At 68.8% G+C, this 45368-nt stretch carries 40 protein-coding genes and 4 pseudogenes; 17 read left to right on the forward strand and 27 right to left on the reverse strand.

The features are described 5' to 3' along the window. Positions 1-84, forward strand: a pseudogene (locus ABZ386_RS41145) (IS5/IS1182 family transposase); the annotation flags it as partial. A gap of 6 nt (positions 85-90) precedes the next feature. On the opposite strand, the gene ABZ386_RS41150 reads toward ABZ386_RS41145, so the two are convergent. From ABZ386_RS41150 to ABZ386_RS41165, 4 genes and pseudogenes are all read right to left on the reverse strand, one after another. Beyond that, the gene (locus ABZ386_RS41150) at positions 91-735 is read right to left on the reverse strand and encodes a GNAT family N-acetyltransferase (protein WP_355714639.1); all 645 of its coding nucleotides are present in this window, start codon (positions 733-735) and stop codon (positions 91-93) included. A gap of 494 nt (positions 736-1229) precedes the next feature. Continuing rightward, positions 1230-1541, reverse strand: coding sequence for a hypothetical protein (locus ABZ386_RS41155; protein WP_358968626.1), 312 nt, complete (start codon positions 1539-1541; stop codon positions 1230-1232). An 883-nt stretch (positions 1542-2424) separates the two neighbouring features. After that, a pseudogene (locus tag ABZ386_RS41160) lies at positions 2425-2580 on the reverse strand (transposase); the annotation flags it as partial. 76 nt (positions 2581-2656) lie between these two features. Further along, on the reverse strand, positions 2657-3718 hold the full coding sequence (locus ABZ386_RS41165) for a phosphotransferase (protein ID WP_355714645.1): 1062 nt from the start codon (positions 3716-3718) through the stop codon (positions 2657-2659). 454 nt (positions 3719-4172) lie between these two features. Here ABZ386_RS41165 and ABZ386_RS41170 point away from each other — a divergent pair. Next, positions 4173-4494 (forward strand): annotated as a pseudogene (locus ABZ386_RS41170) (MFS transporter); the annotation flags it as partial. Next, on the forward strand, positions 4477-4962 hold the full coding sequence (locus ABZ386_RS41175; protein ID WP_355714662.1) for a DUF4396 domain-containing protein: 486 nt from the start codon (positions 4477-4479) through the stop codon (positions 4960-4962). The pseudogene ABZ386_RS41170 and the gene ABZ386_RS41175, both read left to right, overlap by 18 nt. A 32-nt stretch (positions 4963-4994) precedes the next feature. On the opposite strand, the gene ABZ386_RS41180 is transcribed toward ABZ386_RS41175, so the two are convergent. Then, positions 4995-5153: a hypothetical protein gene (locus tag ABZ386_RS41180; protein WP_355714647.1), complete on the reverse strand. Its 159-nt coding sequence runs from the start codon at positions 5151-5153 to the stop codon at positions 4995-4997. A 925-nt stretch (positions 5154-6078) separates the two neighbouring features. Continuing rightward, complete coding sequence (locus ABZ386_RS41185) at positions 6079-6600, reverse strand: GNAT family N-acetyltransferase (protein WP_355714650.1); 522 nt, start codon at positions 6598-6600, stop codon at positions 6079-6081. A gap of 121 nt (positions 6601-6721) precedes the next feature. Here ABZ386_RS41185 and ABZ386_RS41190 point away from each other — a divergent pair. Together ABZ386_RS41190 and ABZ386_RS41195 are read left to right on the forward strand one after the other, a co-directional pair. Next, positions 6722-7303: pseudogene (locus ABZ386_RS41190) on the forward strand (transposase); the annotation flags it as partial. Positions 7304-8024: 721 nt separating this feature from the next. Next, positions 8025-11732, forward strand: coding sequence for a P-loop NTPase fold protein (locus ABZ386_RS41195; protein ID WP_355714653.1), 3708 nt, complete (start codon positions 8025-8027; stop codon positions 11730-11732). Positions 11733-12450: 718 nt separating this feature from the next. Here ABZ386_RS41195 and ABZ386_RS41200 read toward each other — a convergent pair. The 8 genes from ABZ386_RS41200 to ABZ386_RS41235 are packed head-to-tail and all read right to left on the reverse strand — an operon-like array spanning position 12451 to position 20829. Beyond that, positions 12451-13872: an NADH-quinone oxidoreductase subunit N gene (locus ABZ386_RS41200; protein WP_355714665.1), complete on the reverse strand. Its 1422-nt coding sequence runs from the start codon at positions 13870-13872 to the stop codon at positions 12451-12453. A 5-nt stretch (positions 13873-13877) separates the two neighbouring features. After that, entirely contained in the window at positions 13878-15386 is a 1509-nt protein-coding gene (locus ABZ386_RS41205; RefSeq protein WP_355714656.1) for an NADH-quinone oxidoreductase subunit M, read from the reverse strand. 5 nt (positions 15387-15391) lie between these two features. Continuing rightward, positions 15392-17242 carry a proton-conducting transporter membrane subunit gene (locus ABZ386_RS41210; protein ID WP_356502402.1) on the reverse strand — a complete coding sequence of 617 codons (1851 nt, stop codon included), beginning with the start codon at positions 17240-17242 and terminating at the stop codon, positions 15392-15394. Further along, positions 17239-17544 carry an NADH-quinone oxidoreductase subunit NuoK gene (nuoK, locus tag ABZ386_RS41215; RefSeq protein ID WP_356502404.1) on the reverse strand — a complete coding sequence of 102 codons (306 nt, stop codon included), beginning with the start codon at positions 17542-17544 and terminating at the stop codon, positions 17239-17241. Before nuoK ends, ABZ386_RS41210 begins: the two co-directional genes overlap by 4 nt. Beyond that, positions 17541-18104 (reverse strand): NADH-quinone oxidoreductase subunit J, encoded by a 564-nt coding sequence (locus ABZ386_RS41220; RefSeq protein ID WP_355722352.1) that lies wholly within the window; start codon positions 18102-18104, stop codon positions 17541-17543. The genes nuoK and ABZ386_RS41220 overlap by 4 nt, the downstream gene beginning before the upstream one ends. A gap of 13 nt (positions 18105-18117) precedes the next feature. Then, positions 18118-19062 (reverse strand): NADH-quinone oxidoreductase subunit H, encoded by a 945-nt coding sequence (locus ABZ386_RS41225; RefSeq protein ID WP_355722342.1) that lies wholly within the window; start codon positions 19060-19062, stop codon positions 18118-18120. After that, on the reverse strand, positions 19055-20455 hold the full coding sequence (locus ABZ386_RS41230; protein ID WP_355722339.1) for a hypothetical protein: 1401 nt from the start codon (positions 20453-20455) through the stop codon (positions 19055-19057). Before ABZ386_RS41230 ends, ABZ386_RS41225 begins: the two co-directional genes overlap by 8 nt. A gap of 23 nt (positions 20456-20478) precedes the next feature. Next, positions 20479-20829, reverse strand: a complete 351-nt coding sequence (locus tag ABZ386_RS41235) for an NADH-quinone oxidoreductase subunit A (protein WP_355722336.1) — start codon at positions 20827-20829, stop codon at positions 20479-20481. A gap of 673 nt (positions 20830-21502) precedes the next feature. Here ABZ386_RS41235 and ABZ386_RS41240 point away from each other — a divergent pair. After that, positions 21503-22111: a hypothetical protein gene (locus ABZ386_RS41240; protein WP_355722333.1), complete on the forward strand. Its 609-nt coding sequence runs from the start codon at positions 21503-21505 to the stop codon at positions 22109-22111. 199 nt (positions 22112-22310) lie between these two features. On the opposite strand, the gene ABZ386_RS41245 is transcribed toward ABZ386_RS41240, so the two are convergent. After that, positions 22311-23747, reverse strand: a complete 1437-nt coding sequence (locus ABZ386_RS41245) for an MFS transporter (RefSeq protein ID WP_355723910.1) — start codon at positions 23745-23747, stop codon at positions 22311-22313. After that, a complete protein-coding gene (locus ABZ386_RS41250; protein WP_355723907.1) occupies positions 23744-25237 on the reverse strand; it encodes a DHA2 family efflux MFS transporter permease subunit in 1494 nt (497 codons plus the stop codon). The genes ABZ386_RS41245 and ABZ386_RS41250 overlap by 4 nt, the downstream gene beginning before the upstream one ends. A 187-nt stretch (positions 25238-25424) precedes the next feature. Between ABZ386_RS41250 and ABZ386_RS41255 the strand changes: the two genes are divergently transcribed. Then, the gene (locus ABZ386_RS41255) at positions 25425-26072 is read left to right on the forward strand and encodes a TetR/AcrR family transcriptional regulator (RefSeq protein WP_355723904.1); all 648 of its coding nucleotides are present in this window, start codon (positions 25425-25427) and stop codon (positions 26070-26072) included. Between the two features lie 45 nt (positions 26073-26117). Here ABZ386_RS41255 and ABZ386_RS41260 read toward each other — a convergent pair whose 3' ends face one another. After that, the gene (locus ABZ386_RS41260) at positions 26118-26972 is read right to left on the reverse strand and encodes a class I SAM-dependent methyltransferase (RefSeq protein WP_355723901.1); all 855 of its coding nucleotides are present in this window, start codon (positions 26970-26972) and stop codon (positions 26118-26120) included. 134 nt (positions 26973-27106) lie between these two features. Continuing rightward, complete coding sequence (locus tag ABZ386_RS41265) at positions 27107-28096, reverse strand: hypothetical protein (protein WP_355723898.1); 990 nt, start codon at positions 28094-28096, stop codon at positions 27107-27109. A gap of 173 nt (positions 28097-28269) precedes the next feature. Here ABZ386_RS41265 and ABZ386_RS41270 point away from each other — a divergent pair, with 173 nt between their 5' ends. The 3 genes from ABZ386_RS41270 (at position 28270) to ABZ386_RS41280 (ending at position 31221) form a co-directional block, all read left to right on the forward strand. Next, positions 28270-28542 carry a heavy-metal-associated domain-containing protein gene (locus ABZ386_RS41270; RefSeq protein WP_355723895.1) on the forward strand — a complete coding sequence of 91 codons (273 nt, stop codon included), beginning with the start codon at positions 28270-28272 and terminating at the stop codon, positions 28540-28542. 93 nt (positions 28543-28635) lie between these two features. Next, the gene (locus tag ABZ386_RS41275; protein ID WP_355723893.1) at positions 28636-30909 is read left to right on the forward strand and encodes a heavy metal translocating P-type ATPase; all 2274 of its coding nucleotides are present in this window, start codon (positions 28636-28638) and stop codon (positions 30907-30909) included. 30 nt (positions 30910-30939) lie between these two features. Continuing rightward, entirely contained in the window at positions 30940-31221 is a 282-nt protein-coding gene (locus ABZ386_RS41280) for a metal-sensitive transcriptional regulator (protein WP_020275595.1), read from the forward strand. A gap of 49 nt (positions 31222-31270) precedes the next feature. On the opposite strand, the gene ABZ386_RS41285 is transcribed toward ABZ386_RS41280, so the two are convergent. Next, positions 31271-31444 (reverse strand): hypothetical protein, encoded by a 174-nt coding sequence (locus tag ABZ386_RS41285; RefSeq protein WP_356502409.1) that lies wholly within the window; start codon positions 31442-31444, stop codon positions 31271-31273. Between the two features lie 114 nt (positions 31445-31558). Here ABZ386_RS41285 and ABZ386_RS41290 point away from each other — a divergent pair, with 114 nt between their 5' ends. From ABZ386_RS41290 to ABZ386_RS41315, 6 genes are all read left to right on the forward strand, one after another. Beyond that, positions 31559-31951 carry a BlaI/MecI/CopY family transcriptional regulator gene (locus ABZ386_RS41290; RefSeq protein WP_355721062.1) on the forward strand — a complete coding sequence of 131 codons (393 nt, stop codon included), beginning with the start codon at positions 31559-31561 and terminating at the stop codon, positions 31949-31951. 47 nt (positions 31952-31998) lie between these two features. After that, positions 31999-32934, forward strand: a complete 936-nt coding sequence (locus ABZ386_RS41295) for a M56 family metallopeptidase (RefSeq protein ID WP_355721065.1) — start codon at positions 31999-32001, stop codon at positions 32932-32934. A 99-nt stretch (positions 32935-33033) separates the two neighbouring features. Then, positions 33034-33510 carry a GNAT family N-acetyltransferase gene (locus ABZ386_RS41300; RefSeq protein WP_355721068.1) on the forward strand — a complete coding sequence of 159 codons (477 nt, stop codon included), beginning with the start codon at positions 33034-33036 and terminating at the stop codon, positions 33508-33510. 190 nt (positions 33511-33700) lie between these two features. Further along, complete coding sequence (locus ABZ386_RS41305) at positions 33701-34561, forward strand: class I SAM-dependent methyltransferase (RefSeq protein ID WP_355721071.1); 861 nt, start codon at positions 33701-33703, stop codon at positions 34559-34561. Between the two features lie 209 nt (positions 34562-34770). Beyond that, positions 34771-35718: a helix-turn-helix transcriptional regulator gene (locus ABZ386_RS41310; protein ID WP_356502412.1), complete on the forward strand. Its 948-nt coding sequence runs from the start codon at positions 34771-34773 to the stop codon at positions 35716-35718. Between the two features lie 106 nt (positions 35719-35824). Beyond that, positions 35825-36253 (forward strand): Fur family transcriptional regulator, encoded by a 429-nt coding sequence (locus ABZ386_RS41315; RefSeq protein WP_355721077.1) that lies wholly within the window; start codon positions 35825-35827, stop codon positions 36251-36253. 85 nt (positions 36254-36338) lie between these two features. On the opposite strand, the gene ABZ386_RS41320 is transcribed toward ABZ386_RS41315, so the two are convergent. The 6 genes from ABZ386_RS41320 to asnB all read right to left on the reverse strand — a co-directional run bounded on the left by ABZ386_RS41320 (position 36339) and on the right by asnB (position 43582). After that, complete coding sequence (locus ABZ386_RS41320; protein WP_355721080.1) at positions 36339-36560, reverse strand: hypothetical protein; 222 nt, start codon at positions 36558-36560, stop codon at positions 36339-36341. Between the two features lie 371 nt (positions 36561-36931). Then, positions 36932-38233, reverse strand: a complete 1302-nt coding sequence (mshA, locus tag ABZ386_RS41325; protein WP_355721101.1) for a D-inositol-3-phosphate glycosyltransferase — start codon at positions 38231-38233, stop codon at positions 36932-36934. A 111-nt stretch (positions 38234-38344) separates the two neighbouring features. Continuing rightward, positions 38345-39925 (reverse strand): class I tRNA ligase family protein, encoded by a 1581-nt coding sequence (locus ABZ386_RS41330; RefSeq protein WP_355721083.1) that lies wholly within the window; start codon positions 39923-39925, stop codon positions 38345-38347. A 48-nt stretch (positions 39926-39973) separates the two neighbouring features. Then, positions 39974-40711, reverse strand: a complete 738-nt coding sequence (locus tag ABZ386_RS41335; RefSeq protein WP_355721104.1) for an SDR family oxidoreductase — start codon at positions 40709-40711, stop codon at positions 39974-39976. A 139-nt stretch (positions 40712-40850) separates the two neighbouring features. Further along, positions 40851-41810 (reverse strand): PrpF domain-containing protein, encoded by a 960-nt coding sequence (locus ABZ386_RS41340; protein ID WP_355721086.1) that lies wholly within the window; start codon positions 41808-41810, stop codon positions 40851-40853. Next, entirely contained in the window at positions 41807-43582 is a 1776-nt protein-coding gene (gene asnB, locus ABZ386_RS41345; protein WP_355721089.1) for an asparagine synthase (glutamine-hydrolyzing), read from the reverse strand. The genes ABZ386_RS41340 and asnB overlap by 4 nt, the downstream gene beginning before the upstream one ends. A 138-nt stretch (positions 43583-43720) precedes the next feature. On the opposite strand from asnB, the gene ABZ386_RS41350 reads away from it, so the two are divergent. Further along, positions 43721-44461: a PIG-L deacetylase family protein gene (locus ABZ386_RS41350; protein WP_355721092.1), complete on the forward strand. Its 741-nt coding sequence runs from the start codon at positions 43721-43723 to the stop codon at positions 44459-44461. An 11-nt stretch (positions 44462-44472) separates the two neighbouring features. On the opposite strand, the gene ABZ386_RS41355 is transcribed toward ABZ386_RS41350, so the two are convergent. Together ABZ386_RS41355 and ABZ386_RS41360 are read right to left on the reverse strand one after the other, a co-directional pair. Further along, entirely contained in the window at positions 44473-45153 is a 681-nt protein-coding gene (locus ABZ386_RS41355; protein WP_355721095.1) for a maleylpyruvate isomerase family mycothiol-dependent enzyme, read from the reverse strand. Between the two features lie 17 nt (positions 45154-45170). Next, a partial coding sequence (locus ABZ386_RS41360) for an adenosylhomocysteinase (protein WP_355721098.1) occupies positions 45171-45368 on the reverse strand: 198 nt, incomplete at its 5' end.

Genomic DNA, 45368 nt, shown 5'->3' on the forward strand with positions numbered 1-45368 from the left:
CGCGTCTTCCGCAGAGCCCGCTGCAGCCCCAACCGCATGACGGCCATGGCCGCCGCCGTCCTCACCCTGGAGCGTCAACGCTGAAAACGCTCACTCGTCCTTGAAACCGATGAGATGCTTCACCGCACTCCGCAAACGCTGGTCAACCACTGTCACAGGAAGCAATTCCCTGCGGTAGCCAAAGGATGTGTGGTCACGAGCGCCGAAGCTCTCCTTGAAAGCACTGACGGAGGAACCTGGGGTGGAGTCGCCCATGTGGTAGAAGAGACCGCCATTCTCGCAGGCATCCTCGATGACGAGCTTGTGCAGCAGCGTGCTGGCGCAACTGGGGCCAGCCAGTTCCTTGACCATTCCACCGCGCCAATACTTCACGTGAGGACCCTGTCGAAGGACCATGAGGGCTGCGGCAAGCTGTCCTCGGTAGGAAGCCAGCCACACAGCACAGGAATCGGTGAAATGCTCGGCCACGACCTGAAACTTACGCAGGGGATCGATGCGGCGCCTACGCCAGCGCGCCAGGGCCAGCGGTTCATGTTGCTGTTGCGCCCAGCGGACAATCGATTGCTCGTAGATCGCGTAGAAGGCCGGCACCAGACGCCCGGTGCGGTCGACCTCCACTTCGACTCTCGCCTTCTCCGCCTTGCGCACAGCGGTCCTGGCCCTGCCCTTGAATCTCCCTTGCCAGACCTCACCGAAGCCACCGGCAAGGTCCAGAACATATGTGGTGTGCTGCACAGCGGTGAAGCCTGGTGGCACTGCGGACAGCCATGCGGGTGCGGCACCTGGCCCGAACCGCACGGAAACGCGATTCGCGGGAAGGCGGGCCAGATCCTCGAAGACCGCGCGGGCTCGCCGCAGATCGAGGTCCCTGGAAGAGACTGGGCCTCCTATGCCCCATTCGCCGGGCCACGCTTCCTGAGCGATCAAACGACCAAGCCGACCGCGCCGACGGACTAGGGGCACCACAACACGACAGTCCCCATGGAACTCGTACAGACGACTTGCGTCCTCATAGTGGCCAATCGCGCAGATGCAGTCGAGCCAGGGAGGAGTCTGGGTGACCAGTGCGTCTTCACTCCCGTCGACCAGACGCTGCCAGAGATACCTAGGAGCGGGACTCGTCACCTCGACGGCGGCCGGATACGCAGCAGGGACTGTCATGATTGCCCTCCAGCCGGAATTCACCCTCCGCCCAGGAGCCCGGGCCGTTTCCGCCGCCGCGCTTTCCGTTACTTTAAGAGAACCACGGACCATCGAGTGGCGCATTGGAAGCGCATCGCCTCGGCTGATACGAATGACCCACACGCGGGCCCCGGCGGCATGCTGGGGTGCGAGCACGATCGCTGAATCCGCCGAACGGCCCAGTTGAGATCCTCGTCGGCGTCGGCCTGGGCCATCAACGCGATGAAAACACGCTCCCAAGTGCCGTCGAGCGCCCACATCCGCAGCCGGATGTAGATTCCGCGCCAATTTCCGTACTTCTCCGGCAGGTGGACCCCCTGAGTTCCGGTCTGGAACTTGAAGGCGATCACGTCGCTCACCTTCTCGGTGGTCCCTCTACCGGCCACCCCACTTCGGCGTCCGGTCCGGAAGCAGCAGCTCGATCCGCGCCCACTACGCGTCAGTCAACGGCACACCCGGACCAACGACTGAAGGACACGGTCGAGAACGGGGCCACTCGTCAGGCCGCCTGCCCTGTGCGCAGTCGTCGCACATCCCGTACGAGCGCGTACGAGGCGCGGAGGAAGATCACAGCTCCAGCCGCGATCCAGAGAGCCGATTCCCCGGAGCGGTACTCACGAACAGCGCCGGCGAGGAGTACTGGGCTGGCAAGAACACCGAAGGCCGAGATCAGAGCAACCTGACGCGGTTGGTCACACGGACACCGACGACCTCGCCGACGGGAGTGATCCACACGAATCGGCCTAGTAGTGCTTCGTTCCCTTGGGTGATCTCGCCTGGTGATGGACATCAGGAACAGCTCAAGGGCTTCGTCCCACTCCGGTGGAAGCACCCGGCCCCGCGAGAGTGGTGCACCTGCCCGCCGGACAGGGACAGGCCGCGTTCGACGAGCATAGGTAGGGGCTGAGTCTGCGGTAGCCGGACCTGCGGACGGTGCCGACGTGTTAGAAGAAGGAAGAGCCGACAAGGCGGTGGCCATGAACGAGAGGGCCAAGCCCGGGCCTCGTCTTGCCGGGCCCACCTCGGGGTGGGCATGCACGTATGCGCGGTCTCCTCACCGCAGGGCCGCCAGGTGGCCGTAGAGCCGAGGTAGGGCCAGAGGTTGGTGACGGACACAACCAGCGTTGACCACGCTCAGTCACCGGACCAGCCCCAGGTCCAGGTGACGCCGACCTGTGCGTTCGCCCTTTGCGCCCTCCCGCAGGCGGTGTCGAGGAAGACGGGATGACGTCGTCGACCATGAGCGCCGTCGAACCGGTGCAGTACGGCTTCGTGCAGGCGGCCCAGACGCCGGCCCGGGACCAGACATGAATCGGTGGTGGGCCATCGACCTCGATACCCGATCGGCGGCAGGGCGCGCTGAGCGCAGCCGCGAACCAGCACGTAGATGATGGCCGCGATCCTCGCTCCTTGAAGGGGAGCCTTCGCTTTCAGGGTGCTACAGGAGGACACGGACAACCGCGCGAGAAGGCGTTCAGAATCGGGCGGTGGCCCAGCGGAGCGACTCCCTGACGACGGGGTCGACGGTTCCGGCTGTCCACCAGCGACTGCGCCCGAAGCGCGGCGTCTTGCCGACATTGCCCGCCACATGCCACAGCCAGGTCAGCAGGGGAAGCGCCGCCGGGTCGTCGGCGATGCGGTCCGGGTCTACTCCGGCGAGCGCGAGAAGTGCGCGGTCGGGATCAGGGAGTCGGCCGGTGCGCAGCGTGTCGGCTACCAGCTCACCCAACGAGCGCCCGGTCAGCGCGCTGCGGAGGGAGAGAACGAAGGTGCAAGCATCGATCTCGCACGGCCCGTCCGCCTGGGCATTCCCCCAGTCGAAGATGCCTGTGACCCGGAAGGGCTGCCCGGAGAGCAGGACATTGCCCGGGTAGTAGTCGCCGTGGGTCCAGCCCCGCGTCAGTTCGGCGCCCTCGAGTGCGGTGTCCATACGGTGACGCAGTGCGTCGAGTGCCGCCGCGCCCTTCCATGGCCCGAAGGGCCGGACCTCGTTGGCGAGGATGGCCAGGCGCGTTTCGGTCAGGAAACCGCCCCATTCTGTTGTCGGCATGTGACGCCCGGTGGCCTCCCGCAGTTCCGCCAGCAGATGGAGGGCGGGGGCGGCTGCGCGGCACGGGTCATTCGCAGTTGGGCCCATAAGCTCGTCGCCCCGGACACCGGTAAGCATGGTCTGAACGAGGGTCGGCGAGGGGCCATGAGGCCGGGGGCCGACCGTTTGGGGCAGCAGGGCGCGCCAGGGTTCGAGCCGATCGTCGTCAGCCAGTTGTCGCAGTATGTCCCACTCGCGGATGACGGAGGCCGCCGCCCTGTCGATTCTGGAACGCTTGACCACGACGTTCCCTGGGTCCCGTCGCAGCTCGAACACCAGGAGATTGCTCTTCAGGACGATGGGGCGCCGAACTACGGTGATGTCGCAGGGGCCAGCGCCTCGCACCAGCCACATGGCCCGAAGACGGTCGTCCAGACCGCCCAGGGCCCGGGGAAAGCGCAACGGCAGAAGGCCGAGCAGCCGGGACAGCCGGTCGGCGAGGTTCATGGTCAGACCTCGACTGGATGGCCTACATACGTGAATCCTGACATCTGCCAACCATTATCTCAAAAGCATCACATTTTGCATCCCCTTCGGGAGCGGCACTCGCACTCATTCGTCAGGGAAACGAGGGTGGGGTGATCTCAACGCTCGAACACCCAGTAGCCGTGTGCTCTTCGTCAGGGCCGGCAACCACTCGCAGCATCGGGTCGGTCTGGATGGTGCGCGGACGGTCGGACGGCTGGGTGTAACCACCCAGGCGATCGTCGAGAACCACTTCAGCCCTGTAGCGCTGTCGCGGTATGCGCCGCACAGGGAGGACAACCGCGAGAAAGCCACGGGAGCTGATCAGCCACCGAAGGCCCCGCGCCCATGCCGTGTGCGGCATGCAACCGAGCGTTCCCGACAACTCCGGGCCCGGCACTGATGGGCACTGCTGGTGCTCGCTGCCGCCCAGTTCATGGTGATCATGGACACGAGCATCATCGGCGTCGCGCTGCCGCAGATGTAGCGCGACTCGGCTTCAGGGCGAGCTGCAGTGGGTCTTCAACAACTACGGCATCCCCTTCGGCGGTCTCCTCCTGCTTGACGGGCGCCTCTCCGACCTACTCGGCACCCGGAAGGCCTTCAACACCGGCTGGGTCGCCCTGATCGCGGGCTCGATCGTCGCCGCTGCAGCGCAGACCGTCTGGGTCGAGGTCGTGGGCCGTGCCGTGCACGGTGTCAGCGGCGCTCTCATCACGCCGCCGGCCATTACGCTGCTGATGATGCTCTTCGCGCACGCCGACCGTGGGGCCCACCATGGCGGCGCCCACGGGGCCTCCTGGGGAATGGCGGCCAAGGCGACACTGCACTGCCTTACCGGCTGCGCCATCGGCGAGATTCTCGGCATGGTCATCGGCACAGCCCTGATGTGGGGCAACGTTCCCACCATGGTCCTGGTGATCACGCTCGCGTTCCTCTTCGGCTACTCCTTCACGCTCTTCGCGCTGCTTCGGGCCGGCCTGGACTTCAAAACCGCGATCAAGGTCGCCCTCGCCGCCGACACCGTCTCCATCGCCGTCATGGAGTTCGTCGACAACGCCATCATCGCCCTCACCCCTGGGGCGATGGATGCCCACCTCTCCGACGGGCTCTTCTGGTCCGCTCTGCTGGGCGGCTTCGCCGTCGCCTTCCTCATCACCGCCCCGGTCAACGAGTGGATGATCGGCCGCGGCAAGGGCCACGCCGTCGTCCACGCCTACCACTGACCACAGAATCGACCAGGAGCAAGAGGCAACGTTCAGCCGCGGCTGCCGTCGTCAGCCTGGTTGTTGACTTGGAACAGCGCCGCCAGCCCGGCTCGGACTCGTCTCCAGCGGCCGGCGGCGAACAGGGTCGCTCGATGCGCGCACAACGGGTCCGGCTTGTTCTCGAAGACGCGGACAGCGTCTTCCACCAAGGCTTACACCACTCGAACGTGCTGCACCGCGTCCGCACGGCGGCAGGAGGGATGCAAACCATGAGTGCACATGTGGTGGGCCACCCCAGCGGGCGGGAGCGAGTCATCCGGCGGCTGGTTCGTGTAAACCAGGACGGTGGGAGCGATCCGGCCCATCACGCCGTCGGGCGTCCAGGACGCGACGGCGAACACTCCCCCGGGTCGGCAGAGCCGGACCAGTTCGAGGGCGGCCTGGCCAGCGCTGGGTGCGCGGTCCGAGCCCAACCAGCCTTCGATGACACCGGCCGGGCCGGCCACATTCATGCTGGTGATGCCCACAGGTTGGCGGCGGTGCACGGAGCTGAGGACAGCGGGGCCCTCCGGTCAGTGGATGAGGCAGGGCAAGAAGCGCCGATCGAAGTTCTGACCGAAGCCGGCCAGCACATACGGCGGAAAGCCGGGCCCTCTGCGGGCGCCTCGACCACGGACATCTCGTTCGTGGCGGCAAGCTCGCGCAGCCGCTGCTCGTCCTCGACCACGGGAGCGGTGAGCACCTCCTTGTCGCACTCAGCACCGACGGAGCACCCGGCGCGGAATCCTCACAGTTCGGATAGTGGATCTCCAGCAACTGACCCTGCCGCAGTGGGACGGCCAGGTTGGATGGAGCTCGGCTACGACGACCCGGCGCTGCGGGGGCTCCTCGGCGTCGGCCTTGGTCCGGGCGACACACACGACGTGGTCGATCTCCATGGACTCCCGCCTTCCATCGATTCCTCACAAGGGCCGTATCGTTCAGAGTGCATTCGTTTCAATTTGTCCGCTTATCGCCATCAGGTCCGAGCAATTCCAGGAGTGTCTTGGCGACCCCGGTGTAGGACCATCTCGGAAACTGCGCGGGCCCCGGCACCAGCCGCCGCAGGGCGTCTGCGGTCCAGGCCCGTACCGGCTAGGAGTGTGGGTCAGTATTCGCCATCGTGTCGGCCCAGGCGATCTCGAAGTACCTGACGCGTTCGTCCTGTCCGGTCGGCCGCATGCCGACTGCCATCATGACGTGCTGGGACGCGATGTTGTCGTGGTCGGCGTCGCCTTTCACACAGGTGACTCCGCGTGCCCGCGCGAACAGCAGCAGTCCGCGGAGGGCTTCGGAGGCGTATCCCTTGCCTCGCGCTGACGGGATGAGGCCGTAGCCAATCGTGACGCTGCCGTTCGCGTCCACAGGTCCGTGGAAGCCCAGGCCGCCGATCGCCTGACCGTCCTCGCGGCGCCGGATCTCATAGTTACCGAACGGCTGGGGATCACCGGTGCTCGCGCAGGTGCCCAGGAAGCGCCTGGCGGCAAACACGTCCCCTTCGGTGGGGTATCCGGGCGCCCATCGGACACCGCTGTCCGACCCGCCCGCCACCACTTGCTCAGCCTCGCTGACGGTCATCGGATGAAGCACGAGCCGCGCTGTTACAAGATCGCCCATGGCAGGGAGGAGTATCACGCGAAGCGACCAGACCGCACTTGGATTATCCGACCGGGCAGCGCCCGCCTCCGGTTGATGACCGCAGGTACGGAAGGATCGCGGTATGCGCGGTGCAGACGGGCTGTTCGAGGTCGAGCCGGTGGAAAAGCAGCAGCCGCAGGGCCCTCCGGTGGGGGTGGACAAGCGGTTCAGGGCGTTCGACCCGCACCAGGTCCTGCTGCCGCCGCCGCTGGACGACTGGCTGCCCCAGGATCATCTCGCCCGGTTCGTCGCCGACCTGGTCGACGAGGTGCTGGACCTGGGGCCGGTCCTGGCCGACTACACCGACAAGCGCGGCTACCCGCCCTACGATCCGCGGCTGATGCTGCGCCTGCTGATCTACGGCTACACCACCGGGGTCCGCTCCTCGCGGGCGATCGAGCACAAGTGCGCCGACGACATCGCGTTCCGATACCTGGCCGCCGACCAGGCCCCGGACTTCCGCTCGATCTCACGGTTCCGACGCCGCCACCTGGACGCCCTCGCAGACCTGTTCACCCAGTCGCTGCACCTCGCGCAGAAGCTCGGCATGGTCAAGATGGGCCACGTCGCCCTGGACGGCACCAAGCTCGAAGCGAACGCCTCCAAGCACAAGGCGATGAGCTACGGCCGCCTGGTCGACAAAGAGGAGCGGATCGAGGCCGAGATAACGGCCCTGGAGGCCCAGGCTGACCAGCAGGGCAGTCACGGCCCTACCTGGCCGCGCATCCGACGGGCAAAGCCTCAACCACAGCCTCACAGGCGCCGGCGGGGCGACCGCGACTGATCCCATCGATCACGATCAGCAGGCTCCTTGCTCGTTACCGACCCACGCTCCTAGGGGAGAATGACGTCATAGCAGGGGTCGTTGACGGCGAAATCCCTTCTCGGTTCGGTCGGCCTCGCGCCAGGCGGGCGCTGGCGATTAGGCCACTGGCCGCCGGAAAGCGTGGAGCCGCGCTCCCCTCCGAAGTGTCCTTGCGGGGTGACCCGGTCTACGAAGAACAGCTGGGTCGTCCTCGGCGAAGAGGTCGTCGTCCGCCTCCGATGGGTGCAGTGAGGTGCAGGTCCTCGGCAAGGGTGCGGTAGAAGATGGTGCTGCTCAACTACGGCGACGGCGGCGCGGTTGGGCGTCGGTCAGGTCGCGCAGGTCTAGGGCCTCGCCGTCGTCGCGTTTCAGGTGGACGAATGCCTCGTCGTTCGAGTGCCTACAGGGCGCCAGGTCCTGATGTTGCTGCGCTCTCGGACAGCTCAGTGTGTGGCGCGCCGCAAGGCGACGGGTTACCCCGATGGCACGCCAAGGGCATTGTCGGTGCTGCCCTTTATCGTGGTGTGCAGGTAAAGGGATGGTCCAGACGGCGGACCTCATCCGCCCAGAGCGGCGAGAGCCCGGAAGTGAGGCTGCAGTGGCAGATAGGGGCAGCGACCGTCTGGAGCCGGATGATCTCATCCAAGATCGCGAGGTCGAGAACGCCCAGGGTGACCTGCTGGCCCACAGCCATATAGCTGATCAGCTCCATGACGTGGTGCTGTCTGTTCCGACGCCGACCAATATTGCGGTGTGGGGCCCTTGGGGCTCAGGCAAGTCTGGGATAGCCAATCTCTTGAGGGGCCTGCTGGAGGCCGAGCGTCACGTTCACTTTGTGCGCTTCGATGCCTTCAAGTACGCGGAAAATCCTCTGCGCAGGAACTTCATCAGTGCGGTCGCTGCAGCCCTGGGGGTCAAGGACCCGCGGTTCCATGAGGAGCTGTATGGCGATCGGGTAACTGCAAAGCTGCAGTTCGAAGGCCGTGACATGCAGCGGCTGGCCAAGACGTTTGCGCAGATGTTCAGTGTCGTCGTCGCCTTCTTCGGCGTCGTCATGGCGCTGCTGGCCTGGTTGCGAGGAGGTGCCTTCCGGCCCACGTTCGCTGACATGGCCACTGATGCATTGAAGGCCGGTCTGGCACCGGCTGCCCTGCTGACATCCCTGGCCGTTTTGGTGTCGCGTACTCTCACCCGTGAGCACAAAACGGAAGCCGCCGACAGCGACGAGCAGTTCGAGAAGCTCTTCGCAGATCTGGTCTCGCGTTCGCGTGTGCGCCGCCTGGTCGTGTTCGTCGACGAGCTGGACCGTTGTGCCCCCTCTGATGTGGTGGCCACGCTCGATGCCTTGCGGACGTTCCTCGGGGTGGATCGATGTGTCTTCATCGTGGCCGCGGACCAGCAGGTTCTGGAGGAGGCTCTTACCCGGGCTCTGGCGCAGGCGACCCCGGCTGACACCGTCAATCCCTACTACAGCAGTGGGAGCGGCTACCTGGACAAGGTCTTCCAGTACCAAGTCAGTCTTCCCCCATTGCTGGTCCCGAAAGTGAGCGGGTTCGCCGCAGACCTGGTGCGCGGACGAGCCGGCGTGTGGGCCAAGGTGGACGTGAACCTGATCGTCAGCATCCTGGTCCCCTCCCATGTGCGCAGTCCTCGACGGGTGAAGGCCCTGTTGAACACATTCGCGCTGACTTATCGGCTGGCTGAACGGCGTGCGGCGGAAGGACTGCTGGAAACCGATCCGGCCACGCGTGCAGAAGAGATCGCCAAGCTGGTCTGCCTGCGGGTTGAGTTTCCCCTGTTTGCCAGAGACCTTCTGCTAGATCACCGGCTGTGCGAGTACGTGCTGCTGCTGGACGCAGACCCCGCTGCTCAACTGGGTGCACATGTGCGAGAGCAGGTCCGGGAAGCTGTTCGCCGCTATGCGTGTCTCGACGCGGACGTCGACCGGCAGCTGAGCGCGCTTCCGCCCGCCGACGGACGTGAATCGGAGATGACCGAGGTCCGTAGGCATCACGGTCGGCAGCTCGTCGCCTACCTCAAACGCACCAGGAAGGTGCCAGGTCCTGGCCGCGATCTGATTTTCCTCGAGACCAGCGGCAGCATTTTCGGGCTGCCCGCGGCCCTGGCCGAGACGCTGGAGCAACAGGCGCAGAACGCCGACCTGGATCTGCTGCTGTCTGCTGTCGGCGGCCTTCCGATCGAGGAGCGATCTGCTGTGCTGGCCTTGCTGACGCAACAGGCGAGGGACGCGATCGGTCTCGAAGAAGAGAACATCGCGCAAGCGGTGCTGGCCATCTGCGGCGACGCCACGGTCCCTCTGGAGGGCCAGGCGGATGCGTCTGTGGAGACGCTTGCGCCGATCCTGACGCATTCCGTGCACGAACTACCCGAGGAAGTACTGTCCGGTTGCTGGCGTTTGGCCCTGGCGAGTGACCGTCCGGCAGCCCTTGAGATGCGCTCTATCGTTCTAGGACACTCGGCGCTTGAAGCAGACGCATCCTTGGCAGCAGCGGTGATGTCCGGTGTCGTGCCCGCCTTGGCCGCGAGCTCGGACCGGGTGCGCCAGTTGGTGTGCAAGCATCTGTTGGGCGCGGACCAGGAGATGGCGGACATGCTCGCCACACTTTCTGCCCGGGATGCGGCCACGGTCATGACGGTGGTCGGTCCGGACGTCACCAAGGAGTTGCAGAACCTCGTCGAAGCTCACGAGGAGTGGGCACGGGCACAGGCCGATCCGCCCAGCGTCGGGACGGCAACGCCTGCTGTCACTTCTGACTCGGTGCCCGAGCCTATGTCGCCATCCGTGGTACTGGAACGGCTAGAAGGGCTGCTGAGGCCCTGGTGCGAGGGCTCGGCTGAGGCAGCACACGTCATCGTAGGAGTGTTGCTTGCCCTCGAGGGTAGAGAGGGCCGCGACATCGTGCAGCGGCACACGGCTACGATCCCGCCGGTGCAAGAGACAGCTCTCGCCCGGACTGTGCTGTCCAGCACGGCCCGACGCGATGTATCCGAATGGTCTCAATGGCTGGGCATTCTCCACGCCCAAGTGTCTGTTGACGACGTAGAGATCCAGCTGATCCGCTTGCTCCGCAAACTGTGGACGGAAGCCAGCAAGGCTGCCAGTCCTTTGGACCCGGCAGTTGTCGCCCAGGCCGCTGATAGCTTCATGCGCCTGTTCGATGATCGCCCTCAGGGCCGGTATCCGGAAATCACTCCCATCGCCCTGCAGTCGCTGTCCGCCCCTTCAAACGACGAGGAAGCTACGGAGCAGATGCGTCTGCTCAGAGCGGGGCGACCACTTGAGAACAGCGGCCTGCTTGACCACACCGCCCTCATCCAGCACCAGTCCGCTGCTCTGGTCGAGCTACTCACCGAGGCCGACGAGCCGGAGGTCGGCGAGGACGGCGCACTGCTGGTCTATATCGGCGCCGTCCTGTCCGACTGTCTGCAAAACCTCGGTTCTCCCGCCTCAGACGCGCTGAGCGCCGAGGAGGCCCGCGACCTGGCACACGCCGTGGAGGAATGCGAATGGCTGCCCGAGCCGAATCGCACACGGCTGCGTATCCGTGCACGGAGTCTGCTGGTGATGGGCGATGTGGAGACGGCGGGCCTTTCAGCGTTGCCCTCGGCGTCAGACATGGCCGCATACGCACGCCGTCATTCCTCGCACGCAGATGAGGCCCTTGCCGAGTGGCTGAGCTTGGAGCAGCCGTCGGGCGTCGACCTGCTCTCGGCCGTGTCCGCACGGCTGCGGCACCAGACGTTCCCGCAGAGCGACGTGCTGCTACAGGCCATCGCCACACGGTTGGCGGCTCTGTCAGCAGAGGAACAAGCCGACTTCTGGCGGACTCTTCTCGCAGGGCCTGGCACCCGTATCCCAGACCAGATGCTGACGAAGGCCGGCTGGCCGCTGCTGCCGGACGCCCACGCGGCGGAGCTCTTGGCCGAGCGGTATGCCCAGACTGCGAAGAATCCGGACCGACGAGCCGTTCTTGACCTGTGGAGGAGTGCATCCCTCACAAGCCCAGCCGCCCGTCGACAGCTGATCCACGACATCCTCCTTCCTATGCTGGAGGTCAACCAGGGGGCGGCTGAGCTCGCCTTGGTTTACCTGCCACAGGTGATGGATTCCGTTCCGACTGGTGTACGCACCTCAGTGCGCGCGGCTGTCGAGGCCAGCTCCAAGAAGTGGCCCGCCCTTGAACAGCGTGGCACCAAAGCGCTGAAGGCTGTCGGCTACACCACCGAACGCACGGGACTTTTGAAGCTGCGAGAGCGCATCAGCCGAAGCAACGACGATCGCTGAGCAACTCGTCTTCCAGTGTGCTTCGACACGAACGGACCGACTGCCTCAAAGGGGGCTTCGAGCGATTCGTAGTTGTCGTTCAGGGTGCACAGAGGGGCGAATTCAGGGCGGGCGGGCATCAGGCTTGCCCGCCCGCATCGGCCGGTGCCGGGGTGAGGGCTCTGGTGAGCTGGTGGGCCCGTCGCATGCGTCCGTCGTCGGTGAACTCCCCGAGGAGGTGCACCTCGGTCGCGGTGGCGCCGCCCTTGCGCGTCCGCGAGGTTTCTCGACGCCTCCTGGCGGTCGTTCGAGGACAACGCGCCGCTGCTCCAGGCGGCTCCGACCAGCACGCCCGGGGGACGGGGAGCAGGCACTCCACGAGCGTGTCACCGAGCGGCTGGGCCGTCTCGTCGAACGGGGCCAGCGGGCGGGCGAGTTCGCTCCGGGACTGCCTCCGCGGTGGCTGGTGGCCATGACGGTCGCCCTCGGACATGCAGCCGGTGACGAGGTCGGTTCCGGCCGCATGACGAGCACGGAGGCCGAGACCGCGCTCCGCACCACAGTCCTCCGGGTCCTCGGGGCCGCGGAAGGACGACCCGACTCACACGACCGGCCGGACAGGGCTTAGCGGCTCAGGCTTTCACTGCCCATGATCGTTCGCTCCTCCCGGGGACTCCCCCTCCCCGAGCGGACATCACGCGCGTACCCCTGCCCAGCAGCGGCGACACGGCCTGCGCGGTCAGGGTGCGAGCGGACCGCCCAGTACGTCAAGGACGGCTCCTCCGAGCAACCCGAGGACGACGGATCCGGCGGCCGAACCGTAGGCGATCACAGCGGCCGTCCGTGACGTCGTACGGGAGTCACTCGCGGGGCCGCGCGCGAGGAACGCCGGGGCGATCCAGCGCAGGTAGTAGAAGAGGGAGACCACGGTGTTGACGGCCGCGACGACGGCCAGCCAGGCGTAGCCGCCGTCGAAGGCCGCGCTGAAGGCCTCCAGTTTGCCAAGGAAGACTGCGGTCGGGGGCGTGCCCACCAGGCCCAGCAGGCAGACGACGAGCGAGCCCAGCAGGGCCGGGTGCGCCCGTGCCAGGCCGCGGTAGTCGTCGATGGCGTGGGCTCCGGGGAGCGCGCAGACGACGGCGAAGGCACCGAGGTTGGTCAGCGCGTACCCGGCCAGGTAGTACAGCAGCGCCATCTGGTCGAGGTCGGTGCGTCCGGCGACGGCCACCGGGAGCAGGAGGTAGCCGACCTGGCTGATGGTGGAGTACGCGAGCAGCCGTTTGACATCCTGCTGGAAGAAGGCCGCCAGGTTGCCCAGGGTCATCGAGGCGACCGAGAGGACCGCCACCAGGTCGGCCCAGGGCAGGTCGGCATCCGCCAGCGGCACCGCGCCGAGCCGGTAGAGGGCCGCCAGTGCGCCGATCTTCGGGATGGTGGTGAGGAAGGCGGCGACCGGGGCCGAACTGCCCTGGACGGCGTCCGGTACCCAGAAGTGGCCGGGCACGCCTCCGGCCTTGAACAGGACACCGGCGAGCAGGGCGAGCGTGCCGACCGCCACCAGTCCGGCCGGTGCCTCGGCGAGCTCGGAGCGCAGCATCGGGTACGCGGTCGCCCGGCCGGCGGCGAGCAGGACGGTAATGCCGGTGAGCATCAGGACGCCGAGGAGCGCGCCGACGACGTAGTACTTCAAGGCCGCCTCGGTGCCGGGGCCGTCCTTGCGGAATCCGGCGAGCGCGTAGGCGGGCACGCTGGCCAGCAGGTATCCGGCGGCGAGGAGGAGCAGGTCCTGGGCTCCGGCCAGCATCAGGGCGCCGACGGAGGCCAGTTGGAGCAGGACGTAGAACTCCGTCTCGCGCGGGTCGGCGTACATGCGCGGCATGGCCAGCGCGAGGACCAGCAGGGTGGCGCCGAGGACGACGATTCTGCTGGTGGCGGTGACAGAATCGATGGCAAAGGACTCGCCGAAGGCCGTCTCCACGGGCCCGGCCGCGGCGATCGCCGCAGCCACGATGCCCCCGATACAGGCTGCGCCCGCCAGAGCCCCGGTCAGCCACTGTCGGCGACGCGACAGCCACGCTCCGAGCAGCAGCCCGAGCACGGCCGAGGCGGCCATCAGCACCTCGGGCAGGAGGTCGAGGGGGTTCTCGTTCATCCCGGTCATCTCGTTCATCGCGCGAGCAGCTCCAGCACGGCGCGGGAGGCCGGTTCGATGACGTCGAGGACGAAACGGGGTGCGAGGCCGAGGACGACTCCCAGGACCAGCAGGGGGACGATCGCGAGTCCTTCGTGGAGGCGGACGTCGGGGAACGGCCGGTCGGCACCGGGCGCGGCGACGGGCAGCCGCAGCGGCCCGAGGAAGACCTGTTGCAGTGCGCGCAGGAACAGGCCCGCGGTGAGCAGGATCCCGAGCACGGCAAGGCCGGTGGCGATCGGCTCGGGCCCGAGGCTCCCGGTGAGGATCTGGAACTCGGCGATGAAGCCGGAGAAGCCCGGCAGCCCGAGCGAGGCGAAGGCGGCGACGCCGGTCAGCGCGGCGAAGACGGGTGCCCGCTCGGCGACACCCGAATACGCGGACATCTCGTACGTACGCCCGCGTTCGTACAGCACGCCGGACAGCAGGAACAGCGCGCCGGTAAGCAGGCCGTGGCTGACCATCTGGAAGACCGAGCCGGTGACGGCAAGGCTGCGGGCCTCCTCCTGGCCGGCGCCGACGGCCCCGGCCGCGCCGATCGCCAGGACGATGTAACCCATGTGGTTCACGGACGTGTAGGCGACCATCCGCTTGAAGTCGGTCTGGGCGAGGGCGACCAGTGCTCCGTACAGCACGGACACCACACCGACGACGACGAAGACGAGCGCGTAGTCGCGCCACGCGTCGGGCAGGACAGGCATCGCGATGCGCAGGAAGCCGTACGTGCCCATCTTCAGCAGCACGCCGGCGAGGATCGCCGACCCGGCGGCCGGGGCGTCGGTGTGGGCGGGCGGCAGCCAGGTGTGGAAGGGCACGGTCGGGGTCTTCACCGCCAGCCCGACGGCGATGGCGAGGAGGACCAGGGCTCCGTAGGTGGAGCGTCCGGCGAGGGGGTTGGCATTGGTCAGTTCGACGATGTCGAAGGTGTGCGGGTCAGCGGCCAGGTAGAGGCCGATGAAGCCGAGCAGCAGGGCGAGGGAGCCGATGAAGGTGTAGAGGAAGAACTTCAGCGCGGCGCGGGCGGCGCCCTGGTGCCCCCACCCGGCGATGATGAAGTACATCGCCACGATGGACAGGTCGAAGAAGACGAAGAACAGGATCAAGTCCAAGGCCACGAACAGGCCCAGGCACGTCGTCTGCAGGAAGAGGAACAGCGCCGCGAACTCCCGTACCTTTCGCGTCTCGCGCCACGCGTACAGCGCGCACGCGAGGAACAGTACGCAAGTGACGGCCACCAGCGGCAGGGACAGTCCGTCGACGCCGACGTGGTAGCTGATGCCGGCGCTGGGGATCCAGCGGGCACGCGTCTCGTACTGCATGCCGTCGTCGGCCCGGTATCCCGCCCATACGATCACCGTCAGTGCCAGTTCGGCGGCGGTGGTCGCTGCCCAGGCCGTCAGGAACAGGGTGCGGGGCGCGTTGCGCGGCAGGCACAGCAGGAGGGCCGCCATGGCGGTCGGGAGCAGGACGATGGCCGTGAGCACGGCGGTCACCTCACGAGGACGAGGACGACGGCGAGGACGGTGAAGGCGGCGACCGCCTGAGCGAGGTACTGGTGCAGTTGCCCGGTCTGCGGTCGGCGCGCCCAACGGCCGAGCGCGCGGGCGCCGCCAGCCACGCCCTCCACGGTGCCGTCGACGAGTCTCTCCGCCTGGGCATTGGTCCACTGCGCCAGCCGGACCGAGCTGCGGGCGGTGCCTTCGACGGCGCGGTCCAGCACGCGGTCGTCGAAGGCGGCGAGTGCATCGGCGAGGCGCAGTACCGGGGTCACGAGGAGCGTGCGCGCGGCGGTCTCCAGGCGAAGCCATTCCGACGTCACGGAGGTGATCGGGCTGGGCAGGGCGAGGAGTTGAGGCCCGCGGATCCAGACCACGGCCGAGACGGCCACCGCGAGCGCGCCGGACAGGGCGAACTCCCATACGTACGGACTCGGTTGCGCCTCGCCGCCGAGCACCCGCCCCACCGCGTCCCGTACGGGCGGGAAGGACGTGGCAGTCAGTGCGGCGCAGGCGGCGGCCAGAGTCGCGAGCGGCAGCCGGGCCGCGTACGGCAGCGGCTGCTCACGTTCGTCCGGTACGGCAACGGGCTGCCAGACGAACCACAGGGCCTTCGCGCTGTAGACCGCGGAGATCACCGCACCGGCCAACCCGACGATGTACAGCGCCGCGTTATCCTCGAGGGCGCCAGCGAGGAGCACGTCCTTGGCCGCCCACAGGGCCAAGGGCGGAACCCCCGCCAGAGCCAGGGCCGCGACGGTGAAGGTGATCCCAGCCGTACGGTGCCGCCGGGCCGCGCCGCGCAGGGCGGGCAGCGCCTTGGTGCCGAGGGACGTCAGCCAGGCGCCCGCAACGAGGAAGGCGAGGCTTTTGGCGGCGGCATGGGCGATGAGCTGCAGAGTTCCGCCGGTGACCGCACCGGCACCGGCGGCGAGCACCATGAAGCCGATCTGGGCACAGGTCGACGCGGCGAGCAGTTGCTTGAGGTCGGTCTGCGCCACGGCGACCAGGCCGAGCACGACCGCCGTCACCGCGCCCGTCCACGCCACCACCTGTCCGCCCCAACCGGACTGCGCGAGCAGCGGCTCCAACCGGAGCAGCAGATACGCCCCGGCCACCACCATGGTCGCCGAGTGCAGCAGGGCGGAGACCGGGCTGGGGCCCTGCATGGCCCTGGACAACCAGAAGCTGAACGGCAGTTGGGCCGATTTGCCGAACGCGGCTGCGATGACGCCGACGGTAATGGTGTCGGACCACGCGCCGGTCGTGGCCGTGAGGTCCGCGAGGGCGAGGGAACCGGCCTGCCCGCTCGCCAGCGCCGCCCCGGCGGCCAGGTAGAGGCCTAGGTCGGCGGCGCGGGTGGTGAGGAAGGCCGCGTTGGCGGCATCGCCGCGCTCGGGGTCGCGCCACCAGTAGCCGATCAGCGCCCAGGAGGTGGCGCCCATGACCTCCCACGCCATCAGCAGGACCGGGAGCGTGGCCGCGGTGACCGTGGTCAGCATCGCGCCGCTGAACAGCAGCATCAGGCCGAAGAAGCGGGCACGGGCCTCGCCGGGTCCGATGTCCACGACGCTGAACAGGAGGACGGCCGCGGTCACCGCTGTGACGGTCACGACCATGAGTCCTGACAACCCGTCGACGGCGAGCCCGGCGGGGAGCCCTTCGAGCAGCGGCGCCTCGACCCGCGGGTGCCCGAACGCCACGGCGACGGCGAGGCCGAGCGCGGCGACGGCCGTGCCGACCGCGACACCGGGGGCGTACCGGTCCGCCGGGCGGCCTGCGACCGCGAGCAGCGTCCCCACGGTCAGCGGCAGCGCGAGGAGCGCCCACAGCAGCGCGCTCACTCCTTCAGCTCCGCCGCCATGTCGGTCATGTCGACCTCACGAGCCCGGAAGAGCGCCGTGACCACGGCGAACCCGATGGCCATCTCCACAGCCATCACGGTGACCGCGAGGACCACCAGTACCTGCCCGTCGGCGGCGGCTGGGGCGATGTAGTGCCAGACGGCGGCGGCGCCGACGATGATGCCGCCCAGCATCAGTTCGAGCCCCATCATGAGCATCACGATCGACTGCTGGGTGAGCGCGCCGAACAGACCGATGCAGAACAGCGCGGCGGCAAGCAGCAGGAACAATTCCAGGGTCATCGGCCCGTCCCTCCCTGGACCGGGTCGTCGGCCCTCAGTGCTTTCAGGTCGTCGCCGAAGCGGTCGTAGCGGCCCCGGCGGGTGGCCAGGACGACGGTGCCCACGATGGTGGCGAACAGGGCGAGCCCCAGGGTCATCATGGTGAGCATCTGAGGACCCATCAGCGACAGACCCAGATCCTTGGTGGGATCGTTTGACGGCCTGCCGCGCAGGGACGGCCATGGGGTGAGCAGGATGCCGGCCGCGAGTGCGGCGAAGACCGCAGCGCAGATGACGGCCGCGCCCTTCTTGTTGTGGACCATGGTCATGGGCATGAGCCCGGCCGGGTTCATCATGTACATCACCATGAACACGGCCATGATGGCCATCTCGATGGTCATCATCAGCACGATCACGACCCCGAGGTAGTCCAGCCCGAGCAGCAGCACTTCACCGCCCACGCACAGCAGCGAGGTCAGCAGGGCATACGTCGCCCGGGCCATGGAGTCGAACCGGAACACCATGACGCCACTGGCCACCGCCAGCAGGGCCAGCACCCAGAAGATCACGTCTTCGAGCAGGGCCCTCACCTCCTCAACGGTTCAGGACGACGACGGCCACGAACAGCGCCTGAAGCAGCGTCAGCGGCACCAGCACCATCCACGCCAGCTCCATGTACCGATCCATCCGCAAGGTGGGCAGCAGCCGGCGCCCGGCCACCAGCAGCGCCAGCACCGCCGCGGTCTTCAGCAACGTCCACGCCCAGCTCGGCAGCAGCGGCCCGTGCCCTCCGCCGAGAAACAGCGGCACGCTGAAACCGGCGGTCACCACAAGCAGCAGCCACTGCCCGCCCAGGAACACCAGCCGGTCCACACCCGCCAGCTCGGCGGCGGCCCCACCGGCCGCGTCCCGCGACAGCGGATACTCGAACGGTCCCCAGAACGCCATCGCGAGCGCGCTCAGCAGATAGACGACGAACGCGGCCGGCATCCACACCGCGAACCACAGTCCGTCCTGGGCCGCGACCACACCCCCGACCCGCAGGGACTCGGCGCCGAGAGCGGCGGTGGTGATCGCGAACATGTGCGGAAGTTCGTACGCCAGCCCCTGCGCCAGGAACCGGTACCCGCCGATCAGCGACAGCGCCGAGTTCGGTCCCCAGCCCGCCAGCCATACCGCCGCCCAGGCCAGGGCCTCCATCCCGTTGAACCACACGATGCCGACGGACGGATCGCTCACGGCACCAAAGCCCCACGGCAGTACGGCACCCGCGAGCACAGCGGCCACCGGGACCAGCACCACTCCGAGCCTTCCGAGCAGCCGGTCGGCGGCCGTCGTACGGCGCGGCTGCTGAACGAGCAGCCGCAGGGCCTGGCGTAACGGAGCCGCCGCCCGCAGCCCGGCCTCTCGGACACTGCCGGCGGGACCGCGCTCGGCCGACCCGGACAGCACCGCGTCGAACCCGGCGGTGAACACGGCGGCCACGGCCAGGGCGACAGGAAGGACGACGGTCGCCCACAGGGGCGCTGCATCAGGCATGGGCCGCTCCGGGCACGGTCGCGAGGGCGAGTTCGTCGAGGTCGGGGTCCAGGCTGGCCACGATGATCCGTGCGCAGGCAAACTCGGCGCCGGTCAGGAGTTCAGGGAGGACGTCGAGCAGCGCTTGCGACGGCGGCTGTGGTCCGTCCAGCCGGCCACGTGGTCCGGTCCGGTCATCCGGCGCCAACGGCCGTGTGTCATCGAGCTCTTCCAGGCCGCGCTCGACCTCGCTCAGCCACATCAGCAGCCGGTCATGCGCGTCCCCGTCCGCAGCGAGCGCCGGTCCGGTCACTCCGGCAGCCCGCGCTCTGTCTGTCGGCAACTCCCCCAGTCCGGCGATCGACCAGCGCAGGGCCCTGGACCGCCCGACTCGCTGCGCCGTCCTGCGCAGACCGCCGCCGATCCCCTCGCGCGACGCCCCCGACAGCAGCTCGTCCCGCAGCCGACGGCACCGCCCAGCGACGTCATCCCAGCCGACGACGGCAAGGAGCCGCCCCGCACTGTCGAGATGCGCGGCGCAGCGTCGGCGTACGGCGCCGCCCCTGGTGACCTCCTCGCCGTGTGCGGCCCGCAGCCACGGCTCGTCCCAGAACGGCGGCCGATGGCCGGACGCCACGGGGAGGTGGTCCACCTCGACGCCCTGTACGACGTCTCCTTGCAGGGTGAGACGGAGAACGAGACCCGCCGGCCAGTCGCTCAGCCCGGGACCGAACGGCACGTGCAGCTGGTCGAGCCGCAACTCGTCCCGGTCGTCCGCCCGTTCGGCCATCGGCAGGCCTGCCACCTCTCCCATGGCGTGCATGTCGTGACCCATGTGATCCATATGGCCACCATGTCCCAGGTGATCCACATGGCCCATGTCCGCCGCATGGTCAGCGGATTGCTTGTGTCCATGCCCCTCGTGGCCGGAGTGAGCGGCATGGCCACCATGGCTGTGGCCCATGCCGTGGTCGTCACGGCCTTGGCCTTCGGGGGCTGCGGGCGGCGAGCTGTCGTGGTGCGCGCCGTGGCCGTGCTCGTCTCCGTGTCTCTGGTGCTCGCCGCGCTGGTTATCGCCAGGCTCGCCCACCGGGGCCTCGGACCGGTCGTCCATATGTCCGCCGCGCGGAGTCACCGCCCTGTCGGTCAGGTCCCTGCGCGCGATGCCGAGGGCGTGTGCAACCTGCCCGCTCTCCCTCACCACGATGCGCACGGCGGGGTCCGGCATCGACCGCTCCATGCGGTCCAGCCACTCCGCGTCCTCCGGCGCGGGAACGCCGCAGACGACCAGCAGATCCGCGGCGGCTGGAGCGCCGGCTACGGGCCACCCCCGCCGGCGTACCTCCGCCTCGGCCTCCAGCCGGAGTTCCGTAGCTCCGGGCAGCGTGACCGCGAACACCGCCGGGCGGTTCATCGCCGTACGCCGCACAAGGCCCCTCAGGTCCACCTCAGAGCCCCCTCACGCCAGGCGTACGCCACCGCCGCGAACAGGATGCCGAGGAAGAGGAACATCTCCACGACGGCCGTGCTGCCCACCTCCGAGACGACCTTCACCCATGGGTACATGAAGAGCATCTCCATGTCGAAGGCCAAAAAGATCATGGTGACCGGGTACCAGCGCACATGGAACCGGGACACGGCGTGCTCGCCCGGATTGAGTCCTCCGGCGAAGGGGCCGGTTTCGAGGGGAGCCCGCGCCGCCGCCAGCCACAGGCCCAGCCCGTACAGGCCGGCCAGACCGGCCCCGACCACACCGAGGAGGACCAGCATCGGCTGCCATGCGTCCATCCGCCCGACCTCCATTCTCGGCGTCCTACCGCTTATGGTGCGCGACCGGCTGGTTCGGGCCCTGGAGGCAGGGCCCGAACCACCGGGAACAATCCTGCCCCAGTCATCGGGCTACCCCCTAGGGGTATGATGATGCTTCTCTTCTGGGAAGGAGGCCTTCCCGGGGTCGAGGACGTCTAGGTGGATCTGCCGTCGGGCAGGGGCAAGGTGGCCAGCGAGCGGGCGCTGGATCGCGCGGCCGTCGCCGCCGCGGTCGACGAGGCCGGTTACGAGCGCGTCGGCGGAGAGACCCAGTGACTCCGCGGGCCTAACTGCCGCGTTGGGCTGTCGGTCACCCCGTCAGGCTCACGGCGGCGGCACTTGCTCCGGGCCGCGGCTTCCCACCTCACGGATCCCTCAGCAGCTCCGGCTCGAAAGACCTGCACGTGCGGCGACCCGGCCCGTGCCGCCTGCTGAGCGATTTCCGTCACACTCGATTCGTGACCCAGCCGTACCTCGTCGACCGTGTCGGCCTCCCCTCAGCCGCAGGCACACCGACCTCACCCGCACCCGTGCCAGCAGCACTCCGGTTATCAGCCCAACCCGCCACGCCCGCATGACGCGGCCGCTCCTGATTCGGAGCCCCGACCTCGTCGCAGGCAAACTTCGGAGTCCGACACGGCACCTCCGACCGGTGGCCGCCGGGCATCGGCGTGCGCAGAAGCGGACGCTGGTGATCGGTGACTGTCTGGGGTACGCCACGACGTTCGTGGGGGCTGGTCTGACCAGTGGCGCAGTGGTGCACCATCCGTTGGACCCTGACCGGTACACGATGATCGCGCTTGTCGGCGCAGTCGTCTTCCTCTGCGCGACCCCGCTGAACGAGTTCGTCCTCAAGCGCCAGCGACCCAGCGCCTCCACAGTTGTCGCCATCGTGCTGGCCTCGCTGGCGCTGTCGTTCGGCATCGGCATCGGCATCGGCATGCTGAGCGGCGGACTGCAGCACTTCGAGGACTTCCCCGAACGAGCGGCGATGCTGATCCCGTTCGGGCTGGCGCTGTCCTTCGTGAGGTACCTACTGCGTTATGACGCCACACGCTGGCGCAGCAACATCAAAGCCCGACCGGGCTGCTGGTGCTGGGCGCCGCTGCGCTCGCGTTCGTCGGGCTGCGCGGTATCGCCGCCGACATGGCCGCGGAGTCCGGCGGTGGCGGCCACCACCACGGCGGGGAGAGCCCGGCCACACAGGGACGGCGGAAACGGAGGAGCCCGAAAACAGCCTGAACGAGGACGCCGGAACTAAGGCGCGCCCGATGCCTCACCCAGCACAGACGGCACAGGAACCGGCGCAGGCAAGGAATAGGCGGGACACGCGCAGGACGGGCACGCCCACTGAGTCGGGGCACCCGCGGGCGGGAGCCGCATCACGGTGGCGCTTCTGCGGCTCCCGGCCCTCGGAGATCGCTCGGGGCTGGTTGCTCCTGGTCGGCGGTCAATCCTGGTCAGTGCACGTGCGGGCCGCCCGTCGACTGCGGTTTGCCGCGCGGCACGAGGCCCAGCGCGACGACGGCACCGGCAGCGGCTGCCACAGCACACACGGTGAACGCGTCGGCGAAGCCACCCACCGCGCCTTGCTCGAAGCCGGATGCCGCGATGGTCGAGACGACGGCGACGCCGATCGAACCACCCACCTCGTGGAAGGTATTGACGACTCCGGAGGCGAGCCCCGCCTCCCGGTGCTCCACCATGGCCAGGGCGGTCGTCGTCGCGGTGACGAATACCGCGCCGATGCCGAGGGAGGCGATCACGAAGCCCGGCAGGATCCCGGCGTACGCGCTGCCGGTCTCCGACAGCCGGGTCAGCGGGATGGTTCCGGCGGCCGCGACGGCCATACCGGTGACGGCCGTCGGGCGGCTGCCGATCCGGCCGACGAGCCGGGAGCCGAGGTGGGCGCCGATGCCGGTGGCCACGGCGACAGGGAGGAACACCAGCCCGGTCCTCAGCGGGCTGAAGCCGCGGATGTGCTGCAAGTAGACGGACCCAAGGAAGAAGAACGCGATCAGCAACGCCGTGGCGATCAGCATCAGGAAGGCCCCGGCGAGCACCGGACGCCGGGTGAACATCCGCAGGTCCATCAGCGGTGCCCGGCCGGCCCGTTCCACTGCCGCGAAGGCCGCGTACGCGACCGCCGCACCGGCCAGCGGCAGCAGGGTCGAGGCGTCCGCCCAGCCGGTGTCCCCCGCCTCGACCAGGCCGTAGATCAGGGCGGCGGTGCCCGCGGTGACGAGCAGCGCGCCCGGGATGTCGAGCCGTGCGGGTTGCGGAGCACGGGCCGGGACGAAGGCGGGCAGGGCGACCAGCAGGAGCAGCCCGACGGGGACGTTGATGTAGAACACCCACTGCCAGCCGGGCCCGTCGGTCAGGGCTCCGCCGAGCAGTACGCCGGCCGCGGAGCCGGTGCCGCCGATCGCCGCCCAGACACCGAGTGCCTTGTTGCGTTCGGTGCCGTGGAAGGTGGTGGTGACGATGGACAGCGCGGCCGGGGACAGCAGGGCTGCGCCAACGCCGTGGCCGATCCGGCCGCCGAGCAACATCGGCGCGTTCCCGGCCAGACCGGTGACCAGTGACGCGGCGGTGAAGAGGGCGAGGCCGGCGAGCAGGGTGCGGCGGGCGCCGAGGGCGTCGGCGAGTCGGCCGCCGAGCAGCATCAGCCCGCCGAAACAGAGGGTGTAGGCGGTGACGACCCAGGTCAGCGCTTCCCGGCCGAGGTCGAGGTCGGCCGCCATGTCGGGCAAGGCGACGTTCACGACGGTGACGTCGAGGATCAGCATGAACTGGGCGAGGCAGATCAGGGCGAGGGCTGCCCAGAGGCGTGGGTCGGCGGGCGGGTGGTGGTCGTGTTCGGCGGTGCGCGGCGCACCGGCTGCGGAATGGGTCATGACGAGTCCTTCTGGTGCGTGGTTCCGGTCGTGTCAGCGCCGCGCAACGGCGCGAGGAGAAGAGCGAGGAGCACACCCGCCGCGGTGACACCGGCTCCGGCGGACATCGCCGGTCCCATGCCGTCGACGAAGGCCTGGCGGGCGGCCTCGGCGAAGGCGGTTCCGGCTTCGCCCGGCAGTCGCTCGGCGAGGGCGAGAGCGGTACCCAGGGACTCCTTGGCGGAGTCGAGGAGGCTCTCGGGAACTGGAGAGGGAACGTCATCGAGCCCACCGCGGTAGCGGTCGGAGAGCAGGCTGCCCATGACGGCGACTCCGCTCGCCGCGCCGAGCTGGATGGCGGCGCTGTTGGTGGCCGAGCCGACCCCGAGGTCCGTTTCGGGCAGCGAGCCGACGATGGCGTCGCTGGTCGCGGTGATGACGAATCCGGCGCCCCAGCCCAACAGCAGCATGGCCACAAGAGCCCGGCTGTAGCCGTCCGTCGCTTCCGTGGTGGCGAGCACCGCCGAGGAGGCGCTCAGCATGGCGAGTCCTACGGCCGCGACGATGCGCATCCCCAGACGTGGCGCGAGGACGCCCGCCAGCGGTCCGGCGACCAGCAGCGCGAGCGCGGCCGGGCCGAGCCGGAGCCCTGTCTGCCCGGGGCTGTAGCCGAGCACGAACTGAAAGTGCTGCACGGCCACGAACAGCGTGCCGATCAGCGCGAACGCGCCCAGCAGGACGAGCAGGTCACCGGCCGCGAGCGCACGGTGCCGGAAAATCCGCAACGGCAGCATCGGGGACGCGGCCCGGCGCTGCCAGGCAAGGAAGGCGACCGCCAAGAGGGCCCCCGCCGCGAAGGCGGCCAGCACTGCGGAACTCGTCCAACCCCGGTCGGGCCCTTCGATGACCGCCCACAGGACGCTCGCCACGGCCACGACGGACAGCAAGGCCCCGGCGGGGTCCAGCCGCCCGCTCTCGGGCGCACGGGAGTCGGGCACAAGAAGAGCGGCGGCGATCAGGCCCGCGATGCCTATGGGCAGGTTGATCAGGAACACCGATCCCCACCAGTAGTGGCTCAGCAGCCAGCCGCCGACCATAGGCCCGATGACGGTGCCGACGCCGACCGCCGCCGACCAGATGCCGATCGCCTTGGTGCGTTCGGCACCGCGCGGAAAGACGTTCCCGATGACGGCGAGCGTGGCAGGCATGATCAGTGCCTCGCCGATGCCCATGGCTCCGCGCGCGAGCACCAACGTGGTGACGGATCCGGCGTATGCGGCGACCACGGACGCCGCCGTGAACAGCACCAGGCCGGACATGAAGATCCATTTGCGGCCGATGCGGTCCGCCAGGCTGCCGCAGAACAGCACCAGGCTGCCGGACATCAGCGCGTAGCTGTCGACGATCCACTGCAACTGGCTGGTGGAGGCGCCGAGTTCTTCCACCAGTGTCGGCAGGGCGACGTTCAGTACGGTGGTGTCGAGCCCGACGACAAGCAGGCTGACGCTCACGACGGTGAGGGTGAGCCATCGCCGTGCCGGCGGGTCGGCGGTCTGCGGTGAAGCGGCCGCCGGACGAGTCATGGAAGGCACGGGAACCCCTTTCTGGCGCAAGGCCCGGTTGACCGGGCATCTGAACCATACTGTTCAGTTCATGTGAACTCAACCGTACAGTTCAGATGGGTGCTAAGGTCGGCTCATGAGCGTGGACAGCGGCAAACGGCCCCCCAGCGGACCCCGCGCGGAGCTCAAGCGGCAGGCCATCGTGCGGGCCGCCCGCGAGCTGTTCCTGCGGGAGGGCTTCGGCGTGGGCATGGACACCATCGCCGCCGAGGCAGGCGTGTCCAAGGTGACCGTCTACAACCACTTCGGCAGCAAGGAAGCCCTGTTCACAGCGGTCATTACGGACGCGCTCGACGAGCCGCTCGCCGGTGAGTCCTCTGCCGCGCTGGAAGGCCTGGCGGATGCCGAGGACTTGCGGGCCGCCCTTGTCGAGGCGGCCCGCACCTGGGTCCATGCCGTCCGCACCAACCGCAAGGTCACCGCTCTGCGTAACCTCGTCGCCGCCGAGCTCCACCGCTTCCCCGAGCTGGGCGAGGCCTGGAGACACCGCGGCACGGAAAGCCACCACCCCGCGGTCGCAGGCGCCCTACGCACCCTCACCGAGCAAGGCCGACTGGCGATCCCCGACCTGCAAGTGGCGATCATCCAGTTCTACGGGCTCCTGGTCTTCCCCCACATGGTCTTCAGCTCCTACGGCACGCACATCGACGAGGACGTGACGGACCGTCTCATCACCAGCGGCGTCGACATGTTCCTGCACCACTACGGCCCACGGGACGCATAGCGGCCCTCCACGCTCAGGTTGCTGATCACGTGTGGAGCGATGGCGTCACTTGCTCGAAGAGATACGCTCACGCGTCGCTGTGACGATCCAGACCGCCCCGCGGATGCAGACACCGTCCGCGGTCTCGAACTCCGTGAATGCGTCGTGCACTTCGGCACGGATACGGGTGATGGTTGCCGGGTCGACTTCGCGCAGGTTGTAGCGCGTCGGGCCCATGGAGAAGACGAAGTCGGCGGCCTCTCCCGCACTGGCGCCAAGGACCATGGGCGCCTCGACTGGATTCACCTCGATGTCGGTGAATCCACTGGCGGAGAGCACTTGGCGGATGCGCGCCGGGTCGAGGAGCGAGCCCATGCCCCTGGAAGCGGGGGATGCCTCGCGCAGGAAGGGCGAGAGTGCGCCGGTCGGGCGGGCGTAGGCGCTGTCCGGGCCCGTGGGCTGCGGGCCGAGGAACGCGAGGCGGCCGGCCGGCACGAGCGGGTGCCTGAGATGAGTGAAGGCTGCGACCTGGTCGGCGAAGAACATGACACCGCCCCTGCTGATGAGGACATCGAACCCGCGGTCGGGGAACGGATGCACCTGCGCGTCGCCCTGCTCGAAGGTGACGTTGTCGAGACCTTCCGCGGCAGCGTCACGGCGGGCACGTTCCAGCATCAGCGCGGACAGGTCAATTCCCACGACGTTTCCGTCGTACGCCCGTTGCGCCGCAAGGCGCGTCGTCTGGCCGGTGCCGCAGCCGTCGTCGAGGACCCACTCCTGGGCCGCGATGTCCGCGGCGGCGAACAGGGGTGCGTTGAACGAGCCCATCATCCCGTTGTAACGCTCGGGATGTTCGGCCCAGAGGATGCCCTCCCAGTCGTTCCATGCCTCTGCCTGCTGACGGTCGGCGATCGCGTGCACGGCTTACCCTCCAGTGACGATTGCGTCACTTCGTAGCGCAACACCCTCGCCGGAATGAGCGAAGTGCCCCCGCTCGGTTCGGCCGCCGCATCGGCTGCGGCCCGCACCTCGGAGCCAGGTGCGGGCCTCGCGACTCAGTGTGCGTGTCCGGCCTCTTCCTCGGCAGGCCTGGCCTGCGAGGGCTGCTCGGCCTCGTCCGCCGCGCCGCCCGCATGCACTGTGAAGGCCGCGGTACGGACCTTGCCCTCGTGCTGGAAGTCCAGGAACAGGCGGTAGGCGCCGGCGCTCGGCGCCGTCGCCGTGAACGAGACCTCCGGGCCGGGCTTGGTCTTGCCGTCGCCGGGCTCGCCGTTGGGGTGGACGTGCAGGTAGGCGAGGTCGCCGGAGCGCAGGGCGACAAGGTGGCCGTAAGCGCCCAGGTAGGGCTGGAGGTTGCGGACCGGCTTGCCGTCCTTTGCCACCGTCAGCGTGAGTTCGCCGGCCTTGCCGGGGGTCAGCGCGCCCCGCAGCCTCACCTCGTAACCGTCGACCTTCGCCGTGGTGTTGTGTTCGGGCAGCTCGCCGGGCTCGTACGGCCCGGACGCGGCGAGGTCGGCGCCGAGGGTGAGCGCTTTGCCGCCCTTCGGTTTAAAGTCGGCGAAGACGCGGTATCCGCCGGCCTCGGGCAGCTTCACGGGCGTCGACCAGGTGCCGTCCGCGGCCCGGGTGGGGTGCAGGTGGCGGTAGACGGTCAGGTCACGTGAGGCGACGATCAGGTGCAGATCCTTGCCGTGCTCGCGCTGGTACGCGGTGACCTTGCGCCCGGTCCCGTCCTGAACGACGGCGAAGCGCAGGTCGGTCTTCTTGCCGGCCTCGACACGCGGGGTCTTCAGGTCGAGCGTGTAGCCGCTCCTGGAGATCTCGAGGCCGCCTGGCGGTTCCGTTTCGCGACCGCCGCCATTCGCTTCGTGATGCCCGGCCGTTTTTCCCTTGTGCCCGGCGGCCGCGTGGCCTTCGGAACCACTGTGCGTGGCGCTCTTCGGCTCGGGTGAGATCGGGCTGACTGCGCCGCCCACGCCGTAGGCGGCGCCGAACGTCGCGGCGAGCGCGGTGGCGAAGACGGTGATCCGCAGTCCGGTGTTCATCGACAACTCCTCTTCTCCTGACCGCTCCTGCGTGCGGCCGACATCCTCAACATACCCCCAGGGGGTACCAAGTCAAGTCGGATCGAGACTTGCCATTCAATACGGGTGGGGGGTATACATAGAGCCGTCGCAGATACCCCCTAGGGGTATGAACCACTACGTGCGGAGGATCCGTGTCGAACTGCTGCACCACCGACGGAAGCTGCCACACCCCGGCGGAGTCCAAGACCACCTACAAGGTCGACGGCGTCGGCAGTGCCCACTGCCAGGGCGTCGTCGCCAAGGCGGTGGGCGGTCTGGACGAGGTCACCGCGGTCGAGGTCGAGATCGGCACCGGCCTGGTCACGGTGACGACCGCGGCCGAGCCCGACGAGGCGCTCGACGCGCTGATCGCGAAGACCGTCGACGAGGCCGGTTACAACTTCGCCGGCCGCGTGGCCGCCTGACCAACGAACCGGGCGGGGGCCGCGAAACCTTGGCGGTCCCCGTCCTCCCTGTCTTCTTTCGCACTTCGCGTTCGTGAGCTCCGAGGAGCAGACATGACCACCACCACGCCCGGCGCCGCCGAGGTCGAACTCGCCATCGGCGGCATGACCTGCGCCTCGTGCGCCGCCCGGATCGAGAAGAAGCTCAACCGCCTCGACGGCGTCGAGGCCACCGTCAACTACGCTACCGAGAAGGCGAAGGTCACCTTCCGGGAGGACGTGACCGTCTCGGACCTGATCGCGACGGTCGAGGCCACCGGCTACACCGCGCGGGAGCCCCGGCCCGAGACCGCCCGCTCCGACGACTCCGCGTCCGGTGAGGGCCCGGCCCAGGAGGAGAGCGACGAGCTGCGGCCGCTGCGCCAGCGGCTGACCGCCGCCGTGGCGCTCGCCGTCCCGGTGATCGCGATGGCCATGGTCCCGGCGCTGCAGTTCGAGTACTGGCAGTGGCTCTCGCTCACGCTGGCGGCGCCCGTGGTGACGTACGCCGCCTGGCCCTTCCACAAGGCCGCCTGGACGAACGCCAAGCACGGTGCCGCCACGATGGACACGCTGATCTCCGTCGGTACCTCGGCGGCGTTCCTGTGGTCCCTTTGGGCGCTGTTCTTCGGCACGGCCGGCACGCCGGGCATGACCCACCCCTTCGAGCTCACCATCGCCCGCACCGACGGCGCCGGGAACATCTACCTGGAGGCCGCGGCCGGCGTCACCGCCTTCATCCTGGCCGGCCGCTACTTCGAGGCGCGCTCCAAGCGGAAGGCGGGAGCGGCGCTGAAGGCCCTGCTGGAGCTCGGCGCCAAGGAAGTCACGGTGGTCCGTGGCGGCCGGGAAGAGCTCATTGCTGTCGGCGAGCTGAAGGTCGGCGACCGGTTCCTGGTGCGGCCCGGCGAGAAGATCGCCACCGACGGTGTGGTCGTCGAGGGGTCGTCCGCCGTGGACGCCTCCATGCTCACCGGCGAGTCCGTACCCGTAGAGGTCGGCACCGGAGACGCCGTCACCGGTGCCACGCTGAACGCCGGCGGCCGCCTGCTCGTCGAGGCCACCCGCGTCGGCGCCGACACCCAGCTCGCCCGCATGGCCAAGCTGGTGGAGGACGCGCAGAACGGCAAGGCCGCCGCACAGCGGCTCGCCGACAAGATCTCCGCGGTCTTCGTCCCCGTCGTGATCGCCCTGGCGCTCGGCACCCTCGGCTTCTGGCTCGGCAACGGCGCCGGACTGACCGCCGCCTTCACCGCCGCGGTCGCCGTCCTGATCATCGCCTGCCCGTGCGCCCTGGGCCTGGCCACCCCGACCGCCCTCATGGTCGGCACCGGGCGCGGCGCCCAGCTCGGCATCCTCATCAAGGGCCCCGAAGTCCTGGAGACGACGCGCAAGGTCGACACCATCGTCCTGGACAAGACCGGCACCGTCACCACCGGCAAGATGACCCTGCTCGCCGTGCACACCACCGACGGCACCGACGAGGAGGAAGTCCTGCGCCTCGCCGGCGCCCTGGAGCACTCCTCCGAGCACCCCATCGCCCAGGCCGTCGCCTCCGGCGCCGCCGCCCGCGTCGGCACGCTCCCCGCCCCGGAGGACTTCGCCAACATCGCCGGCCTCGGCGTCCAGGGCATCGTCGAAGGCCACGCGGTCCTCGTCGGACGCGAGATGCTGCTCGCCGAATGGGCCATGTCCCTGCCGGAGAAGCTGCAGCGCGCCAAGACCGAGGCCGAGGCCGCCGGGCGTACCGCCATCGCGGTCGCCTGGGACGGCGAGGCCCGCGCGGTCCTGGAGGTTGCCGATGCCGTCAAGGAGACCAGCCCGGAGGCCATCGAGCGGCTGCGCGGGCTCGGCCTCACCCCCATCCTGCTGACGGGTGACAACAAGGCGGTCGCCGAGGCGGTCGCCGCAGAGGTGGGCATCGCGCCCGAGCACGTGATCGCCGAGGTCATGCCGCAGGACAAGGTCGATGTCGTCAAGCGCCTCCAGGACGAGGGTCGTTCGGTCGCGATGGTCGGCGACGGTGTCAACGACGCGGCCGCGCTGGCTCAGGCCGACCTGGGCCTGGCGATGGGAACGGGTACGGACGCCGCGATCGAGGCGGGAGACCTGACGCTCGTGCGGGGCGACCTGAGGGCCGCGGCGGACGCCATCCGCCTGTCCCGCAAGACGCTGGGCACCATCAAGTCCAACCTCTTCTGGGCCTTCGCCTACAACGTCGCCGCGCTGCCGCTCGCCGCCGCCGGCCTGCTCAACCCGATGATCGCCGGAGCGGCCATGGCCTTCTCCTCGGTCTTCGTGGTCGGCAACAGCCTGCGGCTGCGCGGCTTCCAGCCCGCCGACCACTGAAACGGCCGACCAGGACGGAAGGAGGCCGCCGTGGCCGGAGAGCAGACCCACCGGGACGTCATTCTCCGACGGCTCCGCCGGATCGAGGGCCAGGTGAGGGGCTTGCAGCGCATGGTCGAGGAGGAGACCTACTGCATCGACGTCCTGACCCAGGTCGCCGCCACCAACGCCGCGCTCCAGTCCTGCGCGCTGGCCCTGTTGGACGAGCACCTCAACTGCTGCGTCACGGAGGCCATCGTGGAGGGCGGCGAGCAGGCCAGAACGAAGGTCAACGAGGCGTCCAAGGCAATCGCCCGGCTCGTACGGGCATGACCTCTAAGTTCCGGGCCCGGGCGGTTCCACCGCCCGGGCCCGGAACTGCTCAGGCCCCTTTGCCCGCGGGGCAGCCGGCGCTCAGCTTGAGGCTGAGGCGCAGACACAGGCCGAGCACCTGACGCAGCAGCACCAACTCGGCTCCGCCCAGGTCGGTTCCGCAGACCTTCCCACACGGGCTTTTCGGGGCTCCGACGGCGATTTCCCTGCTGAGTGAGAACATGAGGGCAACATACCCCCTACCCGTATGCGTGACGCCTGTGTGACCATCATCCGGAGACGAGGGGTGCCATACGATGTGAGGCACCTCGGTGACGGGGAAGAAGAGGGGGGAAGGGTGCGACGGCTGGGTGACCTGGAAGCCGAAATCATGGACCGGCTCTGGCGCTGGGGCCAGCCCGCCACGGTTCGGGAGATCGTCAACGACATCAATCACATACGTCCCGTCGCCTACACGACGGTGATGACGGTCGCGGACATCCTCCACCGCAAGGGCCTGCTCCGCCGCGAGAAGACCGGGCGCGCCTGGCTTTACGAACCCGTGCGCAGCCGTGAGGAATACACCGCCGCCCTCATGCAGGACGCGCTCGGCAACACCGAGGACCGCCAGGCCGCGCTTCAGCGATTCGTGGAGCACATGTCGCCGGAGGACGTGTCCGCGCTGGCTGCCGCACTGCGCGCGATGGGCCGCGCTCCCGGCAGCGCCGAGGAACCCGGAGCACCCTCGTGACCGAACTCCTCGGTTACGCAGGCGGGTTACTCGTTCGCGGTCATCATGTGCTGCCACCCCTGACCGTCGCCCTGGTGGTCGGGGTGCTGCTGCCGAGGGCGCTCGCCCGCAGCCACTGGGCGCACCGGACGCCCCGGCTGGCTCTCACGGTGTGGACCCTGCTCGGGCTGTCCCTCATCGCTTCCGTGTCCCTGACGGCCCTGCAACTACCGCTTCCGACAGCAAGCAGCCACCGCTTGTCCCGCTTCACCGAGGCCTGCATCGTCTCCGGCGGCGCGGATTGCGGACCCCTCCTCCCGAACGGAACGGCAGGCGTGGACACCCGCGTGTGGGCGGCCCTGATCGCGGCAGCCGCCGTGCCCGCCGCCTTCGTCGTCGCCTTCGCACGTGAACTCCTGAGCGCGAGACGCCTGCGGCTGCGGCACGCCGAACTGCTGCGCCTCGTCGGCAGCAGGCGACCGGAGTTGCGTGCCACAGTGCTGGAGCATGACACCCCGGCCGTGTACTGCCTGCCGGGTCGTGCGTCCCAAGTCGTGGTCAGTTCGGGAGCCCTTGAGGTCCTGACCGGACAGCAGGTGACAGCGGTGCTGGAACACGAGCGGGCGCACATCGCCGGCCGCCACCATCTGCTGGTGGCCGCAGCCGGGGCCTTCGGTGCCCTTTTCCGTGGACTGCCCTTGGCCCGGCTCGTCCGCACCGAGGTAGCGCTGTTGCTCGAGATGGCAGCCGACGACCGGGCGTTGCGCCGGTGTTCGCGGGACGCGCTCGCCACCGCCCTGTACGCGGTGGCATCCGGTCAGACGCCCCGCATGGCCTTCGCGGCGGGCGGACCGTCGGCGGTGCTGCGCATGCGCCGCATCCTCCTACCGCAGGACACATACTCTCCGACCCTGCGGACGGTGTTCGTGGCACTCAGCGCGGCGGCGGCCCTGACTCCGCTCGTCCTGGCCTGCTGTTCCGTTCCGGGTATCACGATTAACTAATCGAATACGTAGATGCGCTTTCCCCGGCTCGCCCACCTAATTCACCGCTACCGTTGGGCGCAGGGCGCGAGAGACAACCCCGGGGAAGGTGCAGACCTGATGCACGCGGTTGAAGTGCGACACGCCGCCTCCGCCGATGCGGCAGCCGTATCCCAGCTGCTCGCCGCCGCGATACGCGAGAGCTATGCCGAAACTCTCGAAAAGGACGCCGTCGAACGCCTGGTGAGCGCGAACTGCTCACTCCCCCGCATCAGCGCGGAAATAGGAATTCCTGGTGGCGCGCCGAGCTGGTTGGGCTGGCTGGTGGCTACCGAAGCCGACGGACAGATCGTCGGCGCAGCCGCAGGAGGCGTACCCGCGCCGGGTGAGGGGGAGTTGTACACGCTGTGCACCGCACCGAACCGCCGCCGTGACGGTATCGGCAGTGCACTGTTGTCCGTTCTCACCGAGCGCATGCGAAGGCACGACGCCCGGCGTCAGTCGGTCAGCCTGCCATCAGAGGCCGACCCCTCACTGCCTTTCTACACGGCTCATGGCTTCAAAGGCGCGGGACGGCGATTGAGCCGGGCAATTTGAGAATCGCGAATTCGACGTATGCATCGCTCACGAATCCGACGTCCTTGGCGTAGATGCGCGTTGGCGTGAACGCGCATCCGGCGAGGCTGGCCCAGGGCAAAGGCTTCCGGACACGATGGTGGCGCGGCGCGGTCCCGGCGGCACGGGGCCCGCCCGGACGGCAGGACCGGTCGAGCACCCTGGAGGAGCGATGTACACACAGACCGGCACACCGGTGACGCCCGCGCTCGGCCCGGTCCCGCCGTCCCGAATCACCACCGCCTCCCCCGCCCTGCGCGCCTGGCTTCCCGGCCTTGAGTCCCTCGCCCCGTACGCCGAGGACCAGCTGTGGCTGCACGACGCCCTGCTGGGGCCTTTCAGCGTCGACATCGTGGAATATCTGACGTTGGCCAGGGCCACCGGCGGTCCCGTGCTCGACCTGGGCTCGGGCGCCGGACGGCTCACCGTCCCGTTCGCCCGCCATGGCTTCACTGTCGAGGCGGTGGACCGGGACGCCCCGAGCCTGGAGAGACTGCGCGCCTGGGCCGATCGCATCGGCCCACAGGTACGCGGCCGGATCACCACCACCCACGCCGATCTCGCCCGTCTGCGCCTGCGCCGCCGCTACCAACTCACCCTGCTGGCAGGTGCGATGATCGCGGCGATCCCCCCGGACGCCCGCCCCGGGGTACTTCGGGAGATCGCCACCCATCTGGGCGGGGACGGCGCGCTCGCCTTGGACTACACGGCCCATGACGCTGCGGGTATCGCCGACCACCCCCACCGCACCTGGGCGTTCCAGGTGCCGCGGTTCGACGGGGTCACCGAGTGGGTCGTGGCCCGTCAGGTCTTCGACCTCGCCACCATGAGCGAGCAAATCACCTACTTCATCGAGCGCTCGGAGAAGACCCGGGTCCGCCGGTCGATCGCGACCACCGACAAGTGGATCGTGAACCAGGGAGACCTACTGCGAGAACTGCGGGCCGCCGGCCTGCGCATCGCCGACCAGCGGCAGCAGTGGCTCGACGAGCGGACTCACAGCGTCCTCCTGGTATGCCACCCCACCAAGTGACGCCCGTCACAATACTAAGATGACTCGGAGTTCCCGAACACCTCGTGTGACAAGGTGTGATCGGGGCATTTCGAAGAATCACGAGGGGGCGCTTCGCAGTGGTCTACGGCAGTGGCAGAACGGGAACTCAATCCACTGATCTGGCTCTCGCCCTCTACCGGAGACTGCGGGCACGAGGGGCGTCCAGCTTCCGAGAAGTCGCATCCGAGATGGACTTATCGAGCGACGAACGTAATCGATGTCGCAACGAGCTGCTCGGCCTCGGCCTGGTAGTCCCGACGGGGCGACTCCACGACAACCGCCTGGAGCTGGACGCGGGCAAGGCGTCGGAGGCGGAAAGCGACTCGGTCACCGTCATAGCACCCGAGATCGCTTTGATCAGGCTCCTGGAACGGGAGCGCACCCGGCTGCGCAACCACCTCGATCAGGCCGACCAGGCCCATCACACTCTGCAGACCCTGGCCGGCAACTTCCTGCGCACCGAGACCCTGGCCCAGGCAGCCGGCGTAGAGATCGAGATCATCAGCGACTACCGCCGCATCCAGCAGGTGCTTGAGGACATCACGGACACCGTGCAGCACCGCCTCGCCTCGATGCATCCCATCGCGCGCGGCAGGGAGATCCCCGAGCGAGCACTGGACCGCGACCGGCGCCAGATCGAGAACGGCGTTCAGGTTCGTTCCATCTTCAATCAGCGCCTTACATCGGTTCCCGAAGACGCCGAGCACCTGAGGATGAAGGCCAAGTTAGGAGTCGAAGTACGCCTCTCCCCTGTCGTACCTATGAACATGATCATCGCCGATGAGCAGTTCGCCCTGCTCCCGGCAGATCCCGAGGACGGCTCAGCGGGGGCCATCCTGGCCCGCGGTCCTGCCCTCGTACGGTCTTACCTGACTCTGTTCGAGCACTGCTGGCACACCGCGACCCCGTACGGCGAGCAGGTTCAGCCCGCGCGAGGGGGCGACGGACTCACAGAACAGCAGCGAGCGGCCCTGCGCATGCTCGCCTCGGGCATGAAGGACGAGAAGGTCGCCCGCAGCCTCGGCGTCTCCCTGCGCACCGTCAGCAGGATGATCTCCGAGTTGATGCAGGAGCTGGGCGCGTCCAGCCGTTTTGAAGCAGGAGTGCGCGCCACCCGACTGGGCTGGCTCGACTGACTGCCGAAAGCGGTTGCCCCCGGAGCAGGCTGTCGGCTCTCTGTAGTCCGGTGGGGACAAGAGGTACGATTCATTCAAACTTTTGGTCTCACCAGGCGGCGGAGAGATGACACGCGAGGCAGTGGCGAACGAGCGCGAAGCGGCGATCCAGCAGCTCCGCGATGTCGGTCTGCGCGTGACCAGCCCCCGCTTGGAAGTGCTCCAGGTGTTGACGGTCGGCGGCCATCTCGACGTGGAGGAATTGACCGCCGCGGCCCGAGAGCGCCTGGGAACGCTGACATCGCAGGCCGTTTACGAGATGCTGCGGCATTTTCTGGACACCGGCTTGGTGACGAAATTCGAGCGCCCCGGGTGGCCGGCCGTCTTCGAACTCGCCAGCCCACCACACCAGCATGCACTGTGCGTCAAATGTGGACGCGTGGAGAATGTAGTTCACGAGGCACCGACCCCTCCCCGAAAAGGCCTGAAGGGCTGGCAGGTGAATGACGCCGATGTCGTCTTCAAGGGCCTGTGCCCCGACTGCCGAGCCGCCTGAGAAGCCATCGGGCAGCATGGCTGGCCGAAAGAGGGGCCCCGGTGAGCCGCTGCGCACGGCTCACCGGGGCCCTTTGTGGGCTCCGCTACAGGGCAGAGGAATTGCTCGGCCAGTTGTTGTCCTGCGGGGTCGTCGGCCAGTTGTTGTCCTGCGGGGTCGTCGGCCAGTTGTTGTCCTGCGGGGTCGTCGGAGTCGTCGGCCAGTTGTTGTCCTGCGTAGTCGCCGGGACCGCCGGCCAGTTGTTGTCCGCGCTGCCGGCCACCACCTGTCGCGAGACGGAGTTGTCGACCGGCATGGCGGTCGCCACAGCGCCTCCCGCGACGGCCGCGCAGAGAGTCACAGCGAGGGTGAACTGGCGAGCGATACGGAACCCGGTGGCGCGCACAGTTGCGGACACTATTTTCCTCCAGGATGCGAATGGACATTTCCGCCTTCGAGGCCCGTGCCGCCGGGCTTCCGTCGAAGACATTTCCATCATCACCCGCCCACGAGCGGGAATCCACGATTCCACAAGTCGTGGATATGTCATGGCGCAGATATGACATCCCCGTGCGAGGTTAGTAGCGAGTTGAATTATCCACAGGGATTCACTTCGGCCAATCAGAAGGAATCCGGCCAGAATCCGGTCGCAGAACCTTATTTGGAGCGAACCATACTTTTGGTCACACCAAAGGAACGCTAGGCTGGCACTGCGGTCCTTCTATTCCTCCAGGAGGGAGTGGCCGCCGGGGCAGGGGCGTGCCGCCGCCTCTGCCCCACCCTCACGCCCCTGTTCTCCAGCGCACGCTCGTACACCTGAAGTGTCCGTTGAGCCGCGGCGCACCAGCTCATTGCCTGAGCGTGCCGTTCGGCCGCCACCCCCATGGCCTCCGCCGTCGCTGCATGCCGTGCGAACCACAGCAACCTGCGCGCGTAGTCGCCCGGCTCGTGTCCGCCTACCAGCAGTCCGGATTCTCCCTCCCGCACCGCCGTCGGCAGTCCGCCAACGGCCGCGGCCAGCACCGGCGTGCCGCAGGCCTGCGCCTCCAGGGCGACCAGGCCGAAGGATTCGCTGCGCGAGGGCATCACCAGGACATCGGCCGCCCGGTACCAGTCCGCCAGCTCCCCTTGCGGCACTGCCCGTTCAAAACGAACCACGTCCAGCAGGCCGAGCCGCCCGCACAGCTCATGCAGTTCGCCGGGCACCCTCGTGCCCGAGCCGCTGAGACCCCCGACCACGGGCGCGAGCAGCCTTCGGCGCAGGTCCGGTGCCTCCCGGAGTAGTTCCGCTATGGCGCGGACCAGGACGTCAGGTCCTTTGAGCGGTTGGATACGGCCGGCGAAGAGCGGGACGAACGCCTCCTGTGGCAGGCCCAGTCGGGCGCGCGCCGCTCTCCTGCCGTCGGCGGGGTGGAACGTCCGGGTGTCGACTCCGGGCATCACGACATCGGTGCGGTGCGGTGCCGCTCCATAGAGGTTCTGCAGCGCGATCGCTTCCTCGGGTGTGTTGGCGATGAGCCGGTCAGCGGTGGCGACGAGTCTGCTCTCTCCGTGGATGCGCAGTTCCGGCTCGGGCTTGTCGCCGGGCGCGAGGGAGGCGTTCTTGACGCGCGCCATCGTGTGCATCGTGTGAACCAGCGGGACCTGCCACTGGTCGGCGGCAAGGCTGCCAGCCTGGCCCGACAGCCAGTAGTGCGAGTGCACGAGGTCGTACGGGTTGCCGGCACCTGCCTTCAGCAGGGCGAGGGCGAACTCCAGCACCAGCCCGGGCATGGCTTCCTTGGGCAGGGCATGGCACGGACCCGCGTGCAGATGCCGTACCTGGACGCCTGGAACGAGCTCGACGCGGGGTGGATGCCCCTCGCCCCGGCAGCGGGTGAACAGGTCGACTTGGGTGCCCTGTTCGGCCAGGGCCCGGGAGAGTTCGACCATGTAGACGTTCATGCCGCCCGCATCGCCCGTGCCGGGCTGGTGGAGCGGCGAGGTGTGGACGCTGAGCATGGCGACGCGCAGAGACACGAGGGGAGCTCCTTCAGCTGGGATGCCCGGTAAGCCGTTGTGCCCACCCGCTCCGTCGGGCGGAGTGGGTGGGCACAACGGCTTGCCGGGTGATCAGAAGCCGAAGACGGGTCCGGACGGCGGAGCCAGCCGCGTACCCGGAGCCGGTGGGACAAGCGCTTCCGGCACCACCGGCCCTCCGGGTGACTGCCTGAGGGCTTGCGCCAGCCGCCCTGCACCTTCGGGCATGACGGGCCACGCCCAGGACGTCAGCGCCGAGGCCACTGCCAACTGAGCCATCAGCGGTGCCAGATAACGTCCGGTTCCGCTCGGACGGCGCCGTTCGAAAACGTTGACGTAGCCGAAGTCCGTGGCACAGCGCACCACTTCATCCAGGATTGCGACCGCGCGGCGAGGATCGAAGGCCTCGGGGCCGTACGCTTCGCGCACATCCTCCGCGGCCCGGTGCAGGCGACGCCTCAGTGCCTCCCACCCGTCGCCCCCCGGCTCCGCGTCGGGCACCCGCCCCGCGCATTCCTCGCGTACCGCGGCGAACAACCGGGTGAGCCAGCTGTTCCAGGTGCCGTCCAGCATCTGCCGGGTGCGGTCGAGCTCGTCGCGGCGGAAGTCGGTGCGGCGGCCGAGCGGCCTGGCCTGAAGGACGTGACGGCGCAGCGTGTCGGAACCGAACTCGGTGAGTAAGTCGAGAGCCCACACCATGGGCTTGCCGTCTGGCCCCCTCGCGTCCTCGACGTCGATGCGGTAGGTCTCGTTGACGTAGATCTCCTGCGGCAGTTTGACGCCGCGGGCCACGAGGATCGCGGGCAGCAGGACGACGTGACAGAAGGAGTGCCCGAACCCGCAGAAGTGGATGGTGCGTTCGGGCAGGGGCTTCTTGTCGTAGCCATAGCCGAACAGGTGCATCGCGGCGGCTTCGAAGCAGGCGTCGATGCGGTGCCCGGAGAAGCCGTCTACCGGGATCGGAACACCCCAGTCCCCCGGATGGCCGACGGCCACGTCCGGCAGGCCGTCCTCGATGAGGCTCTCGCACAGCACGGCCAGGCGCGGCGGCAGCCCGGCGGAGCCCCAGTAGTCGGCGAGCAGTTCGCGCAGCGGTTCCAGGGGAAGGTAGAGGCGACGGCAGCGGCGCGGCCGCCCCGGCGAGCCGCACAGGGAGCACACCGGGTCGATGAGGTCGCCGTCGTTCGGCCTGGCACAGGTGTGGCACAGGCCGCCGTCCCCGCGCGTGCCGCAGTGCGGACAGGCGCCGGTGACATGGGCGCCGTACAGCCAGCGGTCACAGGGTTCGCAGTACGGCAGCAACCGGGTGCGGGGGGCGATGACGTCCTGTGCGTACAGGTCCAGGAACAGGTCCTGGAGCCAGCGCTGGTAGCCACGGTCACGACGGGGCTGGACGATGTGGTCGAACTCGACGCCGGAGCGCAGCCAGTCGGCGGTGATCGCGGTACGGAAGCCCTCCGCGACCTCCTCGGGCTTGCGTCCACCGCGCAGCGCCCGTACCTCGACCGAGTCGGCGTGATCGGCGGTGCCGGTGGTGAAGAGCACGGACTGCCCGTCGGCGCGCAGATGGCGGCTGAGCACGTCGGCGGCGACGTACGGGCCGGCGAGGTGCCCGATGTGCAGCTCGCTGTCGCTGTCGGGTGGGGTTGCGGTGATCCAGAGTGGGGTGCTCATGGACGAGGCTCCTTGGCGGTCAGGTGAGCGCTGCTGGGCGACGGGTACTCAGCGGGGCTCGAAGTGGAACGAGCGGATGAAGCAGTCACGTGGCTGCTCGACCGCGTAGACGATGCATTCGAAGAGGGCCTGGGTCGTGAGCTTCTCGTCGGGATACTGAGCATCCCTGCCGATGCCCTCCCATTCCGCGGAGCGCGGATCAGAGGTGGAGAAGTCGGGCGGATAAAGGGAGAAGACGCGCACGCCGGAAGGGTGGAGTCGACGCGCGAGAATGTCGGCGAACCCGGCCTGAGCGCCCTTGGCGGCGTAAAAAGCCTCGTGCGCTGGAGAATCGGCCGCTCCACCGAGGCTGCAGACAGCGACCATGTTGACGATGTCGGGGCGCTGGGAGGCCCGCAGCAGCGGTAGGAAGTGCTTGACCATGAGCACCGTGCCGCCTGCCGTGGACTCGATGGTCTCGACGATGGAGTCGTCCGAGGCGCCCTCCAGTTCGAAGCCGTCCAGCCAGCGGGCTCCGTTGTTGACGAGCAGGTCCACGCGGTCCGTGTGCTCACCGACCTGCCGGGCGAAGTCCCTGATCTCGGCGGGCCGGCTCAGATCGCAGCCGAACGCGTGAATACGGTTCCTCGCCTCGCCCAGCACTTCGGTACGGGTGTGTTCCGCGGCCTCGACCGTGCGGGCCGAGACGAATACCTCGGCACCCAGGTGCGCGAACCCAATGGCGATCGCACGCCCGAAATACCGGGACGCCCCGGTCACCACGACACGCAGATTCTCGAATTTCATCCTGGAGATCGCTCCCCCCGGTCGGGACGCAGCAGAGAAGAATCCCCTTGTCCTGGCGGGAATGCCTGGCGGGAATTGCTGACCGATCACCAGGGTGGCAGAGAGGTGCCCCACATCCAGCCCCTGAGCAGGTGCGCGTTCACGCCGTGACGCGGATACGCCAGGGAAGAGGCACGGCGCGTTCGAGCACCCGGGCACGCTTGTGGTGGACGGCGACATGCTGAAGCCGCTGGGCCGTTGCCTCGGTGGAGACGTGGATCGGGCCGGAGGGGGTGTCGAGACGCAAGGAGCGAGCCGCGCGAGAGTACGCCTCGTACGCCGCGTTGCTGTCGTGGGCCAGACGCGAGGGCAGCGTCCCCGGAACGGCGGTCGCCGCCGCCAGACACACGCTCCCCGTCAGCGCCAGGGCCGGATGCCAGGCAGGGACCGTCACCGCACGGGCCGACAGCCGCCCAGGGCGGTACGAGCCCACCGCGGCGACCTTGGGGAGCGCGCTGTGCGGCGGCATTCCTAGCAGCCGGGCCGCCGCCGCCCGCACAGCGAGCAGCCGCCCGAGCACGGCCGGCCCTGCTGTGAAGAGTGCGTGATCCGAGTCCAGCCCGAGGTCGCGGGCGTCGACGAAGACGTACGGGTTGCCGTACCGGACGATCGACACCGGGAGCGCGCAGAGCCGGTCGGCGGGGCGGCCGGTGGGCAGCAGGTCCGCGGTCGCGGCGACTCGCTCCAGCCGTACCGTGTACGTCCCGTGCGGCTCCGGCACGCACACCACCGTGTCACCGGTGGTCACCGCCCGCACCCGCACCGCCCCGGGCCGTCCGGTGCCGACGACGGCCGCGAGCAACGAGTGGCCGCACCCGGTCCGAAAGTCGAAGCCGTCCGGCAGGCACTGCACGAAGCGGTAGTCCAGGTCGTACGACGGATCAGCGGATGTCCCGATCAGAGCCAGCTTGCGGATGTGGCCGCGCCCTGTACGTTCCAGCCACCGCCGTACGACGGTGAGTTCCGCGCACGACGCCAGGGCACCGGCGGGGAGCCGGTCCCTGTGCAGCACGAGTGTCGGCCCGGGCGCGCCTTCGGCGTGGACGATGTCGCCGATCACGCCGCCCAGCCGACGGAGACCCGCAGTCCCTGGACGACTTCGGTCCACAGCTCGTGCACCGCCAGTGCCCACAAGGTGAGGGCGTCCTGGTGCGAGGGGCGTTCCGCGTGCCGGGCCAGCAACGCCTGCACCCGCTCCGGCCGAAGCTGCCCGGTCCGCATCAGCCGGGACGGCGTGAGCAGTTCACGCACTGGCTCGAACAGTGGGCCTCCGGGCACGAGCATGGCGGCGAGGGGCAAGGTGAAGGGCTGCTTGGGCCTGTTCAGCACGGCCTGCGGCAACAAGCCGCGCCCTGCTTCGTACAGCGCGCGTTTGCCGTGTCGCTGCTCGGCAGGCAGGCCACGAGCCACCGCCGTGACGGCCGACTGACAGAACGGCATCCTGGCTTCCACCGCCCAGGCCATGCTGAGGTGGTCGACGCGGCGCAGATGGTAGGCCGGCAGCCTCCAGCGCGTCTCGAAGCCGGTGAGGGTGCTGACGCGGTCGGCACGAGAGGCACGCAGCTCGGCCGTGATCCGGTCGGCGGCCGAGCCGTGCTCGGCGATGAAAGCCCGGTAGTCGGGGGTGTAGAGCCACTCGCGCATCAGGCGCGGGGCGGCGCCGAGTGCGTCGACGTACGCCGCGGCCCAGTCGGTGCCCTCGGGCGCGCCCAGGGCGGCGCGCACCCGATCGTATCCGCCGAAGAGTTCGTCGGCGCCGTCGCCGGTGAGGGCCACGGTGAAGCCTGCTCCACGCACGGCCCGGAAGAGCGCGTAGGTGCTCAGTGTGATGGGGTCGGCGTTGGGCTGGCCCAGGTGCCGGATGGTCCGGGTGAGCAGGGAGGCGAACTCGGCGGGGTCGACGTCCACCTGGTGGTGGACGGTGCGGGCACGCCTGGCCACGGCCTTGGCGTGGGTATGTTCGGCGTCAGGCCAGCGGCCGCGATAGCCGAGATGGAAGGTGTGCAGCGGCCGGGTGTGCTCGGCAGCGAGGGCGGTCACGAGCCCGGAGTCGAGGCCGCCGCTCGTGATGGCGCAGATCGGGGCATCGGCATCGGCCAGCCGGTGCACCTCACGGCGCAGCGTGTCCAGCACTCCGGTGGCCGATGCCGGTGCGGCCTCTCGTGGGGGACGGCGCAGGACGCGCAGGCCTTCGGTGCCGCGGGCCACGGCGGTGGCACCGGGTGGCAGGTTGCGGATACCGCGCAGGGCGGTTTCGGTGCCGAAGGGGGTCTTGGTGGCCAGTACGGTGTCGAGGGTCTCCTCGCGCGGATCGGCCGGCACCCCGTCGAAGGCGAGCAGCGCCGGGATCTCGGAGGCGAACCGCACCGCGCCATCGGGTCCCTGGTGGTAGTGGAGGGGCTTCATGCCCATCTCGTCGACGGCGAGTATGAGTTGGGGCAGTGGCCCTCGCAGGTCGAGGACGGCGATCGCGAACATGCCGTCCAGGTGGTTCGCGAAGGCCGGGCCGTATTCGGCGTACAGCGCGGGCAGGAGGCTGCCGTCGCAGGCGTCGGGGAAGTGGTGACCGCGCGCGGTCAGGTGCCGGCGAAGCTCACGGTGGTTGTAGATCTCGCCGTTGAGTACGGCGGTGACGCCTGGTGCGGTGGGCAGCCGGAAGGGCTGGGAGCCGCCCGTCGGATCGGTGATGGCGAGCCGGTCGCAGCCGAGCGACCAGCCACATCCGGCGAGTACACCGCGCTCGTCGGGGCCGCCGTGGCGCTGCCGGGCCGACACCGTGGCCAGCTCGGGGCCTGTGGCCGCCGCGGCGAAGGAGCCGAAGATCCTGCACATGCCGGTCGCCTCCGGGGGGTCTTGTATCCACCAATGTTTTGAATCTACCAATTCTTTGGCTGGCACGTAAGTGCCATGTCGCAGACACGCCACGGGCAACGCCTTGTCGCCCCGCCACCCGGTGAACAGGCTTGCCTCATGGACGAGTTCAAGGCCGACTCCCCCGACCGCAGCGCACCCGAGACCCTGCTCGTGGTGGCCGCGCACCCGGACGACATCGAGTTCTGCGTGAGCGGCACAGTGATGCAGTGGATCGCGCGCGGAACCCGCGCGACGTACTGCATCGTCACGGACGGCGACGCGGGAGGGTATGACGAGCGACTCCCGCGCCAGGCGATGGCGGATCTGCGCCGCGCGGAACAGGTTCACTCGGCCAAGCTCAGCGGAGTGCACGATGTTCGCTTCCTCGGCTACCCCGACAGCTTCGTCGAGCCGAGCGTCGAACTGCGCCGCGACCTGTGCCGCGTGATCCGCCAAGTGCGGCCCACGCGCACGATCATCCCCAGCCCGGAGATCAACTGGGCGCGGGTCGCGGACCTGCACCCCGACCACCGTGCCGTCGGTGACGCCGCTCTGCGGGCGGTCTACCCCGAAGCGCGCAACCCGTTCGCGCACCCCGAACTTCTCAAGGACGAGGGCCTGGAACCCTGGATCGTCCCCGAACTGTGGCTCATGACCGGGCCGAGGCCCAACCAGTACGTCGACGTCACGGCCGTCTTCGACCGGAAGGTCGACGCCCTGCGCATCCACACCTCACAGACCGCCCACTTCGACGACCTGGCCAGCCTGCTGCGCGACTGGCTCACCGAACACGCCAGGGCGGGCGGCCTGCCGCCAGGCCGCCTCGCCGAGGCCTTCCAGATCGTGAAAACGGAATGAGCTGACGGGGTTCACCGGTAGATGCACAACTCGGACTCCGTCGCCCCATACAGGTCGTAGCGCGTCCCGACGAGCGGGCGGCCCGTGTAGATGCGGATCAGTGTCGGCACGTCGCCCCAGAACTGCGCGACCGGGCGACCCTCGGTCTCGTTACCGAGGACCAGCGGCGGCGTGCTGCAGCTCAAGAATGCGTGCAGGCGAGGGGTCTTCCGTCTGCGGCTGGTCACTTCGAGAAGCGGCAGCGCGTACTCGGTGCTCTTGCCACCGTACGCTCCCGGCTCGCCAAACGCCTCACGTACGTCGCCGGCGTGCACCCACTCCCCCAGCGCGACCGCGTCCAGCAGACCGTCCTTGTGACCGGCGATGACGTCTCCCGCCTCGGTGAAGCCTCGCTCCAACTCGTCGAGGACGCGACCCAGCGGCCAGTCCTCGCGCTCCGCGACGTCGGCGGTGTTCGACTCCGGCAGGAACACGCCTTCTTCGAGGCGGCCCTCGACGATACGGACCAGTGCGGCACCGCAGTGCGCGAGGAGTTGACGCACGGTCCAGCCGGGGCAGGCCGTACGCAGTTCGAACCGTTCCTTGTCAGAGGCGCGGAGCAGGGGCATGAGGGCGTCGCGCTCGGTGCGGAGCAAGCGACCGGGCAGCTCCGGGTCCCGCTCGGACTCCTCGTAATCGGCGTACTCGGACATCTGTTTTCACCGCCTGCTCAGTAGCGATAGTGGTCCGGCTTGTAAGGGCCCTCGACCTGCACGCCGATGTACTCGGCCTGCTCGGGGCGCAGCGTCGTCAGCTTCACGCCGAGCGCGTCCAGGTGGAGGCGGGCGACCTTCTCGTCGAGGTGCTTGGGCAGCACGTAGACGCCGGTCGGGTACTCGTCGGGCTTGGTGAACAGCTCGATCTGGGC

The organism is Streptomyces sp. NPDC006140 (assembly GCF_040628815.1).
Lineage (GTDB): Bacteria > Actinomycetota > Actinomycetes > Streptomycetales > Streptomycetaceae > Streptomyces.

Excerpts from the sequence above, each read along its gene's own strand:
- ABZ386_RS41165 (WP_355714645.1), bottom strand. The coding sequence starts at position 3,718 with ATGAACCTCGCCGACCGGCTGTCCCGGCTGCTCGGCCTTCTGCCGTTG.
- ABZ386_RS41285 (WP_356502409.1), bottom strand. The coding sequence starts at position 31,444 with ATGTTCTCACTCAGCAGGGAAATCGCCGTCGGAGCCCCGAAAAGCCCG.
- ABZ386_RS41305 (WP_355721071.1), top strand. The coding sequence starts at position 33,701 with ATGTACACACAGACCGGCACACCGGTGACGCCCGCGCTCGGCCCGGTC.
- ABZ386_RS41230 (WP_355722339.1), bottom strand. The coding sequence starts at position 20,455 with ATGAACCGCCCGGCGGTGTTCGCGGTCACGCTGCCCGGAGCTACGGAA.
- ABZ386_RS41300 (WP_355721068.1), top strand. The coding sequence starts at position 33,034 with ATGCACGCGGTTGAAGTGCGACACGCCGCCTCCGCCGATGCGGCAGCC.
- ABZ386_RS41310 (WP_356502412.1), top strand. The coding sequence starts at position 34,771 with ATGGACTTATCGAGCGACGAACGTAATCGATGTCGCAACGAGCTGCTC.
- ABZ386_RS41185 (WP_355714650.1), bottom strand. The coding sequence starts at position 6,600 with ATGGGCGATCTTGTAACAGCGCGGCTCGTGCTTCATCCGATGACCGTC.
- ABZ386_RS41315 (WP_355721077.1), top strand. The coding sequence starts at position 35,825 with ATGACACGCGAGGCAGTGGCGAACGAGCGCGAAGCGGCGATCCAGCAG.
- asnB (WP_355721089.1), bottom strand. The coding sequence starts at position 43,582 with ATGTGCAGGATCTTCGGCTCCTTCGCCGCGGCGGCCACAGGCCCCGAG.
- ABZ386_RS41275 (WP_355723893.1), top strand. The coding sequence starts at position 28,636 with ATGACCACCACCACGCCCGGCGCCGCCGAGGTCGAACTCGCCATCGGC.
- ABZ386_RS41225 (WP_355722342.1), bottom strand. The coding sequence starts at position 19,062 with ATGCCTGATGCAGCGCCCCTGTGGGCGACCGTCGTCCTTCCTGTCGCC.
- ABZ386_RS41355 (WP_355721095.1), bottom strand. The coding sequence starts at position 45,153 with ATGTCCGAGTACGCCGATTACGAGGAGTCCGAGCGGGACCCGGAGCTG.
- ABZ386_RS41255 (WP_355723904.1), top strand. The coding sequence starts at position 25,425 with ATGAGCGTGGACAGCGGCAAACGGCCCCCCAGCGGACCCCGCGCGGAG.
- ABZ386_RS41245 (WP_355723910.1), bottom strand. The coding sequence starts at position 23,747 with ATGACCCATTCCGCAGCCGGTGCGCCGCGCACCGCCGAACACGACCAC.
- ABZ386_RS41235 (WP_355722336.1), bottom strand. The coding sequence starts at position 20,829 with ATGGACGCATGGCAGCCGATGCTGGTCCTCCTCGGTGTGGTCGGGGCC.
- ABZ386_RS41175 (WP_355714662.1), top strand. The coding sequence starts at position 4,477 with ATGATGCTCTTCGCGCACGCCGACCGTGGGGCCCACCATGGCGGCGCC.
- ABZ386_RS41200 (WP_355714665.1), bottom strand. The coding sequence starts at position 13,872 with ATGACCGGGATGAACGAGAACCCCCTCGACCTCCTGCCCGAGGTGCTG.
- ABZ386_RS41350 (WP_355721092.1), top strand. The coding sequence starts at position 43,721 with ATGGACGAGTTCAAGGCCGACTCCCCCGACCGCAGCGCACCCGAGACC.
- ABZ386_RS41265 (WP_355723898.1), bottom strand. The coding sequence starts at position 28,096 with ATGAACACCGGACTGCGGATCACCGTCTTCGCCACCGCGCTCGCCGCG.
- ABZ386_RS41330 (WP_355721083.1), bottom strand. The coding sequence starts at position 39,925 with ATGAGCACCCCACTCTGGATCACCGCAACCCCACCCGACAGCGACAGC.
- ABZ386_RS41335 (WP_355721104.1), bottom strand. The coding sequence starts at position 40,711 with ATGAAATTCGAGAATCTGCGTGTCGTGGTGACCGGGGCGTCCCGGTAT.
- mshA (WP_355721101.1), bottom strand. The coding sequence starts at position 38,233 with ATGCTCAGCGTCCACACCTCGCCGCTCCACCAGCCCGGCACGGGCGAT.
- nuoK (WP_356502404.1), bottom strand. The coding sequence starts at position 17,544 with ATGACCCTGGAATTGTTCCTGCTGCTTGCCGCCGCGCTGTTCTGCATC.